The 55,811-nt window shown below is 72.4% G+C and carries 54 protein-coding genes (2 of these 54 cut by a window edge); 38 read left to right on the top strand and 16 right to left on the bottom strand.

The genetic code is table 11. The features are described from left to right. The 3 genes in view from phnE to FXF51_RS30845 are tightly spaced (each overlapping or abutting the next) and all read right to left on the bottom strand, a layout consistent with a single transcriptional unit that may run on beyond the window. A protein-coding gene (gene phnE, locus FXF51_RS30855) for a phosphonate ABC transporter, permease protein PhnE (protein WP_148438205.1) crosses the window boundary here: on the bottom strand, positions 1–305 show its 5' end (the start). 535 nt of this gene lie to the left of the window's left edge; the window shows 305 of its 840 coding nt (coding positions 1–305); the start codon lies at positions 303–305; its stop codon lies beyond the left edge, outside the window. Further along, positions 268–1,017 carry a phosphonate ABC transporter ATP-binding protein gene (gene phnC / locus FXF51_RS30850; RefSeq protein ID WP_148438204.1) on the bottom strand — a complete coding sequence of 250 codons (750 nt, stop codon included), beginning with the start codon at positions 1,015–1,017 and terminating at the stop codon, positions 268–270. The genes phnE and phnC overlap by 38 nt, the downstream gene beginning before the upstream one ends. After that, complete coding sequence (locus FXF51_RS30845; RefSeq protein WP_148438203.1) at positions 1,014–1,880, bottom strand: phosphate/phosphite/phosphonate ABC transporter substrate-binding protein; 867 nt, start codon at positions 1,878–1,880, stop codon at positions 1,014–1,016. Before FXF51_RS30845 ends, phnC begins: the two co-directional genes overlap by 4 nt. Positions 1,881–2,025: 145 nt before the next feature. Between FXF51_RS30845 and FXF51_RS30840 the strand changes: the two genes are divergently transcribed. Beyond that, positions 2,026–2,769, top strand: a complete 744-nt coding sequence (locus FXF51_RS30840) for a GntR family transcriptional regulator (RefSeq protein WP_187414660.1) — start codon at positions 2,026–2,028, stop codon at positions 2,767–2,769. Here the strand turns inward: FXF51_RS30840 and FXF51_RS30835 are convergent. Continuing rightward, positions 2,766–3,674, bottom strand: a complete 909-nt coding sequence (locus FXF51_RS30835) for an MBL fold metallo-hydrolase (RefSeq protein ID WP_148438201.1) — start codon at positions 3,672–3,674, stop codon at positions 2,766–2,768. The two genes, FXF51_RS30840 and FXF51_RS30835, sit on opposite strands and share 4 nt — an antisense overlap. 170 nt (positions 3,675–3,844) lie before the next feature. On the opposite strand from FXF51_RS30835, the gene FXF51_RS30830 reads away from it, so the two are divergent. The 3 genes from FXF51_RS30830 to FXF51_RS30820 all read left to right on the top strand — a co-directional run bounded on the left by FXF51_RS30830 (position 3,845) and on the right by FXF51_RS30820 (position 11,048). Further along, the gene (locus tag FXF51_RS30830; RefSeq protein WP_187414659.1) at positions 3,845–7,663 is read left to right on the top strand and encodes a BTAD domain-containing putative transcriptional regulator; all 3,819 of its coding nucleotides are present in this window, start codon (positions 3,845–3,847) and stop codon (positions 7,661–7,663) included. A 10-nt stretch (positions 7,664–7,673) separates the two neighbouring features. Beyond that, on the top strand, positions 7,674–8,030 hold the full coding sequence (locus tag FXF51_RS30825) for a hypothetical protein (RefSeq protein WP_148438199.1): 357 nt from the start codon (positions 7,674–7,676) through the stop codon (positions 8,028–8,030). A gap of 144 nt (positions 8,031–8,174) precedes the next feature. Beyond that, positions 8,175–11,048, top strand: a complete 2,874-nt coding sequence (locus FXF51_RS30820; protein WP_148438198.1) for a DUF11 domain-containing protein — start codon at positions 8,175–8,177, stop codon at positions 11,046–11,048. Between the two features lie 27 nt (positions 11,049–11,075). On the opposite strand, the gene FXF51_RS30815 is transcribed toward FXF51_RS30820, so the two are convergent. After that, positions 11,076–11,693, bottom strand: a complete 618-nt coding sequence (locus FXF51_RS30815; RefSeq protein ID WP_148438197.1) for a GntR family transcriptional regulator — start codon at positions 11,691–11,693, stop codon at positions 11,076–11,078. Between the two features lie 54 nt (positions 11,694–11,747). Between FXF51_RS30815 and aceE the strand changes: the two genes are divergently transcribed. Continuing rightward, a complete protein-coding gene (aceE, locus tag FXF51_RS30810) occupies positions 11,748–14,207 on the top strand; it encodes a pyruvate dehydrogenase (acetyl-transferring), homodimeric type (protein ID WP_148438196.1) in 2,460 nt (819 codons plus the stop codon). Here the strand turns inward: aceE and FXF51_RS30805 are convergent, their stop codons facing one another. Continuing rightward, positions 14,208–14,645, bottom strand: a complete 438-nt coding sequence (locus tag FXF51_RS30805) for a VOC family protein (protein WP_148438195.1) — start codon at positions 14,643–14,645, stop codon at positions 14,208–14,210. It lies immediately after the preceding gene. 1 nt (position 14,646) lies between these two features. Beyond that, positions 14,647–15,210, bottom strand: coding sequence for a DinB family protein (locus tag FXF51_RS30800; protein WP_148438194.1), 564 nt, complete (start codon positions 15,208–15,210; stop codon positions 14,647–14,649). Between the two features lie 62 nt (positions 15,211–15,272). On the opposite strand from FXF51_RS30800, the gene FXF51_RS30795 reads away from it, so the two are divergent. Both FXF51_RS30795 and FXF51_RS30790 read left to right on the top strand, forming a co-directional pair. Then, positions 15,273–16,289: a helix-turn-helix transcriptional regulator gene (locus FXF51_RS30795; protein WP_148438193.1), complete on the top strand. Its 1,017-nt coding sequence runs from the start codon at positions 15,273–15,275 to the stop codon at positions 16,287–16,289. A 76-nt stretch (positions 16,290–16,365) separates the two neighbouring features. Beyond that, complete coding sequence (locus FXF51_RS30790) at positions 16,366–18,015, top strand: RecQ family ATP-dependent DNA helicase (protein ID WP_148438192.1); 1,650 nt, start codon at positions 16,366–16,368, stop codon at positions 18,013–18,015. Positions 18,016–18,022: 7 nt separating this feature from the next. Here FXF51_RS30790 and FXF51_RS30785 read toward each other — a convergent pair whose 3' ends face one another. The 3 genes from FXF51_RS30785 to FXF51_RS30775 form a co-directional block, all read right to left on the bottom strand. Next, positions 18,023–18,469 carry an iron chaperone gene (locus FXF51_RS30785; protein WP_148438191.1) on the bottom strand — a complete coding sequence of 149 codons (447 nt, stop codon included), beginning with the start codon at positions 18,467–18,469 and terminating at the stop codon, positions 18,023–18,025. An 88-nt stretch (positions 18,470–18,557) separates the two neighbouring features. Next, entirely contained in the window at positions 18,558–19,298 is a 741-nt protein-coding gene (locus FXF51_RS30780; protein ID WP_148438190.1) for a hypothetical protein, read from the bottom strand. Continuing rightward, positions 19,285–19,797, bottom strand: a complete 513-nt coding sequence (locus FXF51_RS30775) for a SigE family RNA polymerase sigma factor (protein ID WP_148438189.1) — start codon at positions 19,795–19,797, stop codon at positions 19,285–19,287. The genes FXF51_RS30780 and FXF51_RS30775 overlap by 14 nt, the downstream gene beginning before the upstream one ends. 130 nt (positions 19,798–19,927) lie before the next feature. Here FXF51_RS30775 and FXF51_RS30770 point away from each other — a divergent pair, with 130 nt between their 5' ends. The 3 genes from FXF51_RS30770 to FXF51_RS30760 all read left to right on the top strand — a co-directional run bounded on the left by FXF51_RS30770 (position 19,928) and on the right by FXF51_RS30760 (position 24,214). Then, entirely contained in the window at positions 19,928–20,803 is an 876-nt protein-coding gene (locus FXF51_RS30770; RefSeq protein ID WP_148438188.1) for a hypothetical protein, read from the top strand. A gap of 70 nt (positions 20,804–20,873) precedes the next feature. Beyond that, positions 20,874–21,950, top strand: a complete 1,077-nt coding sequence (locus FXF51_RS30765) for a serine hydrolase domain-containing protein (protein ID WP_187414658.1) — start codon at positions 20,874–20,876, stop codon at positions 21,948–21,950. A gap of 101 nt (positions 21,951–22,051) precedes the next feature. Then, positions 22,052–24,214, top strand: a complete 2,163-nt coding sequence (locus FXF51_RS30760) for a serine/threonine-protein kinase (protein WP_148438187.1) — start codon at positions 22,052–22,054, stop codon at positions 24,212–24,214. A 78-nt stretch (positions 24,215–24,292) separates the two neighbouring features. Here FXF51_RS30760 and FXF51_RS30755 read toward each other — a convergent pair whose 3' ends face one another. After that, a complete protein-coding gene (locus FXF51_RS30755; protein ID WP_148438186.1) occupies positions 24,293–26,662 on the bottom strand; it encodes a hypothetical protein in 2,370 nt (789 codons plus the stop codon). Between the two features lie 376 nt (positions 26,663–27,038). On the opposite strand from FXF51_RS30755, the gene FXF51_RS30750 reads away from it, so the two are divergent. The 8 genes from FXF51_RS30750 (at position 27,039) to FXF51_RS30715 (ending at position 37,528) form a co-directional block, all read left to right on the top strand. Beyond that, the gene (locus tag FXF51_RS30750) at positions 27,039–27,938 is read left to right on the top strand and encodes a family 16 glycosylhydrolase (RefSeq protein ID WP_187414657.1); all 900 of its coding nucleotides are present in this window, start codon (positions 27,039–27,041) and stop codon (positions 27,936–27,938) included. Between the two features lie 157 nt (positions 27,939–28,095). Then, positions 28,096–28,560, top strand: coding sequence for a hypothetical protein (locus tag FXF51_RS30745; protein ID WP_148438184.1), 465 nt, complete (start codon positions 28,096–28,098; stop codon positions 28,558–28,560). A gap of 4 nt (positions 28,561–28,564) precedes the next feature. Then, a complete protein-coding gene (locus FXF51_RS30740; RefSeq protein WP_148438183.1) occupies positions 28,565–29,740 on the top strand; it encodes a glycosyltransferase in 1,176 nt (391 codons plus the stop codon). Next, positions 29,737–30,933 carry a glycosyltransferase family 4 protein gene (locus FXF51_RS30735; protein WP_148438182.1) on the top strand — a complete coding sequence of 399 codons (1,197 nt, stop codon included), beginning with the start codon at positions 29,737–29,739 and terminating at the stop codon, positions 30,931–30,933. The genes FXF51_RS30740 and FXF51_RS30735 overlap by 4 nt, the downstream gene beginning before the upstream one ends. Then, positions 30,923–31,966, top strand: a complete 1,044-nt coding sequence (locus FXF51_RS62840; protein ID WP_148438181.1) for a glycosyltransferase — start codon at positions 30,923–30,925, stop codon at positions 31,964–31,966. Before FXF51_RS30735 ends, FXF51_RS62840 begins: the two co-directional genes overlap by 11 nt. Further along, a complete protein-coding gene (locus FXF51_RS30725; RefSeq protein ID WP_187414656.1) occupies positions 31,963–34,239 on the top strand; it encodes a hypothetical protein in 2,277 nt (758 codons plus the stop codon). The genes FXF51_RS62840 and FXF51_RS30725 overlap by 4 nt, the downstream gene beginning before the upstream one ends. Beyond that, a complete protein-coding gene (locus FXF51_RS30720) occupies positions 34,236–35,132 on the top strand; it encodes a glycosyltransferase family 2 protein (RefSeq protein WP_148438179.1) in 897 nt (298 codons plus the stop codon). The genes FXF51_RS30725 and FXF51_RS30720 overlap by 4 nt, the downstream gene beginning before the upstream one ends. Beyond that, positions 35,129–37,528 (top strand): glycosyltransferase, encoded by a 2,400-nt coding sequence (locus FXF51_RS30715; RefSeq protein WP_148438178.1) that lies wholly within the window; start codon positions 35,129–35,131, stop codon positions 37,526–37,528. Before FXF51_RS30720 ends, FXF51_RS30715 begins: the two co-directional genes overlap by 4 nt. Here the strand turns inward: FXF51_RS30715 and FXF51_RS30710 are convergent. After that, complete coding sequence (locus FXF51_RS30710) at positions 37,410–38,339, bottom strand: family 16 glycosylhydrolase (protein WP_148438177.1); 930 nt, start codon at positions 38,337–38,339, stop codon at positions 37,410–37,412. The two genes, FXF51_RS30715 and FXF51_RS30710, sit on opposite strands and share 119 nt — an antisense overlap. 81 nt (positions 38,340–38,420) lie before the next feature. Here FXF51_RS30710 and FXF51_RS30705 point away from each other — a divergent pair, with 81 nt between their 5' ends. Then, positions 38,421–38,954, top strand: coding sequence for an NUDIX domain-containing protein (locus FXF51_RS30705; protein WP_187414655.1), 534 nt, complete (start codon positions 38,421–38,423; stop codon positions 38,952–38,954). Positions 38,955–38,967: 13 nt separating this feature from the next. On the opposite strand, the gene FXF51_RS30700 is transcribed toward FXF51_RS30705, so the two are convergent. Continuing rightward, positions 38,968–39,996, bottom strand: coding sequence for an LLM class flavin-dependent oxidoreductase (locus FXF51_RS30700; protein WP_222871538.1), 1,029 nt, complete (start codon positions 39,994–39,996; stop codon positions 38,968–38,970). 2 nt (positions 39,997–39,998) lie between these two features. Then, positions 39,999–41,066 (bottom strand): methyltransferase, encoded by a 1,068-nt coding sequence (locus FXF51_RS30695; RefSeq protein ID WP_148438176.1) that lies wholly within the window; start codon positions 41,064–41,066, stop codon positions 39,999–40,001. A 473-nt stretch (positions 41,067–41,539) separates the two neighbouring features. On the opposite strand from FXF51_RS30695, the gene FXF51_RS30690 reads away from it, so the two are divergent. Beyond that, entirely contained in the window at positions 41,540–42,010 is a 471-nt protein-coding gene (locus FXF51_RS30690; protein ID WP_148438175.1) for a hypothetical protein, read from the top strand. 66 nt (positions 42,011–42,076) lie between these two features. Here the strand turns inward: FXF51_RS30690 and FXF51_RS30685 are convergent, their stop codons facing one another. Next, the gene (locus FXF51_RS30685) at positions 42,077–42,874 is read right to left on the bottom strand and encodes an SDR family NAD(P)-dependent oxidoreductase (protein ID WP_187414654.1); all 798 of its coding nucleotides are present in this window, start codon (positions 42,872–42,874) and stop codon (positions 42,077–42,079) included. A gap of 191 nt (positions 42,875–43,065) precedes the next feature. Here FXF51_RS30685 and FXF51_RS30680 point away from each other — a divergent pair, with 191 nt between their 5' ends. From FXF51_RS30680 to rfbA, 18 genes are read left to right on the top strand one after another with little or no spacing between them, the layout of a single operon-like run. After that, positions 43,066–44,316: a nucleotide disphospho-sugar-binding domain-containing protein gene (locus FXF51_RS30680; RefSeq protein WP_148438173.1), complete on the top strand. Its 1,251-nt coding sequence runs from the start codon at positions 43,066–43,068 to the stop codon at positions 44,314–44,316. A gap of 35 nt (positions 44,317–44,351) precedes the next feature. Beyond that, positions 44,352–44,690, top strand: coding sequence for a TcmI family type II polyketide cyclase (locus tag FXF51_RS30675; protein WP_148438172.1), 339 nt, complete (start codon positions 44,352–44,354; stop codon positions 44,688–44,690). Beyond that, positions 44,683–45,102, top strand: coding sequence for a cupin domain-containing protein (locus FXF51_RS30670; protein ID WP_187414670.1), 420 nt, complete (start codon positions 44,683–44,685; stop codon positions 45,100–45,102). Before FXF51_RS30675 ends, FXF51_RS30670 begins: the two co-directional genes overlap by 8 nt. After that, positions 45,099–46,364, top strand: a complete 1,266-nt coding sequence (locus tag FXF51_RS30665; RefSeq protein ID WP_148438170.1) for a beta-ketoacyl-[acyl-carrier-protein] synthase family protein — start codon at positions 45,099–45,101, stop codon at positions 46,362–46,364. The genes FXF51_RS30670 and FXF51_RS30665 overlap by 4 nt, the downstream gene beginning before the upstream one ends. Positions 46,365–46,368: 4 nt before the next feature. Then, the gene (locus FXF51_RS30660; protein ID WP_148438169.1) at positions 46,369–47,586 is read left to right on the top strand and encodes a ketosynthase chain-length factor; all 1,218 of its coding nucleotides are present in this window, start codon (positions 46,369–46,371) and stop codon (positions 47,584–47,586) included. A gap of 29 nt (positions 47,587–47,615) precedes the next feature. Next, on the top strand, positions 47,616–47,873 hold the full coding sequence (locus FXF51_RS30655) for an acyl carrier protein (RefSeq protein ID WP_148438168.1): 258 nt from the start codon (positions 47,616–47,618) through the stop codon (positions 47,871–47,873). 10 nt (positions 47,874–47,883) lie between these two features. Beyond that, positions 47,884–48,351 (top strand): SRPBCC family protein, encoded by a 468-nt coding sequence (locus tag FXF51_RS30650; RefSeq protein WP_148438167.1) that lies wholly within the window; start codon positions 47,884–47,886, stop codon positions 48,349–48,351. A gap of 7 nt (positions 48,352–48,358) precedes the next feature. Continuing rightward, a complete protein-coding gene (locus FXF51_RS30645; protein ID WP_148438302.1) occupies positions 48,359–48,817 on the top strand; it encodes a DUF1772 domain-containing protein in 459 nt (152 codons plus the stop codon). 16 nt (positions 48,818–48,833) lie between these two features. Then, on the top strand, positions 48,834–49,565 hold the full coding sequence (locus FXF51_RS30640; protein ID WP_148438166.1) for an SDR family NAD(P)-dependent oxidoreductase: 732 nt from the start codon (positions 48,834–48,836) through the stop codon (positions 49,563–49,565). A 1-nt stretch (position 49,566) separates the two neighbouring features. Continuing rightward, positions 49,567–49,893 (top strand): antibiotic biosynthesis monooxygenase family protein, encoded by a 327-nt coding sequence (locus FXF51_RS30635; protein WP_148438165.1) that lies wholly within the window; start codon positions 49,567–49,569, stop codon positions 49,891–49,893. 8 nt (positions 49,894–49,901) lie between these two features. Continuing rightward, the gene (locus tag FXF51_RS30630) at positions 49,902–50,222 is read left to right on the top strand and encodes an antibiotic biosynthesis monooxygenase family protein (RefSeq protein ID WP_262379942.1); all 321 of its coding nucleotides are present in this window, start codon (positions 49,902–49,904) and stop codon (positions 50,220–50,222) included. After that, positions 50,219–50,671 carry a DUF1772 domain-containing protein gene (locus FXF51_RS30625; RefSeq protein ID WP_148438163.1) on the top strand — a complete coding sequence of 151 codons (453 nt, stop codon included), beginning with the start codon at positions 50,219–50,221 and terminating at the stop codon, positions 50,669–50,671. Before FXF51_RS30630 ends, FXF51_RS30625 begins: the two co-directional genes overlap by 4 nt. Positions 50,672–50,698: 27 nt before the next feature. Continuing rightward, a complete protein-coding gene (locus FXF51_RS30620; RefSeq protein ID WP_148438162.1) occupies positions 50,699–51,430 on the top strand; it encodes an SDR family NAD(P)-dependent oxidoreductase in 732 nt (243 codons plus the stop codon). Continuing rightward, positions 51,430–51,819 (top strand): SchA/CurD-like domain-containing protein, encoded by a 390-nt coding sequence (locus FXF51_RS30615; RefSeq protein ID WP_148438161.1) that lies wholly within the window; start codon positions 51,430–51,432, stop codon positions 51,817–51,819. The genes FXF51_RS30620 and FXF51_RS30615 overlap by 1 nt, the downstream gene beginning before the upstream one ends. Further along, entirely contained in the window at positions 51,816–52,721 is a 906-nt protein-coding gene (locus FXF51_RS30610) for an NAD(P)-dependent oxidoreductase (protein ID WP_148438160.1), read from the top strand. The genes FXF51_RS30615 and FXF51_RS30610 overlap by 4 nt, the downstream gene beginning before the upstream one ends. Next, a complete protein-coding gene (locus tag FXF51_RS30605; protein WP_148438159.1) occupies positions 52,718–53,731 on the top strand; it encodes a methyltransferase in 1,014 nt (337 codons plus the stop codon). Before FXF51_RS30610 ends, FXF51_RS30605 begins: the two co-directional genes overlap by 4 nt. 3 nt (positions 53,732–53,734) lie before the next feature. Further along, entirely contained in the window at positions 53,735–54,586 is an 852-nt protein-coding gene (locus tag FXF51_RS30600) for an LLM class flavin-dependent oxidoreductase (protein ID WP_148438158.1), read from the top strand. Further along, complete coding sequence (gene rfbA, locus FXF51_RS30595; RefSeq protein ID WP_148438157.1) at positions 54,583–55,464, top strand: glucose-1-phosphate thymidylyltransferase RfbA; 882 nt, start codon at positions 54,583–54,585, stop codon at positions 55,462–55,464. The genes FXF51_RS30600 and rfbA overlap by 4 nt, the downstream gene beginning before the upstream one ends. Positions 55,465–55,564: 100 nt before the next feature. Here the strand turns inward: rfbA and FXF51_RS30590 are convergent, their stop codons facing one another. Beyond that, on the bottom strand, positions 55,565–55,811 hold the end of the coding sequence (locus FXF51_RS30590) for an AfsR/SARP family transcriptional regulator (RefSeq protein ID WP_148438156.1). It continues 1,712 nt past the right edge of the window; only the last 247 of its 1,959 coding nucleotides appear in the window; the start codon falls outside the window, past its right edge; it ends in the stop codon at positions 55,565–55,567.

Below are 55,811 nucleotides of genomic sequence, written 5' to 3'. Positions count from 1 at the left end.
AGCAGCGTGCCGAGGATCGCCATCTGCAACGTCTCGACGAGCAGCGCGACGATCTTCCCGAGCTTGGCGAAGTCGGGCGGCCACAGGCGGGCCAGGAAGTCGGCGATGTCCGGGATGCCGCTGACCAGCCCGCCCAGGCTGAACTGGGCGCCCTGCGCCGACCACACCACGGCGGCGATCGCCACCACCAGCGCGGTGAACGTGCCGGCCGACGGGCGGCGCAGCGGCGAGGCCAGGCCGCGCAGCCCCTCGGGCAGTTCCCTCGTCTCAGGCCGCGGCGGGGCCGTACTCGTCGGCGTAGCCATAGGTCCTGAACACCTCCTCCTCGGTGAATTCGGCGGCGGACCCGTCGTAGACGACCCGCCCGTCGGCGACCGCGACGATCCGGTCGGCGAAGCGGCGGGCCAGCGCCACCACGTGGATGCTGCAGAGCACCGGGATGCCCTCCTGCTCGGCCAGCGCCTTCAGCTCGCCCAGCACGCCGGCGGCCAGCTTGGGGTCGAGGCTGGCCACCGGCTCGTCGGCCAGCACCAGCACCGGGTGCTGCATCAGCGCGCGAGCGATGGCGACGCGCTGCTGCTGCCCGCCGCTGAGCGTGCGGGCCCGCGCCCTGGCCTTGCCCTCCAGCCCGAACCTGGCCAGCAGGTGCAGCGCCTCCGTCCTGACGTCCCTGGGGAAGACGTGCAGGAGGCTCGCCAGCGAGGAGGTCCTGGCCAGGGCGCCGGTCAGCACATTCGTCAGCACCGAGCCGCGGCCGACCAGGTTGTGGTTCTGGAAGACGAAGCCGATCCGGCCGCGCAGCGCGCCCGCCGTGCACGGGTCCGCGCCCGCCACCCTGACCTCGCCCGAGGTCGGCCGCTGCAGGCCGTTCAGGCAGCGGAGCAGCGTCGACTTGCCCGAGCCGCTCGGCCCGACCAGGCAGACGAACTCGCCGGGCGCCACCTCCAGGTCGATCCCGTCCACGGCCCGCACCTCGCCGAAGCTGACCCGCAGCCCGCGCACGGAGACCGCCGTCATCTGATGTTCTCCAGCTTGATGCCCAGGTCGGTGACGACCTTCTTGGCGGCGGTCACCGCGGCCTCGTCGGGCTTGGCCGGCGCCGCCCCCAGCGTCCGCAGCATGGTGGGGTCGGTGGGCCAGGCGGCCGGCAGCTTGTCCTGGATGGCCTGCTTGACGGCCGGGTCGAGCTCCTTGCGGACCACGATCGTGGCGCCCATGACGACGGGCCCCGTCTCGGCCAGCACCCGCACCTCGGAGCCGTCGATCACGCCCTTCTCGACCATGGTCCGATAGCCGACGTAGTTCATGGCGCCCGCGTCGATCTTGCCGGAGTTCACGGCGGCGCCGACGGCGTCGTGGCTGCCCGCGTAGGTCACCTGGTAGTCGCGCTCGACCTCCAGCCCCGCCTCCTTCAGCTTCTGCCGGGGCATCAGGTTGCCCGTGGCGGAGGCCGGGTCGACCAGGGTGATCGTCTTGCCCTTGAGCTGCGCCAGCTCGGTGATCCCGCTGTCCTTCGGCGTCACGATCACCGAGGCCGGGTCCGTGCCGCCCTTGCTCGCCAGCAGCAGCTCGATGGGCGCCGTCTCCATGCCGATGACGGTCGCGAACGGGCTGAACAACGCCGCGTCCACGTGGCCGCCGCGCATCGCCTCCACGACGCCCATGTAGTCGGCGGTGCGCTGCACCTCGACCTGCAGTCCCGTCGCGTCGGCGAACAGTTTCTTGAGCGTCTCCGACAGTTGCAACTGCTCCGGACTGTCCTCGCCGGGCGGCAGCCCGATCGTCAGCTTCGCCGGCTCCGATCCTCCTGTGCCCGATCCGCAGGCGGCGAGCAGCACGCCCAGCGCGATGACGGCCGCCACCTTGCGCAGCAACCCCATGATCACTCCCAAGTCATCTACACCAATAGACGACCCGCAGTCTTCATTCGCGCTCTGAACTGGTCAGATGGAAAACATGAACGCACTACTAATAGACGGCGACAACGGGACGGAGACGCTTCATGCAGCCCGTAGGCTGGTCGCCATGGTGAGCCGGCACGCGACCAGCCCCCTCTACCGTCAGGTCGCCGAAGAACTCCAGGACCGCATCGGCAAAGGCGCCTACCGCCCCGGCGACCGGCTGCCGAGCGAGAACGACCTGAGCGCCGAGTTCGCCGTCAACCGGCTCACCGTGCGGCGGGCCATCCAGGAGCTGGTGCGGGCCGGAGAGCTGCACGTCAGGCAGGGCGCGGGCACGTTCATCGCGCCGCCGACGATGCGCTACGAGGTCACCATGGACAACCCGCGGCAACTGTCCACCGCCGAGGGCCTCCAGCGGGCCATCGACAAGATCGGCCGCGAGGTGGGCGAGGACCTCATCTCCGCCGCGCCGCACGAGGACGCCGACGCGCGCGAGGCGCTCGGCCTCGGTCGCGCCGGGCTGCTGCGGGTGGAGACCCTGCTCGTGGTGGACCGCGAGCGCTGGGCGGTGAGCAGCTCGTACCTGGAGGCCAGGCGCTTCCCCCGGCTGGCGGCGCGCTGGGGCTCCCACGGCGGCCTGTACGACGTGCTGCGCGAGGAGTACGGGGTCGGCCTGGTGTACTCCTGGCGCTCCTTCACCGCCGTGGCCGCCGACCCCGGCGACGCCGCCACCCTCGACGTGCCCCCCGGCAGCCCGCTGATGGTGCGCGAGGGGCTGAGCGTGGACGCCGACGGGCGGCCCACCGTGTTCGTACGGCGGCGCTGCCGGGGCGACCGGGTGAAGTTCGTCCTGCGCTACCAGGACTAGACCGTGGTCCGCAGCGGGCCCCCGTTGTAGGCGATCGCGTCCGCTGCGGCTGCCACTATGTCCACCTCGCCCTCCGTCGCGGCCCTGTGCAGGTTCAGCACCAGCCGCTCCGGATCCCCCCAGTCGGCGAACTCACCCAGGTCGGCCTGCCGCGCCGCCGCCAGCGGGCTGAGCCCCCTCGCCGCCTCCTTCTGCACGAACCGGAAGTACCGCTCCTGCTCGGCCAGCACGTACGGCAGCGCGCGAGCGTCCACCAGCGGCCCGTGACCCGGTACGACCAGCTCGGGCGCGAACGCCGCCAGCCAGTCCAGCGCCCGCAGCGACCCCTCCAGGGAGCCGCTGACCGCCAGCGGCGTGACGCCGTTGAAGAGCAGATCCCCCGCGAACAGCACCCGCTCCTCCGGCAGCCACGCCACGACGTCCCCCGCCGAGTGCGCTACGAAGCCGGGATGGCGCAGCTCCACGCGGCGATCACCCGTGTGCACCGCCACCTCCGACCTGAACACCACCGAAGGCGGCCGGCGCGACACGTTCCCCCAGTCGGGCACCGGCTCCCAGAACGGCGGAGCCCCGTCGATGATGATGTCCGCGAGGATGCCCTCGCGGGTGTTCTCGTGCCCGACGACCACCGTGTCCGCGGGCAGCAGGCTGTTGCCGTGCGTGTGGTCGCCGTGCTCGTGCGTGTTCACGGCCACGCGGATGGGCGCGCCGTGCGTACGGGTGGCGAGCTGCATCAGGAAGCGGCGGGTACGCCGCTCGCTGGCACAGGTGTCGATCACCACCGTGCCGCCGGAGCCGGTGACCGCGCCCGCGTTGTTGACCCACCAGGTCCAGTCCGGCTGGATCCAGGCGTAGACCCCCGGGGCGATCTCCTGCAGCACCGCGTCGTCGATCCCACTCATCATGCGTCCGGTCCTTTCTGGAGGGTGCGCCCCGATCATGCGGAGGCGAGGTTCAGTTCCGGTCGAGCCCCGGTAGATCGGTTCTGTGCGGAAATGCCTGGAAGTCGCGGAGCGGTGGAGGCACTATGCCTACGGGGGCCGTGGCTCGTTCGCTCGCGCGAGGGGAGACACGCATGGAGCTCCGCATACTCGGCCCGCTCGAGGCGCTGGCGGACGGCACGACGCTCGACCTCGGCGCCGCCAAGCAACAGGTCATCCTCGGCGTGCTGCTGCTGCACCCCAACCAGGTGGTGTCGGCCGGGCGGCTCGTGGACGAGGTGTGGGGCGAGTCGCCGCCGTCCAGCGCGCCGAAGATCGTCCAGGGGTACGTGTCCGGGCTGCGGCGCATCCTGGGCGGGGACGCCATCGTCACCCGAGGGGGCGGCTACCTGGCCGTGGTGCCCCCGGACACCCTCGACGCCGACCGCTTCGAACAGCTCGCCCGTGAAGGGCGGGCCGCCGATCCCGGGCGGGCGGCCGGGCTCTTCCGGCAGGCGCTGGCGCTGTGGCGGGGGGAGGCGCTGGCGGGGCTGGCGTTCCGGTCGTCCGCGGCAGGGGAGGTCGAGCGGCTGACCGAGCAGCGGATCGGGGCGGTGGAGGAGCTCATGGAGGCCGAGCTGGCGCTGGGGGGCGGGGCCGCGCTCGTGCCGGGGTTGCGGGAGCTCGTGGTCGCCCAGCCGTATCGGGAACGGCCTCGGGCGCAGCTCATGCTCGCCCTCTACCGGTCGGGGCGGCAGGCCGAGGCGCTGGCCGTCTACCGGGACACCCGGCGGTTGCTGGCGGAGGAGCTGGGGGTGGAGCCGGGGCCGGAGTTGCGGAGGATGGAGCGGCTGGTGCTGGCCCAGGCCGAGGAACTCGCCCCTGGCCACCCGACCGGCGCGCCGTTGGGCACGGGGCGGTCGGCGGCCGTGCGGGAGGGCGCCGCTGGACGTGCGGGCGCCTCGGATGCTGCCGCCGGGGAAACCAGCGCGCCCGACGCCACCAGGCGGCTCGTCACGGTCCTGGCCGCCACCCCCGCCAGCACCGCAGCCCTGGACCCTGAGCTGCTCCACCACGTGCTCGACACGCACACCCGCACCTGCGCCGACGTGGTCACCAGGCACGGCGGCAGCGTGCAGAGCCCGCCGGGCCGGCCGATGGCGGGCGTGTTCGGGCTGCGCGAGGTGCGCGAGGACGACGCGCCGCGCGCCGTCCGGGCCGCCGTCGAGCTGCGTGACGCGTTGCGCGCCTGGCAGGCGGAGGTGCGGCGCGACCACGGCGTCACCCTGCCGGTACGGCTCGGCGTCGAGTCCGGCGAGGCGTACGTGCCGGACGGCTCCCCGGCCACCGGGCACGTGTTCGACGCCGCGAGCCTGCTCCAGCAGGCGGCCCCCGACGGCGGCATCCTGCTGGGCGAGCGCGCCCGCAGCCTGGTCCGGACGATGGCCACGACGGAGCCGCACGACACGGTGGCCGGGGCGCCCGCGTGGCTGCTGTGCGGGCTGCGGGGGGATCCGCCGACGTTGCGGGAGTCGCCGGTGCCGTTCGTGGGGCGGCATCACGAGTTGCACCAGCTCAGGCAGGCGTTGCACGGGGTGGTGGCGGGGCGGGTCTGCCGGCTGGTGACGGTGCTCGGGCCGCCCGGTATCGGCAAGTCGCGGCTGACGGCTCGCCTGCTGGAGGAGGACACGGTTCCCGTGTCGGTGGCGATCGTGCGGTGCGCCTCGGACGGGACCGGGGCTGAGCTGCCGCAACTCGTCCGGCAGGTGCTGGCGAGCGGCCGGGACGAGCGACCTCCTTCGGGCGGTGAGGGGGAGCGGGTTCGGCGGATTCTGAGCTCGGCCGGGCAGCCCTCGCAGGCCGACGAGACGTTCTGGGCCGTGCGCAGGCTGCTGGAGCGCGCCGCCGCCAGGAGCCCGCTGATCGTCGTGATCGACGACGCCCAGAACGCGTCCCCCGAGCTGCTGGACCTGCTCGACTACCTGGTCGCCTGCTCCACGGGCGTGCCCATCCTGCTGCTGTGCCTGTCCCGCGAACGGCGGGCCGGGTGGCCGGATTGCGTGGTGCTGGGGCCGCTGGCGGAGCCGGAGGCGTACAAGCTGGCGGAGAACGCGGCGGCGGGCGCGCTGGACCAGCGCGCGCTCGGCGCGGTCGTGCGGGTGGCGGAGGGCAACCCGTTCTTCCTGGAGCAGCTCGTCGCGGCCAGGGAGGAGACGGGCACGGCCGCGCTGCCGATGACCGTGCAGGCGGTGCTCGCCGCCCGCATCGACCACCTCGACCCGGCGGAGCGGACCGTGCTCCAGTACGCCTCCGTGGAGGGAGCCACCTTCCACTGGGGCGCGGTCACGGCGCTGGTGCGGGGCAGGGCGGCAGGGGACAGGGCCGCGGAGGACAGGGCTGTGGGGGACAGGGCGGCAGGGGACAGAGCCGCGGGGGACAGGGCGGCGGGGGACAGGGGCGCGGGGGACGGTGGGGCGGCGCTCATGTCGCTCGTGCGCAAGAACCTGGTCAGGGCCGACACCCCCGAGTTCGCCGACGAGGACGCCTTCCGCTTCTCGCACGCCCTCATCGGCGAGGTCGCCTACGACAGCCTGCCCAAACGAACCCGCGCCGACCTGCACGAACGGGTCGCGGGCTGGCTGGTGGGCAAGCCCGGGGCGCAGCCGGCCGCCATCGGGCACCACCTGGAGTCGTGCGTGCGCCTGCGCGGCGAGCTGGGCCTGTCCGGCGAGCGGGAGCGCGTGCTGGCCCGGGAGGCCGCCACGCACCTGGCCGCCGCCGCGCCCGCCGCGCTGCTGCGCGGGGACGTGACGGCGGGCGCCCGGCTGTGGCGGCGCGCGGTCGCGCTCGTGCCGCGCGACGATCCAGGACGTGCCGCGCTGCTGCCCAGGCTGGGTGCGGCGTTGTACGAGGCGGGCCGGTTCGAGGACGCGCACGAGGTGCTGGCCGAGGCGATCTCGCTGGGCGAGCCCCGGGTGGCGGCGCTGGCCGAGGTGGAACGGGAGCGCGTCCGCCTCCAGGCGGGCACCGGCTGGTCGCTGGCCGACGCGCGGCGGGTGTCCGACCGGGCGTTGCGCGTGTTGCGCGGCGACGACCGCGGCCTGTGCAGGGCGTGGTGCCTGCGCGCGTCCATCGACTGGACGGAGGGGCGGGCCGCGGCGGCGGACGAGTCGTGGCGGCACGCGGAACGGCACGCCGCGCGCGCTGGCGACGACCGCGAGCTGTACGAGATCCTCGGCTGGCGGGCGTCGGCGGCGGCGTTCGGCCCCATGCCGGTGGCCACGGCGCTCGACCTGTGCGAGGCCAGCCGGGCCAGGGTCGCGGCCAGCCCGGCGGCGATGGCCGTCATCCTGCATCCGGTCGGCCTGCTGCTGGCCATGCGGGGCGAGTTCGGCCGGGCCCGCGAGAGCCTGCGCGAGGCCGACGAGATCCTCGGCGAGCTGGGCCGGCTGCAGTCGGCCGTCTCGCACCACGAGGCCATGATCGAGCTGCTGGCGGGCCGGCCGGCGGAGGCCGAGTCGCTGCTGCGGGCCGGCTACGAGCGCCTGTCGGAGATGGGCGAGCGGACGCTGCTCGCGACCACGGCGGCGATGCTGGCCCGCGCGCTGCACCAGCGCGGCAAGGACGCGGAGGCCGAGCAGGCCTGCCAGGTCAGCGCCCGCAACGCCGGCGACGAGGACCTGCCGACGCAGGTCATGTGGCGCGGGGTCCAGGCGAACATCCTGGCCGCCAGGGGCGCCGCCGGGGCCGTGGACATGGCCCGCGAGGCCGTACGGCTGGCCCAGCGCACCGACCTGTCCCCGATCATCGCGGACGCCCTGTTCGATCTCGCAGTGGTCCTGTACGCCTCGGGCGCGCACGAGCAGGCTTGTATCGAGGCCCGCAGAAGCAGGGCACTGCACGAGCGCAAGGGGAACGCCGTGTCGGCGGGACACGTGCGTGCCTGGCTCGCGGCACGATCACCAAGCGAATGAGAGCCATCACATGTCTCTGTCCCAAATAATCAAGGTCCTGGTCTCGGAGGACGAGGTGACGGTCGTCGGCAAGCACACGCCGTCGCCGGAGCACGAGGGCAGCCCGGTGCACTACTACTACGTGGTCAGCAAGGACGGCGCGGCGCTGACCCGCGGCGACGTCGACACGGTCTTCCCGCGCAGCACGCCCCCCGACCCGGCCCCCGAGACCTCCTGGGTCGCGCCGGCCAAGCCCCGCCCGCAGGAGCTCAAGGAGGGCATGACCGTGCTCGCCACCGCCCTCGGCGTCATCGAGACCGAGAGCCCGCCCGGCTTCCACACCCTCCTGTGGAGCCAGGAGCTGCCGGTCACCGCCATGGAGGACTGACGGAGCGAGATTTCGCGACGGGGGCGGGGGTGCGGGTGCCGAACCTGGCGGCAGTTCCGCCCGCGAGGTGAGTAATGCCCTACTCATGTGCCCGTGAGGGGAGGCAGGCGAGTCTGGTCGCTCGATCCGACGAGGGGAGCGGATGTGCGAACGCGGCTGGCTCGGCTGCTGACCGTCGTGTTACTGGCGGTGGCGGGCATGGCGTACGGAGGCGCGGTCCCGGCGCAGGCGGATGCGGTGGAGGTCACCGTCACCCTGTACCGGGTGCAGGAGCTGTCGTGCGACGAGGGTGACTTCGAGGCGTGCGGCAACGACTACTACCCGAAATTCAAGATCGGCTCCAACGAGCTGTACGACGGCAAGGACGACTTCTGCTGTGCCCACGGCGGGGACTTCACGACCAACTGGGTGCACAAGGCGACGGTCGACACCAGCCAGAACCCCGTCGACATCCACCTGGAGTTATGGGACCAGGACGACTGGAGCGGCGACGACGTCATCCACTGGGCGACGACGGGCGACTACCTGGATCTCAAGTTCGACCTGTTCACCTGCGTGTTCACCGGCGGCGGGCTGAGCGTCCAGCAGGGCGCGAACCTGCCGACGCTGGCGGGGCAGAGCGAGACGACCGGCGCCGACACGGCCAGGGGCTACTTCACGATCAGCACGCCCGACTGCGTCGAGAAGGTCAACGAGACCGACAGCGACGGCGACGGCATCATGAACGGCTGGGAGACGCCCAACGGGGGCCTCGACGTCAACAACGACAAGAAGATCGATCTGGCGCTGGGGCAGGCGCCGTTCAACGCGCTGCCGTACAGGAAGGACCTGTTCGTCGAGGCGGACTTCATGGAGGGCTTCAAGCCGGTGGACGGCGCCCTCCAGGAGGTGGTCGACGCGTTCGCCGCCGCCCCCGTGGACCCGTCGCCCGGCGGCTTCCGTGGTGTGAATTTGCACGCCGCGGTGGACGAGCAGGTCCCGCACATCGGGGCCGTCAACTTCAGGAGCGAGCCCGACGGCGACCGGAACGACTTCTACGACATCAAGCGCGGCAACCCGCGCGGCCCCTGCACGGGCTTCTTCGGCACGCGCGCCGACCGCGCGGACGCCAACTGCGAGCACATACTGAACGCCAGGCGCCAGGTCTTCCGGTACGCGCTGTTCGCCGACACGTTCACGGAGAACACCAGCTCGTCGGGCAGCGCCGAGTGGGCGGAGGCCGGCCCCCAGGGCGGCAACGACTTCATCGTCACGATGGGCGCGCTGAGCGACACGACGTTCGAGCGCGCGGGCGGCAGGAAGAAGGCCGAGGCCGCGACGTTCATGCACGAGCTGGGGCACACGCTCAGCCTGGGCCACGGCGGCGACGACGCCACCAACTGCAAGCCCAACTACCTCAGCGTGATGAACTACAACTTCCAGCTCCCGATCAGGGACTCCGCGCGCCCGCTCGACTTCTCCAGCGCGCACGAGGGCACCGCCCTCACCACGCCGCTGGACGAGGCGCACCTCGACGAGAACAGGGGTGTCCACGGCAACCCGCGCCCTGAGCGCAACATCGTCTTCGGCCGCAACGGCAAGCTGGAGCTGGCGCCCGCCACCGACGGCCGCATCGACTGGAACGGCGCGAACGGCGACAAGGAGCCCGACGTCGCCGCCGACATCAACGACATCGACTCCATCAAGGCCTGCCAGGACCCCAGCCCCGGCGAGGTGCTCGACGGCTTCGACGACTGGGCCAACATCCAGTACAACCCCCGGCTGTTCAGCGGCTCCTTCGCCGACGGCACCGGCCGGGAGGTCGTGGAGGAGATGACGGCGCAGACGATCCTGGACATGTCCCAGAAGGCAGACCTGAAGGTCGCCAAGTCGGCCGACAAGGAGGAGGCCGCGGGCGGCGACACCGTCGGCTACACGGTGCCCGTGACCAACCTCGGCCCCGGCCCGGCCAAGGAGATCGCGCTCACCGACACGCTGCCCGACGGGACCAGGGTGCGGCGCCCGCTGCCCGACCTGGCAAGCGGCGCGACGGACACGCAGACGTTCGCGTACGAGGTGCCGTGCGACACGGCGGACGGCACGGTGCTCACCAACACCGTCGCGGTCGAGGGCAAGGACGCCGACGGCGTGGCGGACCCGTACAAGAGCGACAACACCGCCACGGCCGCCACCACGGTGCGCGCGCCCGTGCTGACGGCCGGGCTGACGGCCACGGCTTCGGTGAACGCGGGCGAGGCGATCACGTACACGATCAAGTACGCCAACACCGGCGGCGGCCCCGCCTCCGCCGTCACGATCACCGCCGTCCTGCCCGCGGGCGTCCACTACAACCAGGCGCTCGACAAGGGCGCGGGCCCCAGGCCCGGCGCGGTGACGCTGAACGCCGACGGCACCAGGACGCTGACCTGGAACGCCGGCGACCTGCCCGCCAAGTCGGGGGAGCGGAGCATCGTCCTGACGGCGCGGCCGACGTTGCTGGCCACGGCGGGCACGACGTACGCGGCGAGCGTGTCGGCCGGGTTCAAGAACGCCGGGCAGGCGTGCGCGTTCGACCCGGTCACCGCGACGGCGAGCACCTCGGTCACGGAGGTCAGGCCGACCAGGAACCCGGTGCTGCCGGCGGTGTGGGCGCTGCGGCCCGACCTGCGGACCGCCGAGATCCTGGCGCGGGTGCAGGCGACCGACACCCGGTTCGACGGGGCCGACGGCTCCGCCGCCGACGGGGCGCTGTCGCAGCGGGAGGCGTCGGCCACGCTGACCCTGCCGGTGGTGCAGCCGCGCACGTTGCGGGCGGAGTTGCTGGCGGCGGCGCTCAACCTGGGCACGCGGCGGATCAACGCGGGCACCGCCGTCGACACGCTCACCACTCGCGCCCTGGGGTTGAGCACGGTGGGTGACGCGGTCCGGTACGCGCAGGCGACCCTGGCCGAGCCGCCGACCGCGGCGAACCTGCTGCGCTACACGAAGACCACGCTGGTTCTCACCGAGATCAACTCAGGGCTGGCGGAGCGCTACTGAGGAGGCTGCCTGAGCGCCACCCGGCCTTCAGAGGTGAGGGCCGGGTTCGGCGTAGGCGAGGACGTGGTCGCGGAGCATGACGCCCGCCCCGGGGTCGTCACGCTCGAACGCCGCCAGGAGCGGCTCGTGATCGGCGGCGTTGTCCAGGGCGTCCGTCCGCAGCAGGCGGATCGACAGGTGCGTCCACACCTCGACGCCGAGCGACTCCCACACCGACAGCAGCACCTCGTTGCCCGCCGCCCTGACGATCTCGCGGTGGAAGGCGACGCCGTGGCGCACCTGGTCGGACACGGAGCCGCCGGCCGCCTCGTGCAGGCGCTCCAGGTGAGCGCGCAGGGCCGCGACGGGCGGGCGGCGCAGCCGTACGGCGGTCTCCTCCAGCCCGGCCCGCACCACGTAGACCTCGCGCAGATCGGCGTGGGTGAGCCGGCGCACGCGCGCACCCTTGTTGGGGGAGAACTCGATCAGGCGCAGCGCCGCCAGCTCGCGCAGCGCCTCGCGCACCGGGGCCTGGCTGACGCCCGCCTCGGCCGCGACCTGCCGCTCGACGATGCGATCGCCCGGCCCCCACCGGCCGTTGATGAGGCCGTCGAGGAGGGCCTGGCGGATCTGTTCGCGGAGCGGCGTACGCACGACGGGTTGCACATGTCACAGACTACAGAACATCGGATGATCGATCATAGGGTGTTTAATGGAGTCATGGAGAAAGACCTGGACCCGCAGGAGACCGCCGAGTGGCTGGAGTCGCTCGAAGCGGTGCGGCGGTCGGCCGGCTCCGAACGGGCCGACTACCTGTTGAGAAGGCTCGCCACGAGCAGCCGTCCGATCAACACGGTCCCCACGGCCGAGGAGCCGCCCTACCCGGGTGACCTGGCCCTGGAGGAGCGCATCTCGGCATACGACCGCTGGAACGCGGCCGTCATGATCACCCGGGGCAGCAAGTACGGCCTGGGCGGTCACCTGGCCACCTACGCCTCGGCCGCCTGGCTGTACGAGGTCGGCTTCAACCACTTCTTCAACGGCGAGCACGACCAGATCTACTTCCAGGGTCACGCCTCGCCGGGCATCTACGCGCGCGCCTTCCTGGAGGGCAGGCTGAGCGAGGCGCAGCTCGACCTGTTCAGGCGCGAGCCGGAGGGCGGCCTGCCGTCGTACCCGCATCCGCGCAGCATGCCGGACTTCTGGCAGTTCCCCACGGTGTCCATGGGGCTGGGCCCGCTCAACGCCGTCTACCAGGCGAGGTTCAACCGCTACCTGCACGACCGCGGCATCAAGGACACCTCGCGCAGCCACGTGTGGGCCTTCCTCGGCGACGGCGAGATGGACGAGCCCGAGTCCACGGCCGCCCTCACCCTGGCCGCCCGCGAGGGGCTCGACAACCTCACCTTCGTGATCAACTGCAACCTCCAGCGGCTCGACGGGCCGGTGCGCGGCAACACCAGCATCGTGCAGGAGCTGGAGAGCGTCTTCAGGGGCGCGGGCTGGCACGTCGTCAAGGCGCTGTGGGGCCACGAGTGGGACGGGCTGCTCGGCTCCGACGAGCTGGTGGCGCGGCTGGCGCAGGTGCCCGACGGGCAGTTCCAGACGTTCGCCGCCTCCACGGGCGGCTACATCAGGGAGCGCCTGTTCCAGGGGCTGGACGTGCCGTACTCGGACGAGGAGCTGCGGCGCGTCGTGGGCGGGTCGCGCGCGGGCCACGAGCCGCGCAAGGTGTACGCCGCCTACCGCAGGGCGCTGGCCAACAAGGGCGCGCCCACGGTCGTCCTCGTGCAGACCGTCAAGGGCTGGATGCTCGGGTCGGGCATCGAGGCGCGCAACGCCAACCACCAGATGAAGAAGCTCACCCAGGACGAGTTCCGCGTGCTGCGCGACCGGCTGGGCCTGCCGGTGCCGGACGAGGCGCTGGAGGGCGAGCTGCCGCCGTACGCGCACCCGGGCCCCGACTCCCCCGAGGCCCGTTACGCGGCAGAACGGCGCGCCGCCCTGGGCGGTGCGGTGCCCCGGCGCACGGTCGCCGCCGAGCCGCTGCCCGAGCCGGGCGAGCGCGCGTTCCGCGCGCTGGAGAAGGGCTCGACGCAGCCGGTGGCCACCACCATGGCGCTGGTCCGGCTGGTCAAGGACCTGATGAAGGACCCGGAGACCGGGCGCAGATGGGTGCCGATCGTGCCCGACGAGGCCAGGACGTTCGGCATGGAGTCGCTGTTCCCCACGGCCAAGATCTACTCACCGCTGGGGCAGCGCTACGAGTCGGTGGACAGGGAGCTGCTGCTGGCCTACAAGGAGGCCACCGACGGGCAGCTCCTCATCGAGGGCATCACCGAGGCGGGCTCGATGGCCTCCTTCGCCGCCGCCGCGTCCAGCTACGCCACGCACGGCGAGCCGATGATCCCGTTCTACATCTTCTACGCGATGTTCGGCTTCCAGCGGACCGGCGACCAGATGTGGGCGCTGGCCGACCAGCTCGGCCGCGGCTTCCTCGTCGGGGCCACCGCCGGCCGCACCACGATGACCGGCGAGGGCCTCCAGCACGCCGACGGCCACTCCCAGTTGCTGGCCTCCGCCAACCCGGCCTGCGTCGCCTACGACCCCGCCTTCGCGTACGAGGTGGGCACGATCGTCCGCGACGGCCTGCGGCGCATGTACGGCACGACCCCCGAGGACGTGTTCTACTACCTGACCGTCTACAACGAGCCGCTCCCGCAGCCCGCCATGCCGGAAGGCGTGGAGGAGGGCATCCTGCGCGGCATCTACCGCTACAAGGAGGGCGGCGGCCAGGCCAACCTGCTGGCCAGCGGCACCGCCATCCACTGGGCGCTGGAGGCGCAGCGGATGCTCCAGGAGGACTACGGGCTGGGCGTGGACGTGTGGTCCGTCACCTCATGGAGCGAGCTGCGCCGCGACGCCATGACCTCCTCCGGCGTGCCGTACATCCGGCAGGCGCTGGCCGGGGCCCAGGGCCCGGTGATCGCGGTCAGCGACTGGATGCGCGCCGTCCCCGACCAGATCCGCCCGTGGATCGACCAGCCGTGGACGTCGCTCGGCACCGACGGGTTCGGGCTGTCGGGCACCCGCGAGTCCGTACGCAGGCACTTCGGCGTGGACCCCCGCTCGATCGCCGACGCCGTCTTCAAGGCCGTCGAGGAGCAGGCCAGGCACTGATCAGTCGAGGCAGAACTCGTTGCCCTCCGGGTCGGCCATCACGATGTGGCCGAAGTGCATCGGCGGGGCCGGGTCCTGCCGGTGCAGGCGGGTGGCGCCGTGGGAGACGAGCCGGTCGGCCTCCGACTCCAGGGCCGCCATCCGCGCCTCGCCCGACAGGCCGGGGGCGGCCCGCAGGTCGAGGTGCACGCGGTTCTTGGCCTGCTTGCCCTCGGGCACCCGCTGGAAGAACAGCCGCGGCCCCGAGCCGCCGGGGTCGACCACCGCCGAGGCGTCGTTGCGGCGCTCCGGCGGCACGCCCCAGGCGTCCAGGGCCTGCTCCCACGACTCGAACCCCGGGGGCGGGCCGTCCAGCCGGTAGCGCAGGGCCTCGGCCCAGAACGCGGCCAGCTTCGCCGGGTCGCCGCAGTCGAAGGTGATCTGTACGTCGCGGGCCATGTCAGCTCGCCTCCCGTCGGGTGTGCAGGTAGAGGTCGCGCAGCAGGCAGACCTCGGCCAGGTGGTGGATCAGCTCGCGGTTGATGTGCAGCACCAGCGCCGCCATCGGGTGCTCGTCGTACGGCTCCTCGGCCTTGCCGCACGGGCGGGTGAGGCCGTCCTCGCCGAGCGACTCGACCCCGGCCAGCCAGGCGGCGTACTCCGTGTCGAGCTGGGCGAGCGCCTCGGCCGCCGTCGCGGCGTACGCGAAGGACTCGTAGTCGACGGGCTCGCGGCCGAAGTGGGAGGCGTTGCGCATGGCGAGCACGCCGACGATGACGTGCCCGAGCCGCCAGGAGATGGTCGTGATCGGCGCGGGGTCGGGCGGCGGAAACGCGAAGTCGATGGTCATCGCGCCGGATCCGGCCTGCACGGGCGCGGTCCCGGTGCCTCGCGGTCGTACGTTCCAGGAGCCCGGCGCGGGCTCCCAGAAGTACTCCTCGTCGGTGAGGCCGTCGAGACGCCGGCGCAACTGGTTGGTCCAGTGCCAGTCGATCTGGTCGCGGAGCAGTGCGTTCGTGGTCATGCTCGAAGCATGCCCCCGATAGCGGACAGGTTCGGTCCGCGTTCTGTGGAACCATGAGCCGCATGACCGCAGAAGGAACGACCGAGCGGGTGCTGCGGCTGCTCTCGCTGCTGCAGCGCCGGCTGTCGTGGACCGCCACCGAGCTGGCCGACGAGCTGGGCGTCACCGACCGCTCGGTGCGCCGCGACGTGGAGCGGCTGCGGGCGCTCGGCTACCCCGTGCACGCGACGGCGGGCGTCGGCGGCGGCTACCAGCTCGGCGCGGGCACCCGGCTGCCGCCGCTGCTCCTCGACGACGAGGAGGCGATCGCGACGGCGGTGTCCCTGCGGCTGGCGTCGGGGGGCACGGTCGCGGGGGCGGGCGAGGCGGCGCTGCGCGCGCTCGCCAAGCTCGACCAGGTGATGCCGCCCCGGCTGCGGGCCGAGGTGCGGGCGGTGCACGGCGCCACCGAGACGCTGATCGGCCCCGGCGTGGAGATCGACGCCGAGCTGCTGGTGACGCTCGCGCGGGCCTGCCGCGACGCCGTTCGGGTGCGGTTCCTCTACACGTCGGCGCGCGCCGGTGCGGGGCGCGCCGGTGACGGTGGCGCGGGGGACGGCGGTGCGGGGCGTGGTGGCGCGGAGCGTGAGCGTACGGTCGAGCCGGTGCGGATGGTGGCCACCAGCCGCCGCTGGTACCTCATGGCGTACGACGTGGACCGCGACGACTGGCGTACCTTCCGGCTCGACCGGATGCGCGACGTGACCGCCACGACCTGGCGTTTCCAGCCGAGGGAGCATCCCGACCCGGTCGCGTTCGTGCAGCGGGGCGTGGCCGAGGCGCCGTACCGGCATCTGGCCCGCGTGCGGCTGCGAGCCCGGCCCGAGCAGGTGCGGGAGCTGGTGCCGCCGCAGGTGGGGCGGGTGGAGGAGGATCGCGACGGGTGGTGCGTGCTGGTCTCCGGCGGTGACAACCTGGATGCGATCGCCGTGCACGTGGCCTGGCTGGGGTTCGAGGCGGAGGTGCTGGAGCCGCCGGAGCTGCGGGAGAGCGCCGCCCGGCTGGCCCGCCGCCTCGCCGCGATGGCCCAGATCGAGTGACAGGGCCTGGATGACGAGCGCATGCCGTCCGCGAACGTGGGTACTGGCGGCCCACCGGGAGTGAAGGATGGGTGGCATGGGTTTATGGACGGGGTTGCGGGGACGATTCGGCCGGCGCGGACGGCGGCTGCGGGCCACGGCCAGGCAGCGCTTCGGCTGGCAGGAACTGCGTCCTGGCCAGCAGGAGGCGATGGAGCACCTGCTGCGCGGCAGGGACGTGCTGCTCGTCATGCCGACCGGCGGCGGCAAGTCGGCGGTCTACCAGGTGCCCGCCCTGCTGCTCGACGGCCCCGCGATCGTCGTCTCGCCGCTCATCGCGCTCCAGCGTGACCAGGTGACGAGCCTGCTCAAGGCGGACGCGGGCGGCGCGGTGGCGGTCAACTCGACGTCCTCGGTGGAGGCCGGGCTGGAGAAGGTGACGGCGGGGGACGCGGCGTTCGTGTTCCTGTCGCCGGAGCAGCTCGCCAAGCCCGACGTCGTCGAGCGGCTCGCGAAGGCGAGGCCGTCCCTCATCGCGATCGACGAGGCTCACTGCGTCTCGTCGTGGGGCCACGACTTCCGGCCCGACTACCTGCGGCTCGGGAAGGTCATCGAACGCCTGGGGCACCCGCCGGTGGTGGCGCTGACCGCGACCGCCGCGCCGAACGTCCGCGAGGAGATCGTCCGCTCGCTCGGGCTGAACAGGCCCGTGGAGATCGTCAGGGGCTTCGACCGGCCGAACATCTCCCTGGAGGTGCGGCGCTTCGCCCGCGCGGAGGACAAGAGCCAGGCCCTGGTCGAGTACGCCGCCACCCGCGACGGGCTCGGCCTCGTCTACGTCGCCACCCGCAGGGAGACCGAGGAGTACGCGGCGGCGCTGGCCGGCAGGGGACGCCGGGCCGAGCCGTACCACGGGGGCATGCGCGCGACCGAGCGCACCCGCGTGCACGAGCTGTTCACCGCGGGAGAGGTGGACACCGTGGTGGCGACGTCGGCGTTCGGCATGGGCATCGACCGGCCGGACGTGCGATACGTGCTGCACGCCGCGCCGCCCGAGTCGCCCGACGCGTACTACCAGGAGATCGGCAGGGCGGGCCGGGATGGCGAGCCGGCCTCGGCCGTGCTGTTCTACCGGCAGGAGGACCTGGGCCTGCGCCGCTTCTTCACCGGCGGCAGGGCCGACGGGGAGGCGCTGCTGCGCGTGGCGACGCTGGTGCGCGAGCACGCGGGCACGGTGCCCGCCGGCGAGCTGGCCGCGCTGCTCAAGATCAAGCCTTCACACCTGGCGAGACTGGTCAACCTGCTGGAGCAGGCGGGCGCGCTTGCCGTGACCGAGGCCGGCGACCTGCGTTACGCCGACGCCGGGCTGACGGCGGAGCGGGCCGCCGCGCGGGCGGCCGAGCTGGACGAGACGCGGCGCCGCGTCGACGACTCGCGCATCGACATGATGCGCGGCTACGCGGAGACCAGCGGCTGCCGTCGCCGGTTCCTGCTCGCCTACTTCGGCGAGCCGTACGCCCCCGCCACCTGCGGCGCGTGCGACACCTGCGCGAGCGGCCGGGCCCCTGAGCCGGTGCCCGAGCCCGGCCGCGGGGAGTTCCCCGTGCAGGCGAAGGTGACGCACAAGTTGTGGGGGCCGGGGACGGTGATGAGCCGGGAGCACGACAGGATCACCGTGCTGTTCGACTCGGTGGGTTACAAGACGCTGTCGCTGGCCGTGGTGGAGGACGTCCTGCGCCACGGGTAGCCGGGCCTCAGCTCGCCGCCTGCTTCACCAGCGAGGCGATCCGCGCCTCGGCGTCGGGGGTCAGGTCCGTCAGCGCGTACGCGGTCGCCCACATGGCGCCCTCGTCCAGGTTCGCGGCGTCGTTGAAGCCGAGCGTCGCGTACCTGGTCTTGAACTTGGCGGCGGGCTGGAAGAAGCAGACCAGCTTGCCGTTCCTGGAGTAGGCGGGCTGGCCGTACCAGAGCCGCGGCGTCAGCTCGGGCGCGTTCTCCTTGACGATCGCGTGGATGCGCTCGGCCATGATCCGGTCCGGCTCGGCGAACTCGGCGATCTTGGCGAGCACGTCCTGCTCCCCGTCGGCCTTGGTGGCCTTCGAGCCGCGGCGCGCGGCCTTCTTCAGCTCCTGAGCGTGCTCCTTCATCGCGGCCCGCTCGTCATCGGAGAAACCGTCGAAGGTGGCCTTGTTGTCTGCCATTGGGGTGTTCCTCCCGTGTGTTTCCTCTTGGGTAGATCTCATGTTAGGGAGGCGACCCCGGCGCGGGCTTCTTGAAACCTGATCGGTTCTACAAGGTCGAGCTGAGGCCCTCCCCTATCTTCTTCAGCTCGGTCGTGACGGCGTCGGCGCCGGAGAACTCCTTGGCGTACACGGGGCTGAACATGATCTCGGCCCACTGCCTGTCGTTCAGCTTGAGGAAGAGGGTCGGGGTGCCCGCCATGCCGTCCTCGCCGACGTTCGCCACGACCTGGTAGCCGCTGCGCCCGCCGACGGTGACGTCCTGGCCCTCCTCCTCTTCGCGGTGGCTGCGGATCCGGTCTTCGATGTCCGGCATGGCCTGGTCCTCGTACATGAAGATCTGGACGCGGTAGCTGCCCTTCTCGTCGCCCTTGTAGAAGTACGAGGTCGTGTAGCTGTCGCCGTTGTCCACCGACCATTCGCCCCACACCAGCCGCTTGGGCAGGTAACCCACCCTGACGTGGCCGAACGCCCTGCCGTCGCCGAGGTCCCCGAGGTTCTCCGGCTCCGTCCGCGCGGGCGGGATGTCGTCGATGGCGGGCGGCTCCGGCACCGCGGAGGTGGTGGCCCGCTCGGTGGCCGGGCCCGCCGAGCCGCCACTGAGGTAGGCCACGGGCGCGCCGATGATGATCACGGAGGCGGCCACGCAGGCGGTCATCGCCGCCGCCTTGGCCCTGCGCCTTCTGCCCCTGTCGGCGCGGACCACCCGCTCCAGCAGGTCCGGCGCGGCGCGCAGCCGTGCGGTCTCGTCCGTCATGAGCCGCCGGATCTCGTCCTCAAGCGTGGGCATTCCTGATCGCTCCTTCCACTGTGTCCCGGCCGAGCGCCGTGCGGAGCTTGGCCACCGCCTTCGACGCCTGGCTCTTGACCGTGCCGACCGAGCAGCCGAGCACCTCGGCCGTCTGCGTCTCGCTGAGGTCCTCCCAGTACCTCAGCACGACCACCGCGCGCTGCCTGGGCGGCAGCCCGCGCAGCGCCTCCATGAGCACGTGCTGCAGGTCGGGGTCGCCCGCGGGGGCCGGCGTCTCCGGCGGGCTGTGCGTGGGGACGATCTTGAGGATGGCCCGGCGGCGGGCCCGGCTGATGGCCGCGTTCACGATGACGCGGCGCACATAGGGCTCCGGGTTGTCGTGGCTGACCCGGTCCCACTTCCTGTAGGTGCGTTCGAGCGCCGTCTGCAGCAGGTCCTCGGCCTCCACCTGGTCGCCACAGGCGAGGTAGGCCACCCGCAGCAGGCTCGTGGCACGCGCGGCCACGAAGGCGCCGAAGTCGTGCTCCGAGCCGCTCATGGCTGTCTGTCCGATTTCACGCCTCCTAATACGCCCTGCCGCGCTCAACCGTTGCCCGCCCGGGCGAATCGATGTTCAGGGCAACCCCCCGGGCGGCCCAGGCGTATGGATGGTCGTGAGTCGACAACCTATGAGCAAGCTGATCTCTCTCGGCACCGGGCTGGCCCTGGGAGCCACCATCCTGAGCGCGCCGCCCGCCGCCGCGGCGGCTCCCCCCGAGGGCGCCTACTGGCACACCAGGTCGCTGACCGCCCAGCCCCACCAGTGGCGGTTCGGCACCAAGGCGGACTCCTACGCGCTGATGCAGCACGACGTGTCGGAGAGGTGGACCACACCCGAAGGCAAGGCCTGGTTCGGCTACCGCGAGCTGGGGGCGGTGCCCGCGACCGCCGCCGACAAGCAGGCGTGGCAGCGCGACGGCTCGCCCGCCAAGTGGAGCAAGTCGATCGACGGCAAGGTCGTGAAGCTGTCCACCCAACCGGCGAAGGGCCACGTGGGCCCCGTGCGCCAGCGACGCGACCAGTTCTATTTCGCGGGGCAGTGGCTGACCTACGACGAGGTGCAGCGCCTGCCGGCCGACCCCGACCGGCTCAAGGACTGGGTCACGAGGGCGGGCCAGGTCTTCCAGATCTCCGACGGGGCCATGGCGGGCTGGCTCACCGCGAACTTCGCGGAGCTCCTGCACGCCGTCCCCGCGCCGAAGGAGGTCCGCGCGGCGGCGTACCAGGGGCTGCTGAGCAGGCCGGGCGCCCGCGCGGGCGGCACCGCGAAGGACGCCCTGGGCAGGACCGGCGCCGTCCTGGTGATCGAGAGCTCGAACGGGACGGGGAAGAAGGCGAGCACGTCCAGGCAGTCGCTGATCGTCGACACGGGCAGGATGGTGCTGCTGTCGCGGAGCCAGGCGCTCACGGTCGGCGGCGAGCCGTTCCCGGCGAAGTCGCCCGTCGAGACCCTGGTCGAGGTCGGCTGGACCAACTCTCCGCCCGTCGTTCCCGCCCTGCCCTGAGGTTTTCCACAGCAGGAGTGGGCGGAGCACCGCATTCTGCGGCGCGGCCGATCTCCCTAGCGTTGATCACATGATGCAGACGATGATGAACGTGCTGGTGGCGGCGGCTGTGGCGACCGGCGGCGGCGCCGTGGACGTGCGGGCCGACATGGAGAAGATCGTGGCGGGCGACGGGGCCACGGCCGCCCTGGCCCGCGTCTCCGACGGCCACCGCACCTGGTCGGGCGCCGTAGGGGTGCGCGACGTCGAGCGCGGCGGACGGCCGTCGCCGAACGGGTACTTCCGGATCGGCAGCGTCACCAAGACCTTCGTCGCCACCGTGGTGCTCCAGCTCGTGGACGAGGGCGAGCTGGCGCTCGACGACCCCATCGAGCGGCACCTGCCCGGCCTGGTGCCCGGCGGCTCCGGCATCACGGTCCGGGAGCTGCTCAACCACCAGAGCCACCTCTACGACTACATGAGCGAGCCCGGCTACTCCACCAACCGCTGGCGGGGCGACGCGCGGTTCCGCTCGTACCGGCCGGAGGAGCTGCTCAAGGTGGCCTTCGCCAAGCAGCTCCCCGACGACGGGAAGTGGCACTACTCCAACACCAACTACGTGGTGCTCGGGCTGCTGGTGGAGAAGCTGACCGGTAAGCCGTACGGCGAGGAGGTGCGGCGCCGCGTCCTGCGGCCGCTCAAGCTGCGGCACACCGTGGTGCCGGGCGACCGGGCCGGGCTGCCGTCGCCGCACGCCAAGGGGTACGAGCCGCTGCCCGAGCTGGTGGACGCCACCAGGATGAACCCGTCGCTGGACTGGGCGGCGGGCGAGATGATCTCCACCGCGGCCGACCTGGAGACGTTCATGACGGCGCTGCTCGGCGGCAAGCTGATCAGCGAGAAGTCGCTGCGGGAGATGCGCACGACGGTCGCGACGGGCGCCGGCTTCGACTACGGGCTCGGCCTCCAGGCCTACCGGCTGCCGTGCGGCACGGCGTGGGGGCACAGCGGGGAGCTGATCGGGTACCAGACGTACGCGTTCAGGACGGACACCGGCAAGTCGCTGACCCTGTCGCTCAACCCCTCGACCCGCAACCCGACCACGCCGGAGGTCATGGGGATCGCCGTCAAGGCGCTCTGCGGCACGTCTCCCGGCGAGAAGGGGTAGCTCGCGGAGAGCGGCAGGAGAGTAGGCTTTTAGCGCTGTATGTCGTGCATACCGTCCGTAAGCCATCATTCTGCTGAGCATCCTTCTCAGGGAAGGTACGTGTGCCCAGTTTCAGCCCTCTGCGGCCGGCCGACCCGAGCCAAGTAGGTCCATACCGGCTGACGGGCTACCTGGGCGCGGGCGGCCAGGGCACCGTGTACGTCGGAGAGTCCCCCGAGGGCCAGACCGTCGCGATCAAGGTGCTGCACGCCCGGCTGTCGGAGGAACCGCAGGCCCGCGAGCGGTTCCTCCAGGAGATCGCCGCGACCCGGCAGGTGCGGCAGTTCTGCACCGCCCGGGTCCTGGACGCCGACACCAGCGGCGACCAGCCGTACGTGGTCAGCCAGTACGTCGAGGGCATCTCGCTGAGCAGGCTCATCGCGGCGCAGGGCGTGCGCGACCCCGACGCGCTGGAGCGGCTGGCGGTCGCCACCGTCACCGCGCTGGTCGCCATCCACCAGGCCGGCATCGTGCACCGCGACTTCAAGCCCAGCAACGTCGTCTGCGGCCCCGACGGGCCCAGGGTGATCGACTTCGGGCTGGCGCGCGCCCTCGACTCCACGGTCGCCGAGAGCAGCGAGATCCTCGGCACGCCCGCCTACATGGCGCCGGAGCAGTTCAGCGCAGGCGTGGTGACGGCGGCGTCCGACATGTTCAGCTGGGCCGCAACGATGGCGTACGCGGCGAGCGGGCGCCCGCCGTTCGGCAACGACAGCATCCCCGCGCTCTTCCAGCGCATACTCAACGAGGAGCCGGATCTCAGCGGGCTGACCGAGCCGGTGCGTTCGCTGGTGGTGGCGTGCCTGGACAAGAACCCCGCGGCCCGGCCGTCGGCGACCGACGTGCTGTTCACGCTGCTCGGCCACGGCGTGCCCGCCGCGGCTCGGGAGACGTCCGGCCAGGAGGCGCTGTTCCCGACACCGTGGCAGGAGGGCGGCGGGGGCGCGTCCAGGACGGGTGCGCCGTCCACTGCGGGCTCCGCGTTCTCGGCAGGCTTCCCGGCCCCGGCGGGCTTTCCGTCCCCGGCGGGGTCGCCGTCCCGGCCCGTCCTGCCGCCGCAGCCGGGCCCGCCGTCGTTGTCCGGCCCCGCCTCGCTCTCCGGCCCGCCGTTCGTCCCGGGCGGGGCGCCACGCCCCGGCACGGGGCCGGTCTCGGCGACGGAGTCGCTGGCAGGCGCGCCCGCCCGCACCGGTCTCAGGCCGCGGCGCACGCTGGTCGTCGCGTCGCTCGGGCTGGTGGTCGCCGGGGTCGTCGCCACGGGCGCCTACTTCGCGCTGTCCACGCCTGCGACGCCCAAGCTCGTGACGCGGCAGGCCGTCGTCACCGGGCCGACGACGCCCGTGGTCCAGCCCGAGGTGACCAGGACCCTCGCCCCGACCCCCGCCTACGCCGTCGCCTACAGCCCCGACGGCAAGACGTTCGTCACCGGCGGCGCCGAGGGCAAGGTGCAGATCTGGGACGCCGCCACCCGCCGCGCCACCACCACGCTCGAAGGCCACACCAAGGGCGTGCACGCGGTGGCGTTCAGCCCTGACGGCAAGACGCTCGCCACGGGCAGCGACGACGGGACCATCCGGCTGTGGAGCCTGCCGTCGGGAGAGGGCAAGGGCACGCTCACCGGCCACACCGGAGGCGTCGGGTCGGTGGCGTTCAGCCCCGACGGCAAGACCCTGGCCAGCGCCAGCCGCGACAAGACCGTGCGCCTGTGGAACGCCGAGACCGGCGACGGCACCGCGCTGCTCAACGGCCACACCGACTGGGTGGACTCGGTGGCGTTCAGCCCCGACGGCGAGACGCTCGCCACGGGCAGCCACGACCGCACCGTGCGGCTGTGGCACCCGGCGACCGGCGAGGCCGCCGCCGTGCTCACCGGGCACCGCTACTGGGTCTTCTCCGTGGCCTTCAGCCCCGACGGCAAGACCCTGGCCAGCGCGAGCGCCGACCGTACCGTCCGGCTGTGGGACGTCGCCGCCCGCAAGGCGCGCACCGTGCTCGCCGGGCACCGCGGGTGGGCCACCGCGCTCGCCTTCAGCCCGGACGGCCGGATGCTCGCCAGCGGCGGCTACGACCGCAAGGTGCGGCTGTGGGAGGTGGCGAGCGGGCGCGGCACCGGCGAGCTGGACGGGCCGGGCGACTGGATCTACTCGGTGGCGTTCAGCCGCGACGGCGCGACCGTCACCGGGGTCGCCGGTGACGCCACGCTGCGGGTGTGGGGCACGCGCTAGGGCGCGCCCGTCGCGTTCGAGGAGAGCGAGGCACGCGCTAGGGAGTGCCCGTCTCGTTCGGGGAGAGCGAGGCACGCGTTAGGGAGTGCTCGTCTCGTTCGGGGAGAGCGGGCGCCGCCACACGGTCGGCTCGTCGCCGTGGCCGGTGGCCGTCGAGCCCACCCCGACGAGTTCCTCGCCCACCGTCGTGAACGCGGTCAGCCGCTGGTCGCCCGGCCCCGACATGCCGGTGCCGCGCGGCTGCTCGGACTTCCACGAGCGGCCGTCGGCCGAGGTCCAGACGACCACGTCGCCGGGCCTGCCCACGGTGCCCGCCACCACGAAGCCCTCCGGGGTCACCGCCACGGCGGTGACGCTGGACTGCTCGCCCGCCATCACCGGCAGCGAGATCGGCTGCCAGCTCCGGCCGCCGTCCAGCGAGGCGTAACCGAACGCGGCCGTGCCCGTGCCGTTGCCGGTGACGGCCGTGCCGGCGGTGACCAGGACGTCGTCGTTGGACGCGATGTGGGACAGCCAGCCCTCGTTCACCCCGGACGGGATCGGCAGCCGCACCAGCGACCACTTGCGGCCGTCCGGCGAGATCCAGACGGTGGGGCGGCGCACGAACACGCCCCCGTACGCGTTGGGGTCGGTCACCCCGCCGGCCGCGACGAAGCCGAACAGGCCGCCGGTCACGGACTCCATCCACCGCCTGGTCGCCGGCGTGCCGACGAGGTTGTCCTCGCCCGCCGGATCGCCGCGCTCCCACGTCTTGAGATCCGGCGACCACCAGGTGCCCGCGCCGTAGCCGTCCTCGCCGACGATCACGTAGCCGTCGGGGCCCGCGGTGACGCCCCGGGCGATCAGCGGGTTCCTGCCCTCGGGCTGGAACGCCGGCGCGCCGTCGGCCCGCCGCCAGCTCTCGCCGTCGGCCGAGGTGACGACCAGGGGGTGTCCCGGCGTCCGGCCGCTCGACCCGACCGCCAGCCAGCCGGCGAAGCCGGGCGCGACACCCGTCAGCCGCTGGCGGCCCTGGCCGGTCAGCGCCTTCTCCTTGTCCTGGACGTGCTGCCAGGCGGATCCGTCGGCGGACGTCCAGACGGCTGCCTCCCCGTTGGCGCCGCCGACCGCCACCACCCGGCCGTCGGCCGCGCCGAGCGCGTCCACCACCTTGCCGCTGCCGCCGGTGTCCGGCAGCTTCGCGGGGACGTCCTTGCCCGCCTTGTCGCGCACCGCGAGCAGGGCGCCCGTGGTGCCGTGAGCCGCGTCGGCGCCCACCGCGACCGTGTTGTCCCCGGCCGCGACGGCGTCGCGCACCTCGGCCCCGTCCGCTGTCGCGCCGGCGGGCTGCCAGGAGCGGCCGTCCGTGCTGCGGACCAGCCGGACCCCGCTGTCGGTCTCGATCGCGGCCGTCGCCGCCCCCGACGTGGCGGTCAGCCGCAGCACGCGGCGGAAGCCCGGGACGTCGATCTTCGCCGCGGTCGTCCAGCGCACGCCGTCGGGCGAGGTGTAGGTGGTGGCGTGCGAGCCGTCCTGGCGCACCGCCAGCATGGTCGTCGCGGTCGCGGCGAAGGTCAGCTCCGGCTCGCCCGACTCGCCGGGGACGGCGAACGCCTGCCAGGTCTCGCCGGCGTCGGTCGAGCGCCAGGTGATGTCGTACGGCTCCGTCGTGCTCTCGCCGCGCACCACGATGGCGTCCTTCACACTGGCCACGTCGGTCAGGGCGAGGGTGCCGCCGGTCGGCGGGTGCAGCCGCCAGCCCGCCCGGCGCTCCCAGCTCCGGCCGTCGGCGGACAACCACACCACCGGGGAGGCGTCGGTGAAGTCGCCCTTGTCGGAGGTCTGCCCGACGGCGGTGAAGCCCTTGCCGGTCCACGCCACGTCGGCGACCCGGTCGCGGGGGCCGAAGGCGAGGCTGGCGGTGGCGTCCGGCTGGCGGGTCCAGGCCGCGCCGTCCGGGCTCGTCCACACGACGGAGCCGCCGACGCGGTCGCCCAGCGCCACCCAGCCACCGGGGCCGGCCGCCAGGTAGCGGGGCACCTCGCCGGCGACGGGCGGCTCGCCCTTCGCGGTGCGCACCTGGGCGCGGGCGAAGGTCCGGCCCGCGTCCTTGGACAGGAAGAACTCGGTGCGGTAGCCGGAGTCGGCGTCCTCGCCGCCCGCGACGACCACCGTGGTGCCCGTGGCGGCGACGCCGTTCAGCTCCAGTTGCTGGCCGTCGCCGCCGGCGGCCGTGCCGGTCGTGAACAGGGTGCCGGCCAGTTGGGCGGACTGCTGCTCGTCGCCCTGGCGCGAGGCCACCAGCACGCCGCCCGCCACGATCACGGCCAGCGCCACGGAGGTGCCGCCGATGAGGAGGGAGCGGAAGCGCTTGTGGCGGCCGTGCGGCATCGGGTCGGTGGCGGGGTAGCCGACGTCGGGGTCGGTCAGGTGGGTGGTCGAAGGGATCGACGGCACTGAGAGCGGCATCGACGGGTGTGCGGGGCCCGACAGCGGCTGGGATGGGTGTGCGGGCCCCGACAACGGAGCGGGCCCCGACAGGGGCTGAGACGGGTGTGCGGGCCCCGACAGCGGCTGCGAGAAGCGCTCGGCCGGCGGTAACGAGGGCTGAGACAAGGGTCCTGACGGTGGTGATGCCGGTCCTGAGGGTGGTGATGCCGGTCCCGACAGCTCCTCGTTCGCCTGCTCGGGCGAACCGTCCGGATCGCCCGCCTCGCTCCTCCAACCACCTCCGGTCACCGCAGCCTCTCCCTTTGGTATATTCCCGGCCAGGATGGAGCCCCTCGCCGGAAGTCATTATTTATGGGATGCGCGACGAAACGAAGTCCGTGCGCGAGTCGGCCCGATGACAAAGGCTGACGGCCCGGCCCGTTCCCGCACCTGGATTCTCGCATCGGCGATCTGTGCCGCCGTGGTCGCGGCCAGTGCGGCGGGGGTGCGCACGGTCGGCGAGACGCCCACGGGCGCGGCCAGGAACGCGGCGGCGACGCCACCGCCCGCGCAGTCGGTCGAGCCGCCGCCGCTGGCGCTGCCCAAGGCGTCCTGGAAGCTGACCTGGTCGGACGAGTTCGACGGGCGCGGCAGGCCCGCCAAGTGGACGGCACTGTCCGGCACGAGCTGGTCGAACAGGAAGGCGCTGCACTACTACACCCCGGCGAACGCGCAGCAGGACGGCTCGGGCCGCCTGGTCATCTCCGCCAGGCGGACGGGCGCGGCCGACCGTACGACCTGCTGGTACGGCACGTGCGACTACAGCTCGGCCCGGCTGGAGACCAGCCACTCCTTCGACCAGGCGTACGGCCGGTTCGCCGCGCGCATCAAGCTGCCACTCGGCAAGGGGCTGTGGCCGGCGTTCTGGCTCAAGCGCACCGACGCGGGCCGTTCGGGCTCGGCGACGTACGGCGAGATCGACATCATGGAGAACCGGGGCCACGAGACGCACCTCGTGCGGGCCTACACCCACTCCAAGGGCCGCAAGGGCGGCGGCCAGATCGCCCTGCCGGAGCGGCTGGACGCCGGTTTCCACGTCTACGGCGTGGACTGGACGCCGCAGAGCATCACCTGGTGGGTGGACGGCAAGCCGTACGCGCAGTATCCGCGCTATCCGGGCTGGCCGTTCGACAAGCCCTTCCACGTGATCCTCAACTTGCAGGTGGGCGGCACCTGGGTGGGGAACCCGAACAGCAAGACGCATCTCCCCGCGCGGATGGTCGTCGACTGGGTGCGCGTCTACCGCCAGCGCTGACCGCGCCCCAGATGTCCCGCGAAAGAGCGAGATGTCGTATCGGAGCGCTCCAAAGGTAACGGTTGGACCCGTGCGGCGGTCACTTATGGAGCGGGAGCCGCTTCAGGGACATTAGTATCAACCGTCCCATCAGTATCGAGGTGAAGTCACGCCGTAAATGACGCGATTAGTCCCCCGTTTCACCTCTGCAGCGACTGCCGCCCTGCTCGGCGCGGTGGTCGTGGCCGCGCTCGGCCTACAGAGCGAGCAGGGGCGCAGGCTTCTCCTCTCCGCCGGACTGGCGGGCGCGCCCGCCGGGTACACCGAGCTGGCCTTCGCCGATCCCCAGGACTTGCCGGATCGGCTTCCCGCCACCTCGTACCTGGTCCCGCCCTCCTTCACGATTCGCAACGTCACCGGGCGCGAGCACGAGTACGGCTGGTCGGTCCGCCTGACCGAGTCCGGCAACACTCGCACCGTCGCCAGCGGCCGGGTGCGGCTGGCCGACGGGCAGCCGGTGACGATCACGCCGCCGACGAAGGCGCTGTGCGAGCCCGGCCCGATCAGGCTCGGGGTCCTGCTGGAGGGCGGCGAGTCCATCGCGTTCCGCGCCTCCTGCTCCGCGAACATCGACGAGGGGTAGGCGCGTGCCGAGACGGCCTGTGGTGGCGCTGGTCACCGATGCCATCCACCCGTACAGCTTCGGTGGCAGGGAGATCCGCTACCACGAGCTGTACGCGCACCTGACGGCGCACGCCGACGTGCACGTGTTCACCATGCGCTGGTGGCACGGCCCCAGGGTGCGCACCGAGGCCGGCGTCACGTTCCACGCCATCGCGCCGCTGCTGCCGATGTACCGGCACGGGGTCCGCTCGACGTGGCAGGCGCTGGTGTTCGCGGTGGCCTGCCTGCGGCTGCTGCGGCACCGGTTCGACGTGCTGAACGTCGACCAGATCCCGTTCCTGCACCTGTTACCGCTGCGCCTGGTCGCCACGCTGCGCCGGGTGCCGCTCATCGCGACCTGGCACGAGGTGTGGGGGCCCGAGTACTGGCGCTACAGCATGCCCACGGGCTGGCGGCCCGCGTGGTGGATCGAGCGGCTGGCCATGCGGGCGCCCGACCGCATCATCGCCGTCTCGCCGGAGACGGCCAGGCGGCTGCGGGCCGAGCTCGGCGAACGCACCCCGATCACCATCGCGCCCAACGGCGTGGACCTCGACGGCGTCGGCCAGGCCGCGCCGCACGAGCAGCACACCGACCTGGTCGTGGTCAGCAGGCTGATGCGGCACAAGGGCCTGGACCTGCTGCTCGCCGCCGTCGCCCGGCTGCGCGAACACGGCCGCGCGGTCACCTGCCGGATCATCGGGGACGGGCCTGAACGCGACGCGCTGCGCGCGGAGGCCGAGCGGCTCGGCATCGCGCACGCCGTGGAGTTCCGGCACGACGTCAGCGAGCAGAAGGACGTGTACTCGCTGGTCAAGGCCGGTCGGGTGTTCGCCTTCCCGTCCACCAGGGAGGGGTTCGGCATCGCGGTGCTGGAGGCGATCGCCTGCGGCGTGCCGGTGGTGACCACCTCGGCCAGGGACAATCTGGCCCAGCACCTGGTGCGGCGCAGCCGGCGCGGCATCGTCTGCGACCACACGCTGGACGCCTTCGCCGCGGCCCTGGCCGTCGCGCTCGACCGTCCGGCTGACGACACACCCACCGACCTAGCGCTCGGCCGTCCCACCGCCGTCGCGCTCGGCGCGCCCGCCGAGCCCTGGGTCGGCGAGTACGCCCTGGACACGATCGCCGCCCACGTGGTCAAGGCGATGCTCCCGTGAGGATTCTCTACGTCAGCCCCTACCCGCCCGCCCGTGACGGCATCGGCGCCTACACCCACGTGCTCGCCCACGCCGTACGCGAGCGCGGCCACGACATCGCGGTGGTCGCCGCCCGCCCCCACCCCGACGCCCCCGACGAGGTCATCGGCGCACTGGGCAGCACGGTGAAGCCGCTGCGCGAGGCGGTGGACCGGTTCCGTCCGGACGTGGTGCACGCCCAGTTCGCGGTCCCCGCGTTCGGCGCCCGAGCCCCGGCCGTGGCGCGCTGGCTGGCCGCGCCCGGCGTCCCGGCGGTGGCCACGCTGCACGAGGTCACCCGCGACACGGCGCTGCTGCGCGGGCCGGGCAGGGCGCTGTACCGGCACCTGGCGCGCGGCTGCGACCGGCTCGTCGTGCACACGCGGGCGGCCGGGGACACCCTGCGAGCCCTCGGCCTGGACGGCAGGGCCACGGTGGTCCCGCACTTCTCCGCACCCCCGCCGCCCGCGACCGGCACCCCCGCCGAGCTGCGGAAGCGCTTCGGCCTGGGCGACGACCGCGTGTTGCTGGCCTTCGGTCACGTCCACGTCAGCAAGGGGCTCGACGACCTGGTGCGGGCCATGACCATGCTGCCGCCGGCCACGCTGGGCGAGGTGCGGGTGGTGGTCGCGGGCGCTGTGCGGCGGCGGCACGGGCCGTTCCGGGTGTTCGAGGCGCGCGACCACCTGCACGAGGCGGCGGTCCGCCGCCTGGCGCGCCGGTACGGGCTGCGGGACCGGCTGCTGTTCACGGGATACGTGCCGGACGGCGACGTCGCGGCCTGGTTCGGCGCGGCGGAGGCCGTCGTGCTGCCCTACCGCGACGCCGAGCAGAGCGGGGTGGCCAACCTGGCCCGCGCCTTCGGCGTACCGGTGATCGCGACCGCCGTGGGTGGGCTGGCGGAGCTGTTCGAGGGCTCACCGTGGGCGGTCCCGCCCGGCGCCCCTGACCGGCTGGCGTCGGCGATCACCGACCTGCTCGGAACGAACCCGCGAGCCGAAGCGCCGACGCCTGCGCGGGACACGAGCCTGGCGGCGCTCCCTCCCGTCCAGGACACCGGCCTGGACACCGGCCTGAACACCGGCCTGGACACCGGCCTGGACGCGGTCACGACGCGCACCATCGCCGTGTACGAGTCCGCCCACACCGCTGGGAACCGTCCCGATGCCCCCTAGCCTGTCGGTGGTCGTCTGCTCCTACGACGGCGCCGCCCGCCTCGGACGGACCCTCGACGCGCTGGCCGCCCAGACCGTCCGAGCGGACCTGGAGATCATCGTCGTGGACGACGCCTCCAGGGACGCCACAGGGCACGTCGCACGAGGACACGGCGCCACGGTCATCCGCCACGACACGAACCGCGGCGCGGCGGCGGCCCGCGACACGGGCCTGCGCGCCGCGAAGGGCCGAGTCGTCGCCTTCCTGGACGACGACTGCGAGCCTGGCCCCCGCTGGGCGGAGCTGCTGCTCGGCGGCTACGCGGAGGACGGCGTGGCCGGGGTGGGCGGCCCGATCGTGCCGGAGACGGGCGACGGCTTCCTGCCGCGCTTCCTCGAACGCAACAACCGGCACGAGCCCCTGGAGCTGGATCTCACGGTCAGCGCGGCGCTGCCGTACCGGTTCTGGCTGTACCTGCGGCGGCAGTGGCGGGCGGCCCCGCCGTCGCGCGGCAGGCGGGACGTGCACGCCTTCAGCGGCGGCAACATGTCGTACGAGCGGGAGGCGCTGCTGGCCGCCGGCGGCTTCGACCCCAGGTTCCGGTACGCGGCCGAGGAGGAGGACCTGTCGCGCAGGCTCCCCCGGGGCCGGTTGGTGTTCGTGCCGCAGGCGCCGGTCGCCCACCGGTACGCGCCCACGGTGCGCGGCCTGTTGCGCCGCAGCCTCGCCTACGGCCGGGGCGCGGCGATGCAGTACCGCAAGTGGCCGGGTGTGCGGCCGACGCTGTTCCCGTGGCCGGCGCTGGTGGCGGGCCTGGCCGTGGTGGCCGTCCGGTGGCCGGCGGTCGCGCCCGCCCCGGCGCTGCTGCCGCTGCTGCTCTACCCGGTGGGGCTGCGGCACGCGCTGCGGGGCAGGGCCGAGGCGCTCGCCGACCCGTACCTTCGCCTGGCGCAGGAGACGTGCGAAAATATCGGCTTCCTGCACGGTCTGTGGGCCTTTCGCCGCATGTTCGCCGAGGACAGGACCGGCCGGGGCGGGGGGCAGAGCACGTGACCATGCGCGAGCAGGACAGGCGCATGCTGCTGTACGGCGCGGCCCTCGTCCTGATCGTCGGGCTGACCCAGGTGCGTCACCTGTGGGCGGCACAGCTCCTGCTCGTGCCGTTGCTGCTGATCGTGCCCGGCTGCCTGCTGCTGCGGGCACTGCGGGTGCCCGGCCGCCTGGTGGCGGGCTTCCCGTTGTACGTGCCGGCCGCGTCGCTGATCGTGCTGATGGCGTCGGGCCTGGCGGTCACGCTGCTGGTGCCGCTGGCGGACGGCGCCGTCCTGGACGCGGTGTTCGGCCCCGAGGCGGACCCTGGTGCGCCGTTGCGGGCCGGGCCGCTGCTCGCCGGGCTCATGCTGACCTGCCTGGGGCTGTTCCTGGCCGGGGCGAAGGCGCCGCCCGAGACGGGCGTGCCGTGGCGGTCGCTGCCGTCCGCCGGCTGGTTGTCGCTGCCGATGCTGGTGCCGCTGGTCGCGGCGGCGGGCGCGCTGCGGCTCAACCACGGGTACGGCCCCGAGGTGGCGGTCGCGGCCGTCGTCGGCTGCGTGCTCGTGCTGGCCTTCGGCGTCGTCAGGGCCGGACGGCTCGGCGACGGGCGGACGGCCGTCCTGCTGTACGCCGTCTCGCTGGCCATGATGTGGTCGTACGCGCTGCGCGGCGAGCTGGTCTACGGCTTCGACATCGCCTCGGAGTACGCCGTCGCCCAGCAGACGGTCTCCTCGGGGATCTGGGTGACCGGGCCGCACCCGGACGCGTACGGGGCGATGCTGAGCATCACCGTCCTGCCGGCCGAGCTGCACGCGCTGACCGGGCTGCCGATCCTGCTGGTGTTCAAGGTCGTCTACCCGGCGATCTTCGCCCTGTTCCCCGTCGGGATCTACCACCTGGCCAGGCGCTTCCTGCCGGGCCAGTGGGCGTTCGCCGCCGCCGCGTTCGTGACGGCGCAGGGCGCGCTGTCGCAGCAGTTCCCCGCGCTGGCCCGGCAGGAGATCGCCATGCTGCTGTTCGCGGCGCTGTGCGGGGCGCTGCTGGACGCCCGGCTGCGGCACGTGCCCAAGGCGGCGCTGATGGGCCTGTTCGGGGCGGGCATCGTGGTCTCGCACTACACGACCGCGTACTTCACGGCCGTGATGCTCGGCGGCGCGCTGGCCCTGCAAGCGGTGCTGTGGGCGCTGCGGCGACCCAGGATCGCGCCGCGCGCGGTCGCGGCGGCGCTGGTGCCGGGGCTGGTGGCCGGGGTGCTCTGGTACGTTCCGATCACCCGCTCGACGGCCAACATCGGCGAGTTCCGCACCGCGCTGAGCGCCGAGGGCCTGCGGCTGCTGCCCGGCGCCGAGACGGCAGGGACGCTGCTGTCCGCCTACCTGCGCGGCACCGACGTGACCCGCATCCCGACGTACCTGTACGCCAAGCGGGTGGTGCCCAAGTACCGCCCGCCCAAGGCCACGGTGCGCCCGGCCGCCGACGCGGACGCGCCCCGCTGGGAGCTGGGGGACGCGGGCGTGCCCGTCCCGCCGAAGGCCGCCCCCGCGGTGAGCGCGTCGCTCGACCTCGGCGTGCTGCTGATCCAGCAACTGGCGAACCTGCTCGGCCTGATCGGCGCCATCGTCATGGCCGTGCGCCGGCACTCGTCGTGGCTGGTCAGGCGGATCGGCGTGCTGGCCGTGCCGATGCTGGGCGTCCTGGTGCTGCTGCGCCTGTCGGGTACCCTCGCCGCCGCCTACAACCAGAGCCGCGCCCAGTTGCAGGCGCTGACGCTGCTGTCCATCGCGATGTTCTGGCTGCTGCACCGCGTCTCGTCGGCCAAGTTCCCCGCCGGGCTGCGCAGAACCCTGTACGGGCTGGCGGGCGCGGCGGTCGTGGTCACGTTCACGACCGGCAGCGGCCTGGACAACGTGGTCCTCGGCGGCGAGCGGGCCACCAACCTGTCCACGCGCGGCGAGGACTGCGAGCGGTACTGCATGTACGAGGCCGAGCTAGCGGGCGCGCGCTGGCTCAAGGAGGCGGCCCGCGGCTCGCCCGCCCGCCTCTACGCCGACCGGTACGCGCAGCTCCGCCTGTTCGCCGAGCTCGGACCTGGGCGGCGCATCCAGACCGACATCACGCCGCAGACCCTGGACCGGCAGGCCTGGGTCTACGCGAGCTGGGCCAACACCGCCGTCGGCCGCGCCAGGTCGCTGTTCGACAACCAGCTCGCGCTGTACGCGTTCCCGACCGAGTTCATCGAGGCGCACTACGATCTCGTCTACACGAGCGGAGTCACGAAGGTGTTCCATCGATGATCTCTATCGTCATCATCAGCAAGGACGAGCCCGCGCTGGACGGCACGCTCGGCGGCGTCGCCCGTGCGGCCGGAGCCGCCGGTACGCCGTACGAGATCATCGTCGTGGACGCCTCGGCAGGCCGGCTCGACGCCGTCGCCGCCGCCCACCCGCACGTGCGGTGGGCGGACTTCACCCCGCCGCCCGGCGCGCGCGTGACCATCCCGCACCAGCGCAACGCGGGCGTGCGCGCGGCCAAGGGCGAGATCGTGGTGTTCACGGACGCGGGCTGCCTGCCCCAGGACGGCTGGCTGCGCCGCCTCCTCGCGCCGATCACGGACGAGGGCGAGAGCGTCGTGTCAGGTCTGGTCACCGGCCCGGAGGGGCACGGCAGCCTGTACGACGCCGACGCCAGGCGCCGGGCCGCCGCCGCCCGCTACCTGCCTGAGTGCGGCACCGGCAACCTGGCTGTGCGGCGGGAGGTCTTCGATGAGGTGGACGGCTTCGACGAGACGTTCGGCTACGGCTCCGACGTCGACTTCAGCTGGCGGGTGCAGGACGCAGGGCACCGCATCCGCAGCGCCGTGGACGCGGTCGTCACCCACGACTGGGGCGACCACCGCAGGCAGCTCCGCCGCTCCTTCGTCTACGGCAAGGCCCGCGCCCGCCTCTACCTCAAGCACCGCTCCCGCCGCGCGCACCTGCTGCGCAGGGAGCCGATGGTCGTGGTGTACCCGCTGTTCCTGCTCGGCCTGCCGCTGACCCTGTGGTTCCCGTTCTACCCGGCGCTGCTGCTCGTCCCGGCCTGGCGCAACCGGCACAACGGCCCGGTGCGGGTCCTGGCCGACCACCTCGTGTACGGCGCGGGCGTGCTCGCCGAACTCGTGGATCCCCGGAGTCGCGCCCGCCGATGAAGGTCCTGGTCTTCCCCCGCGACAGCAACCCGTACCAGGAGTTGCTGCACTCCGGGTTACGTGGCGTCAGCGTCCGCTACCTGGGCGAGCTGACCCGCTCGCACACGCTCAACCTCCTGCTGCTGCCCGCGGAACTGGCCGTGCGGCGGCTGGCCGGAGCCGGGATCGTGCACCTGCACTGGGTGTGGAGGTTCGCGCTGCCCGGCGGCGACCGGACGCGGAGGCTCGCCCAGTGGTGGTTCGCCGTCGTCCTCGGCGTCATCCGGCTGCTGGGCCTGCGGCTGGTGTGGACGGCGCACAACGTGCTGCCGCACCGGCCCGTCTTCGCCGACGACACCGCCGCCCGGCGCACCCTGGTACGGCACTGCGACCTCGTGATCGCCCACCATTCGACGGCGCTGGACCGGCTGGCGGCCATGGGTGCGAAGCCGTCCAGGGCGGTCGTCATCCCGCACGGCCCCTTCCCGGCGCCGCCGATCCCGCCGCCGGGGCGGTCGGGCGGGGTGCGCACGTTCCTGTTCTTCGGGCGGATCGAGCCGTACAAGGGGGTCGAGGACCTGCTCGCGGCGTTCGCCGCGCTGCCCGCCGAGCTGGACGTGCGCCTCGTCGTCGCCGGGGCCTGCCCGGACGCGGCGCTCGCGGCCGGGCTGGAGGCGTCGGCTCGTGGCGACGACCGGGTCGAGCTGCGGATCGGGCGGGTGCCCGACGAGGACGTCGCCGGGCTGTTCGCCGGGAGCGACGTGGTCGTGCTGCCGTTCCGCGAGATCACCACCAGCGGCAGCGCGCTGCTCGCGCTCGCCCACGGCAGGCCGCTCGTCGTGCCCGGCCTGCCCGCGCTGGCAGGGCTGCCCGCCGCCGCCCTGGCCACCTACCGGGACGGCGCCGGCGGGCTCGCGGCGGTGCTGCGGGAGGCGGCGGGGTGGGACGCGGCGCGGCTGGCGCGGATGTCGGCGGCGGCGCTGGAGCACGCCGGCGAGGCCGGGTGGACGGAGATCGCCCGCGCCACCCGCAACGGCTACGCCACCGCACTGCGCCACGGAGGCGACCGGGTCCGGTCGTTCTTCCGTGACGTCCTCGTGCGCGGCACCTTCCTTCTCCTGCTCAACACGGTGCTGCTCGCGGCCGGCGGCTTCGCGTTCTTCACCCTGGCGGCCCGCAACTACCCCGTCGCCGCCGTCGGCTGGCTGACCGCCGTGACCGCGAGCGTCAACCTGCTGTCCACCGTCGCCTCCCTCGGCCTGCCCACCACGCTGCTGCGCCACCTCGTCAAGGCCGGCGACCCGCGCCGCCTGGCCGCGATCGCGGTGGCCGCCGTGGGCGCGCTCGGCGGCGTGCTCGCCCTGGTGTCCCTGCTGGTTCTGGCGCCGCTGCTGCCCGGCGGCCCCGAGCTGATCCGGCAGCCGGGCACGATGGCGCTGATCACCGCCATGGTGATGGTCACCGCCGTGGGCGGCACGCTGGACGCGGGCCTGGTGGCGGTGCGGGGCACGGCGGCGCTGCTGGCCAAGAACGTGGCGGGCACCGTGCTGAAGGTCGGCGCGCTGCTGCCGCTGGTCCCGCTCGGCTTCACCGGCCTGATCCTGGCCTACGGCGGCGGCACGCTGCTCGCCTGCCTGCTCGGCGGGGCGGCGCTGTGGCCGCGGCTGCGCCGCGTCGCCGTCCGCGCGCGGCCGGGCGAGCTGCTGCGGCGGTATCTGCCGTTCTCCGCCGCAGGCTATCTGGCGACGGCGCTCGGCATACTGCCCAGCACCGTGGTGCCCCTGGAGGTGCTGGCCGTCCAGGGGCCGCAGGCGGCGGCGTACTTCGCGATCGCCTTCCAGGTGGCGGCGTTCCTCAGCTTCATCCCCTCGACGAGCGCGCAGGTGCTGTTCGCGGAGGCGCAGCGGATCTCGCTGCGCCGGTACCTGCGCAAGGCCGTGGCGGGCATCTACGGCCTGCTCGTGCCGGCCGTCGCGGTGATCTTGGTGGGGGCGCCGTACATCCTGCGGGTGTTCGGGGAGGGCTACTCGGCGCAGGCGGCGCAGGCGCTGCGGGTGCTGGCGCTGGCGTCGCTGGTCGGCGCGGGGAACTACCTGGTGGACACGATCCTGATCAGCCGCGACCGCACCGGCGCGTACGTGTTCATGAACGGCGCCAACGCGGCGCTGGTGCTGGGGCTGGTGGCGGCGCTGCTGCCGTACGGGCTGACCGCCGCGGCCGTCGGCTGGACGCTCGCGCAGGGCCTGTCGCTGCTGCTCGGAATGGGCGTGCTGGCCGCCAGCTTCGCCACAGGGCGGGTCAGCGTGGCGGATCGGTGGCGGCGGCGTACACGCGGACGTGATCCACGATCAGGTACTGCGGGAAGCGCGTCGTCGCGTCCGGCGACCCCGGCCAGTCGCCGCCGACGGCCAGGTTGAGCAGCAGGTAGTAGGGGACGTCGAAGTCCCATCCGCCCGGCGGGGCGTCCGCCCTGTGCTCGGTGGCGTAGACCTGCCCGTCGACCAGGAAGGAGATGCGGTCGGGGTACCAGTCGGCGGCGAAGACGTGGAAGTCGTCGGCGAAGCTGCCGCCGCCGGGCAGCCGGTAGGTGTTCTGCCGGTCGTAGCCCTGCTCCCCGTGCAGGCTGCCGTGCACGGTGTCCGGCTCGTGCCCGAGATGCTCCATGATGTCGATCTCGCCGCGTCCGCTGCCCTGCGGGGAGCGCCGCGCCCAGAAGGCCGGCCACATGCCCTGGCCCATGGGTAACTTGACGCGGGCCTCGATCCGCCCGTACCGGTGGGCGAACTTCCCGGCCGTGAACAGGCGGGCGGAGGTGGCCGCGCACACGCGGGGGCTGCAGTCGTAGGCGCCCGCGTCGTCGGACCTGGCGGTGATCACCAGCCGGCCCTGCCCGTCCACCGCCGCGTTGCGCGGCGTGTAATACTCCAGCTCGTTGTTGTAGCCGAGGTGGTCGTCCACCAGGTTCCACTTGGCCGGGTCGGGCGGCCCGGCGGGGCCGTCGAACTCGTCCGACCAGACCAGCCGCCAGCCCTGCGGCTCCCGCTCCCCGGCGGTCTCGCGGTCCCTGACCACGTACAGCGTGGCGGCGACCGCGAGCGTGAAGGTCAGGACCAGCGCTCCGGCGACCCACCAGCCGGTTCGATCGCGGCGGGACGCCGCTCTGGCGGTGTGGGGTGAACGGCTCGCACCGTGGTGGGGATCACGGTGCCATGCGCGGTCATCGGACACGGACCCTTACCCTCCCGACGGCATGATGTGCCATCGTACGGCCCCGCGCTCCCGCCGATCACCTGAAGTAGGGTCACGGACATGAGCCGTCCCTCGATCCGGCAGATCTCCTCGCGGGTCGTCTACTCCAACGACTGGCTGACCCTGCGCGAGGACACGGTCGAGCGGCTGGACGGGTCGCACGGCCTCTACGGTTACCTGGAGCGGCCCGACGCCGTGCTGGTGATCCCGTGGGAGGACGACGGCTTCCACCTGGTGGAGGAGTACCGCTACCCGATGCGGCGGCGTTCGTGGAGCTTCCCGCAGGGGTTCGCGCCCGCGGCCACGCCGGAGGAGGCGGCCGCCATGGAGCTGGAGCAGGAGACCGGGCTCCGGGCGAGCGAGCTGAGGCTGCTGGGCACGCTCGACCTGGCGCACGCCATCAGCACCGAGCACTCCCGCGTGTACCTGGCGACGGGGCTGCGGCACGGTGAGAGCGCCCGGGAGCACACCGAGCAGGACATGCGCCAGACCTGGGTGTCCCGGGCCGAGTTCGAGCAGATGATCCGCAAGGGTTCGGTCCGGGACGCCGGGTCGCTGGCGGCCTACTCGTTGTTCCTGACGTCGCGTTCCTGATTACTCGGACCGGTCAGGGTTCGACGCTCTCGGCGGCCGACGCGACCGCCTGGAGGGTTTCGAGCTGCCCGTCGGCGGTCGCGGCGAACGGCGACACGACCAGCGTCGTCGCCCCGTTCTTGAGGTAGTCGCGCATCCGGTCGGCGATGCGGGTGACCGGGCCGAGCAGGGAGACCTGGTCGACGAACCCGGTGGGCACGGCGGCCTGCGCGCCCTTGAGATCACCCGCGGCGTACCGCTCGTTGACCGCGGCCGCCTCCTGGCCGAACCCCATCCGCCCGGCCAGCCCGGCGTAGAAGTTGCGGCTGAACTCGCCCATGCCGAGGAAGTGCGCGAAGTACCCGCGCACCGCGTCCACGGCACGGTCGGGGTCGTCGTGCACCGACACCGGCAGGCCGGGAAGCACCTCGAAGCCGTCGAGGTCACGCCCGGCGCGGGCGCGGCCGGCCCGCACGTGGCCGACGGCCCTGGCCACCGACTCCGGCGTGCAGAAGACGCCCAGCCAGCCATCGGCGATCTCGCCCGCCAGCTGGAGGTTCCGGGGGCCGACGGCGGCCAGGTAGATCGGCATCCGCGGCCGGACCGGCTCGGTGAGCAGTCTGAACGGTGGGGCGGAGCTGTCCCCGGGCGGGAGCTGGAAGTGCTCTCCGTCGTAGGCCACCTGCTCACGGCTCAGGGCGCGGCGCACGATCTCCACGTATTCCCTGGTACGCGTGAGCGGCCGGTGGAACGGGGTGCCGTACCAGCCCTCCGAGATGTCCGGGTTGGAGACGCCGAGCCCGAGGCGGAACCGCCCGCCCGACAGCGAGTCCAGGGTCGCGGCCGTCAGAGCGGTCAGCGCGGGGGTGCGCGCCGGAATCTGGAACACGCCCGAGGCGAGGTCGATGCGCCGCGTGCGCAGCGCCACCGTGCCGAGCACAGTGGCGGCGTCGGAGCGGTAGCCTTCGGGCGCCAGCGCGAGGTCGAAGCCGAGGCGTTCGGCCTCCTGCGCCACCGGCACCGCACTGCGGTAGTTGAGGTTGACTCCGAGTCTGATCGCCATGGTCAGACGGGCCTGCCCTCGACGATGCCGTGAGGCGGCGCCGTCGGGTGGATGGTCACCAGCTCGAACCCGGACGCCTCCAGCAGCCGCTGCCACTCCGTCGCGGTCCGCTCGGCGCCCTTGTCGTTGACCAGCATCGCGATGTCCATGAGCTTGCTGTAGTGCCACTCGTTCAGCTCGGGGAGCACGCCGTCGATGATCAGCAGTCGGGCTCCCGGCCTGCCGTTCATGGCCTGGTGCACGCGGCGGAGGATGCCCTCGCACTCGGCGTCGCTCCAGTCGTGCATGATCGCCTTGAGCACGTACGCGTCAGCGCCGCTCGGCACGCTCTCGAAGAAGCTGCCTTCCTCGCAGTGCGTCCGCTCGCTCACGCCCTCGCGCTCCAGCAGCTCGCGGGCGCCCTTGATGGCGGTGGGGATGTCGTACAGGATGCCGCGCACCGACGGATGACGCCGCAGGATGGCCGAGAGCAACTGTCCCTGCCCGCCGCCGATGTCGGCCACGACGGGGAAGCGGCCGAAGTCGAAGGAGTCGGCGATGCGCGGCGCGCGGGCGTCGTTGAGCGCCGTCATGGACCGGTGGAACACCTCGGCGAACTCGGGGGCGTCCTGCTCCAGGTACTGGAACCAGGTCTTGCCGCCCCGCAGCTTCGGCCCCACGGCCTCACCGGTGCGGACCGTGTCCATCACGTGCCCCCAGCAGTTCCACACGGTCGTCTCGCCGTAGAAGTAGGCCAGGTTGCGCAGGCTCCCTGGCACGTCGCTGCGCAGGTATTCGGCCCTGGGCGTGAGCTCGAAGCGGCCATCGGGCCGCTCGGCGAACACTCCCACCGCGGCGGCGGCGCGCAGGAACCGGTAGAGCGTACGGCCGTGCGCCCCGGTCGCCGCGGCCAGGTCGTCGGCCGTGCGCGGCCCCTCCGCCAGCAGGTCGGCGATGCCCAGGCGGGCTGCCACGTGCAGCACGCCGGAGACCCACTTGCCGGCCAGCATCAACAGGACCTGCTCCTGGTCGGGACGTTCGTCGCTGAACGGCGGGTTGGCGAGTGCCATGGGCGAGGGCTCGTTCGTCATGTTCCCTCCATCGGGGTGGCCGAAGGTGTCTCCGTCGGCGCCTCGGGGAGACGGCGCCGCCGCGATGTTGTCAGGCGCCGCTGGAGATCTGCTCTCCACCGGGTCGAACGGTCCTCGCCACCCGGCAGTACGCCGTGCGGGCCGCGTGCCGACGGCCAGTGAGGCTCGATCGAGCCTGGAGAGACCGTTGTCACACTGGCCCCATCAATTGCCCGAACTGCGGGGAGGTGGCAGATGCCGGATCGAGCCGGCTGGTGGCAGGCGTGCGCCGCCGTCACCAGATGGCTGGCGGAAGGGCTGGTGCTGACCGGGTTCGGCGTCCACGATCCTGGGCCGGCCCGCCGGGTGTCGGCGGAAAGCCAGCGAGACTCCAGTGATTGCAGAGCAGGCGGCTCTAGCCTCCCTGCGCACTCCCGCGAGTCGACGTCCGGAACTGGCCGGGGGTCACGGGGTGAATTCAAGTAGGAGGGTCAGTGAAAGAGACCATCGACCGCCGAAGGCTCCTGACCAGGAGCGCGTTACTGGCCCCTGCCGCGGGCGTGGCGGCGCTGATCGGCGCCGACGCGGCGAACGCCGACGATGCCGGGACGTTCAGCCATCCCATCATCGGCAACTGGCACGTGGACATCGCCTTCCCCGGCCCCAACCCGCCGGAGAAGGGCCTCTTCGCGTTCACCAACACGGGGCTGATGCTCTGCACCAACACCCGGGTCCGGGACCTCGGCCTCGGTAAGTGGCGGGCGCTCAGCTCGTCACGCTTCGAGTTCAAGTTCAGGCACCACATGTTCATGCCCGACGGAAGCTGGGTCGGCACGCTCGACATCCTGCACACCGGCACCGTCACGGCGACCAGCTTCACGTCGTCGGGCACCGGCACCGTGTACGACACCAGCGGCAACCAGACCGAGACCATCGCGTCCCAGACGACGGCGGTGCGGTTCTGAATCCAGTGCGAGGCCGATCCAGGTGGACTCGTCCCCCTGGATCGGCCCCCTTCCTCTCCGCGGAGGTCACTTGCCGCCGGCGACGTGCACCACACTTCCCGTGACGTTGCCGTTCACGGCTGAGGCGAAGTACAGCACGAGCCCCGCGACGTCGCCGGGCGAGGAGATGTGCCCGGCTGACTTGCCCTTGTTGAGGATCCTCTTGACCTCCTCGGGCGATTTGCCGTCCAGTTGCCGCTGAAACTCCTCGGGGACCCGCGCCAGGAACCCTCTGGTCACGGTCGGGCCGGGAGCCACGACGTTGACGAGGATCCCCTCGGGCGCCAGCTCGGTGGCCAGAGTCCGGCTCAGCCCGTGCAGGGCCATCTTGCTCGCGACGAACGCCTCGTCCCCGGTGGCGCCGCGCTGCACGATGTTGGCGGAGACGAACACGATCCGGCCCCAGCCCTGCTTCTTCATCCAGGGCAGCGCCGCCTGAACGGTGTGGAACGAGCCCTCGACGTCGGCCCGCAGGGACGGCTGCCACTCCTCCACCGGCACGTCCTCGAAGGCGACAGGCTCCACCTTGGTGCCCGGGATCGCCGAGGCGTTCACGACCAGCACGTCCACGCCGCCCCACTCGGCGGCCACCGTGTCGAAGGCGGCCCGGATGCACGCCCGGTCGGTCAGGTCGTACCGGACGGTGATCGCCCGGCCGCCCAGCCGGCGCACGTCGTCGGCCACCTGCCGGGCGCCGTCCTCGTTGCGGTGGTAGGTGATCGCCACGCTGGCGCCCTCGGCCGCGAACGCGCGGGCGAGATGAGCGCCGATCGACCCGCTGCCACCTGTGATCAAGACGACTTTACCCGCGAGACCGAGATCCATTGACCACTCCCTGACGGTTGGCGGGACGAACAAGTTAGGCGTGCAGTCACGGTAAGGAGCCTCGCTCGCAGAATGCTCGAATCGCGCTCGATCACCTCGCCGCGGCCCGGCTGCGCCATCGTCCGGCCTTCGAGGGGGAGCTGTCAGGGTGCACATGACCTGATCTCGACACGACAGGAAGGCGCCGGTCCATGCGTGTGCTGTTCACGAGCTGGGCATGGCCCTCGCACGTCTACCCCATGGTCCCGCTGGCGTGGGCCTGTGCGGCGGCGGGGCACGAGGTGCGGATCGCCACCCCACCCGGCCTGGAGAGCGTGGTCCTGCGCGCCGGGCTGACACCGGTGCGCATCGGGCGTGAGACGGACGTGACGGATGTCATCCGCGGTTTCGTCAAGGGACCGGGACGCCCGGACGGCGTGTCCAAGGCCCAGGCAAGCGCGAACGGCCTGGCCAAGGGGCAGGGGAACGGCTACGGGGCGCCCCTGTCGGCTCCGGGGCTGGCGGAGCGGATGCCCCGGGCCCTCGGCATGTTCGTCGACCTGGCGGTCTGCATGGCGGACGACCTGACGGCGTTCGCCCGCGACTGGGGGGCGGACCTGATCGTGTACGACCCGACCGCGTGGGCCGGCCCGCTGGCCGCCGCGGCGGTGGGCGTGCCCGCGGTCCGCCAGCTGTACGGCGCGGATCTGCTGTCGCCCGCCAGGGACGCGATCGTACGGGCGCTGCAGCCCCTCGGCGAGCGGCTCGGCGTGGGTCCGGTCGATCCGCTGGGCACGCTGACCATCGACCCCTGCCCGGCCACTCTGCAGGACGGCCTGCCGGGAACGCGCCGGCGGATGCGCTACCTGCCCTACCACGGCGTCCACGACCATCACGCGGCCGTTCCGCCGGCCCGCGGTGACCGCCCCGTCGTCTGCGTGACCTGGGGAACGACGATGACCAGGCTGGGCCAGGAGTTCTTCCTCGCCGGCCAGGTGGCACGTTCCCTGACCGCTCTGGACGCGGAGATCGTCCTGGCGGTCACCCCACAGCAGCGGGACACGCTGGGGCCGCTGCCGGAGGACGTGCGCGTGACGGTCTCGGCCCCGCTCCGCCTGCTGCTTCCCGGCGTGGACGTGCTGGTGCATCACGGCGGCGCGGGCTCGATGCTCACGGGCCTGGTCAACGGGCTGCCCCAGCTCGCGATGCCGCAACTGCCCGACCACATCGGGCACGCTCGCCGGCTCGCGGCCACCGGCGCCGGGCTGAGCCTGGACCCCGCCGAGGGGTTCGCCGAGGCGCGCGTACGCGACGCCGTGGAGCGTCTGCTGGGCTCGCCCGAGTACGGCAGGGCGGCACGGCGGCTGAGCGCGGAGATGGCCGCCCATCCGACCCCGTCGGCCGTGGTCTCCGAACTGGAGCACCTCGCCGGAGCGCTTCGCGCCGGCGTGACGCTGAGCTGAAACCCGACGTGACGCTGGGCTGAAAGGAGACGCACATGCGCCGCACATTGATCGTCGCCAGGATGGACCCTGGCCACATCGACAAGGTGGCGAGCATTTTCGCCGAATCCGACGCCACGGAGCTGCCGGACCTGGTCGGGGTCACCCGCCGCACGCTCTTCCGCTTCCACGACCTGTACTTCCATCTGGCCGAGGCGGAGACCGACGTGCCGTCACGCGTGGACGACGTGCGGCAACACCCCCTTTTCCGCGATGTCAGCGACCGGCTGGCGCCCTACGTGCTGCCCTACGACCCGAGCTGGCGTGGCCCGCGTGACGCGATGGCCACCCCCTTCTACGAGTGGGAGAGAGGACAAGGTGACCGGCGTGTCTGAGACCGTGCTGCTGAAGAAGGTCAGCCTGGCCGAAACGGCGGTGAACAACCGCCGCGGCGGGGAGATCCGGGTGCTGCTCAGCCCGAGGACCACGGAGACCAGCTCAGGGTTCATGGGCATGCTGACCCTGCGGCCGGGCGAGTACGTCTCCGAGCACTATCACCCTTACTCGGAGGAGTTCTTCTTCGTCTCGCGTGGCGCCGTGGTGGTGCGGATCAACGGTGAGCAGGAGCTGGAGCTGGCCGCGGGCGAAGGCATCGTGATCCCCAAGAACGCCCGGCACCGGGTGATGAACCGCGGCGAGGACGAGGCGTTCGCGATCTTCCACATGTGCCCGCTGGCGCCGCGGCCGGAGCTGGGTCACGTCGACACCGAGCCGTATCCGGGCGATGCCGCCGAGGTGGCGTCGTGACGGGTGAACGCCGAGTCGTCATCACGGGCATCGGGACGGCCACTCCTGGCGGCATCGGAAGCAAGGCGTTCTGGGAGCTGCTCACCGCCGGCCGCACGGCGACCAGGACGATCTCCCTCTTCGACCCGACAGGGTTCCGCTCCCGGATCGCCGCCGAGTGCGACTTCGACCCGCGGGCGGAAGGGCTGTCGGCCCAGGAGACGCGGCGCATGGACCGGGCCGCGCAGCTCGCGGTGATCTCCGCCAGGGAGGCGTGGCAGGACAGCGAGATCGGCCAGGAGTCCGTGCCGCCCGAGCGGGTGGCGGTCAGCATCGGCAGCGCGGTCGGCAACACGATCAGCTTGGAACAGGAATACGTCGTGGCCAGCGACGGCGGGCGCGACTGGCACGTGGATCACTCCTACGCGGTTCCGCACCTGTACGACTACCTCGTGCCCAGCACGCTGGCCGTCGAGGTGGCCTGGGCGTGCGGCGCGGAGGGCCCGGTCTCGCTGACCTCGACCGGCTGCACGTCCGGGCTGGACGCGGTCGGGCACGGCTTCCACCTCATCCAGGAGAACGCCGCGGACGTGGCCGTGGTCGGCGCCACCGACGCCCCCATCTCCCCGATCACCGTGGCCTGCTTCGACGCGATCAGGGCGACCACGCCCAGGAACGACGACCCCGAGCACGCCGCGCGGCCCTTCGACGCCACTCGCAACGGCTTCGTCCTCGGCGAGGGCGCGGCCGTGATGGTGCTGGAGGAGCGCGACAGGGCGATCAGGCGGGGGGCGCACATCTACTGCGAGGTGGTCGGTTTCGCCTCTCGCGGCAACGCCTACCACATGACCGGTCTCAAGCCCGACGGCCGGGAGATGGCCGAGGCCATCAGGGCCGCCATGGACATGGCCCGCCTCGACCCCTCCGACATCGACTACGTCAACGCCCACGGCTCAGGGACCAAGCAGAACGACCGGCACGAGACCGCCGCGTTCAAGCGCAGCCTCGGGCCGCGGGCCTACGAGGTGCCGGTGAGTTCGATCAAGTCGATGGTCGGCCACTCGCTGGGAGCCATCGGTTCGATCGAGGTCGCCGCCTGCGCGCTGGCGATCGAGCACCAGGTGGTGCCGCCCACGGCGAACCTGCACAACCCCGACCCTGAGTGCGACCTGGACTACGTGCCGGTGACCGCCAGGGAACGGGAGCTGCGCGGGGTGCTCACCGTGGGAAGCGGATTCGGCGGGTTCCAGACCGCGATGGTGCTCACGCACCCGGGGAGGTGACCGCATGACCTACGTCGTCACCGGCATGGGGGTCACCGCCCCCAACGGGCTGGGAACGGACGCCTTCTGGTCCGCCACCCTGGCCGGGAAGAGCGGCATCGGGCGCATCACCCGGTTCGACCCCGAGCAGTACCCGGTGACCCTCGCCGGGGAGGTGGACGGCTTCGTCGCCGAGGAACACCTGCCCACGAAGATCACCGTACAGACCGATCTCATGACCCACCTGGCGCTGGTGGCGTCCGAGCTGGCGCTCGCGGACGCCGGGATCGACCCGGCGGAGCAGCCGGAGTACGAGATGGCCGTGATGACGGCCAACTCGTCGGGAGGCAACGAGTTCGGGCAGCGGGAGATCCAGGCGTTGTGGAGCAACGGGCCCCGGCACGTGGGCGCGTACCAGTCCATCGCGTGGTTCTACGCCGCCTCGACCGGCCAGATCTCCATCCGGCACGGCATGCGCGGGCCCTGCGGCGTCATCGCCACCGAGCAGGCGGGCGGGCTCGACACCGTCGCGCAGGCGCGGCGGGTGCTGCGTCAGGGAACCGGCATGGTGCTCACCGGCGGCACCGACGCCTCGCTGAGCCCGTACGGACTGGTGACCCAGCTCCCCACGGGCATGTTGAGCAGGTCCGCCGACCCCGGCCGTGCCTACCTTCCCTTCGACGTCGCCGCCTGCGGTTACGTCCCGGGAGAAGGCGGCGCGATGCTCGTCATGGAGACGGAGAGCAGCGCGCGGGCGCGGGGGGCCGAGCGGATCTACGGCGAGATCGCCGGCTACGCGGCCACGTTCGACCCGCCTCCCGGCTCGGACCGGCCGCCGGGGCTGCGCAGGGCCGTCGAGGGAGCGCTCGCCGACGCCGGCGTCGAGCCGGGACAGGTGGACGTCGTCTTCGCCGACGCGAAGGGCGTGCCCGAGCAGGACCTGCTGGAGGCCCGGACGCTGGCGGAGGTCTTCGGGCCGCGCGGCGTGCCGGTGACGGCGCCCAAGACCATGACCGGCCGCCTGTACGCCGGCGGCGCGGCGCTCGACCTGGCCACGGCGCTGCTGTCGGTGCACCACTCCGTCATCCCCCCGACCACGAACGTCACCCGGCTCGCGCCGGGTTGTGATCTCGACCTCGTTCTCGACGAGCCGCGGACCGGCGCGGTCAGGACGGCGCTGGTCGTGGCGCGCGGCCACGGCGGGTTCAACGCCGCCGTCGTGGTCCGTGCCATGCACGGCTGAGGCCACTCAATCGCACCAAGGAGGAACGCGTGGACAAGACAGAGCTGCGACTGGACGAGCTGAAGCGGATCATGCGCGAGTGCGGCGCGGAGGACGCGGCCGGCCTGGACGGCGACGTGCTCGACGTGCCGTTCAAGGAGCTCGGTCTGGACTCGCTCGCGGTCATGGAGATCGGGGCCCGGGTGGAGCGCGACTACGGCGTCGAGATGCCGGACGACGTCATGGACAAGCTCCAGACGCCCCGCGAGACGCTCGATTTCGTCAACCACCGGCTCCCGGCCGCTTAGGAGTGAGGTCATGGCAGGTCACACCGATAACGAGATCTTCATCGCGGCGCCCTTCGACCTCGTCTGGGACATGACCAACGACGTGGAGTCGTGGCCGAGCCTGTTCAGCGAGTACGCCGCCGCCGACATCCTGCACCGCGAAGGCGACCTGGTGCGCTTCCGGCTGACGATGCACCCCGACGAGAACGGCAAGGTCTGGAGCTGGGTCTCCGAGCGCGTTGCCGACCGGCGGTCCGGCACCGTCCGCGCCGAGCGCGTCGAGACGGGCCCGTTCGAGTACATGAAGATCCGGTGGGAGTACACGGACACCCGCGAGGGCGTGCGGATGCGCTGGATCCAGGACTTCCACATGAAGCCCGAGGCCCCCGTCGACGATCCGGGCATGACCGATCGCATCAACCGCAACACGCTCGTGCAGATGCGCCGCATCAAGGAACAGGTCGAGAGCGCCGCCCGCGCGGCCTCGGCCCCGGCGTGACGTGGCGATGCAGGTGCTGGTGCCGCTCGCGCTGGTCGGCAACGGCCTCGCGGCCGGCATCATGCTCTCCACCGTGATCGGGGTCGTGCCCTGGATGCTGGTGCAGCCGTACGACAAGTACGTTTCCGCGACCCGCTTCCTGTGGTCGCGCTACGACCCCTTCATGCCGATCGTCAACGCGTTGACCTGCGTGCTGGACGTCGTACTGATCTTCGTGGCGCCGACTGCCGCCTCCCGCGCGCTGTTCGCGGTCGCGGCCGGGCTGCTGCTCGTCGTGATGACGATCTCGGTCGTCAAGAACGTGCCGATCAACCGGTACGTGACCTCGCTCGATCCCGACGTCCGCCCCGACGACTGGGAGCGCCGGGACCCGCGGCTGCGCTGGCGGAGCTGGAACCTCATCCGCACGGCACTGGCCTTGCTGGCCTTCGCGGTCAACGCCGCGGCTGCGACCACCCTCATCTGAACGCGAAGGGACATCCATGGAACTGCGACTCGCCGGGAAGAAGGCGCTCGTCACGGGAGGCACCCGGGGCATCGGCCGGGCGATCGTTCTCACCCTCGCCCGTGCCGGCGCCGACGTCGTCACCTGTTACCGGCAGGAGGGCGAGGCGGCCGAGCAACTCGCCAGGGAGCTGAAGGAGCTCGGTGACAACCATCACGTGATCAAGGCGGACGTCGGCGTGCCAGGGGACGTCACCAGGCTCGCCGAGGAGTGCCGCACCCGCTTCGGCACGCTGGACATCGTCGTCAACAACGCGGGCTCGATCAGCCACATCCCGTTCGCCGAGCTGACGGCGGAGGAATGGCAGCGGGTGATCGACACCAACCTGACGGGCGCCGCGTTCGTCGTCGGCGGGACTCTGCCGCTGCTCGGCGAGGGCGCGTCGATCATCAACGTCGGCTCGCGCGTGGCCACGGTCGGAGTGCCGCTGCGCGCCCACTACACCGCCGCCAAGGCCGGGCTCATCGGGCTGACGCGCTCCCTGGCCAAGGAGCTCGGCTCCCGTGGGATCAGGGTGAACGTGGTCGCGCCCGGCCCGGTGGAGACGGAGATCGACATTCCGGCTCCGGTCCGGGAGCGCTACCGCAACCTGATCGCGCTCGGCCGGCTCGGCGTCTCCCAGGAGATCGCGAACGTCGTGCTCTTCCTGGCCAGTGACCTGGCGAGCTTCGTCAGCGGCGAGACCATCCACGTGGACGGAGGCATCTGACATGACGGCAGGCACCTTCCGGGTCATGTTGCGCATGCAGATCAAACCCGGCATGGACGAGGAGTTCGAGCGCACCTGGTATCAGGTCGGCGGCGCGGTCACCCAGCACCCCGCCAACCGCGGCCAGTGGCTGTCCAAGAGCGCCGAGGAGCCCGGGATCTACTACATCATCAGCGATTGGGTGGATGAGCCGCGCTTCAGGGAGTTCGAGAAGAGCGAGCGGCACCTGGAGCACCGCACCAAGCTCCACCCGTACCGGTCGGGCGGGTCCATGACCACCATGAACGTGGTCTACGACATGTCGCGCGAGACGGCCGACCGGCGATGAGCGAGCGGGTGCGCGTCCTCGTCTTCGTCACGGCCGCCGAGGCCGGGACCCAGGCCGTGGCCGACGCCTACCACCGGATCAGCCGGAGCCTGGCAGGCACTGCCGGGCTGCTGCGCAACGAGCTGCTGCGCTCGGTGCACGACCCGGCCGGTTTCGTGGTGCTGAGCGAGTGGCGCGACCTGGAGGCCTTCCGCGCCTGGGAGGAAGGGGAGTCGCATCGCTCGACGACCGCTCCGCTGCGTCCTCTCCAGGACCGCTCGCGGGGTGTGCCCTTCGGGGTCTATACGGTCCAGGCCGCGTACGCGGAGGAGGAGAAGAGCCCGGTATGAGGGAGCTGATGGGCACCATGGCGGTTCTGGGCAGCGGCCTGACCGCGGGCGTGCTGTTCTGCGTCGCGCTCAGCGTCGTGCCGGCGCTGCGTGCCCTGCCTCCCGACCGTTACGTGCAGGCCCACCAACTGCTCGGCCGCAACTACGACCCCACGATGCCGGTCATCGTGCTGAGCACCGCACTGGTGGACGTGCTGCTCGCCGTCGTGACGCCGGAGGCGGGGACGCGTTCGCTCTTCGTGATCGCCGGCGTCCTGATGGTCGGGGTCTCGGCGGTGTCGCACCTGTGCAACGTGCCCATCAACCGCCGGGTCAAGGGGCTCGACCCGGCCGCGATGCCGCAGGACTGGACGGACCCGCGTCCGGTGTGGCGCCGCTGGCACCTGCTGCGGACCGTGCTCTCCGTGGTCGCGCTGGTCGTCAACGCGGCGGCCGTCGCGCTGGCCTGAACACGACTCGAACCGAACGGAGGAACGATGGACCTGGCGATAACCGGCAAACGTGTCCTCGTCACAGGCGGGACGCGCGGTCTCGGCAAGGCGACGGTACTCGCGCTCGCCCGTGGCGGCGCCAAGGTGGTGACCTGTCACCGGCAGGCCGGCGAGGCGGCCGACGAGCTGTCCAGGGAGCTGAAGGAGTTCGGTGACGACCACCACGTGGTCCGCGCCGACGTGACCTCGGCCGACGACGTGCGGCGGCTGGCCGCCGTCTGCGGCGAGGCGTTCGGCGAGCTCGACGTCGTCGTGGACAACGTCGGCGTGGCCGCCGAGGCGCCGATGGACGAGCTTTCCGGCGAGGAGTGGCAACGCGTCATCGGCACGAACCTCACCTCGCACTTCCTGGTCACGCAGGCGGCGTTGCCCTTGCTGTCCGAGGGCGCCAGCGTGATCTACATCGGCGCCTCGGCCGCGCTGCGGGGCCGGCCCGCGACGGCGCACTACTCCGCTTCGAAGGCGGCGCTGATCGGCCTGACCAGGTCGCTGGCCAAGGAGCTCGGCTCCCGGGGCATCCGGGTCAACACGATCGCCCCCGGTGTGATCGACAAGGGCGAGGCGCTGCCGCCTCCGCTGCGGCAGCGCCTGGCCGGCATGACCGCGCTGGGCCGGCTGGGCACGGCCGACGACCTGGTGGGCGCCGTGTTGTTCTTCGCCGGTGACCTGTCCCGGTACATCACTGGAACGACCCTGAACGTCGACGGAGGAATCTGATGCCGTACGCAGCCATCACCTACCGGGTCAAGCCCGGCCACGAGGACGAGATCGCCGAGATCTTCGCCGGGTTCCAGCGCGTGGCCACACCCGTGCTGGTGGACGACGAGGGCAAGGAGGCGGGCCGCCTGGTGGGCACCGCGGTGTTCATCAAGGACGAAGTGATGATCCGCGTCATCCACTACGAGGGCGACCTGATCCACGTGGCCAAGAACATGGCCAGGCACAAGGGGGTGCACGCGCTGGAGGCGAAGCTGGCCCCCTACCTGGCGGAGACGCGCGACACCGGCACGCCCGAGGGGTTCGGGCAGTATTTCCGCAACGCCACCATGCGCTGCATCTCGCAGCTCTCCGCCGAGACGCTGTCCGCCGGGGCCCCGACATCATGAGCCTGCCACACGTCGCGCTCTTCGGGAGCGGAGCGATGGGCGCGGGCATGGGACACCGGCTGCTGGAGGTCGGGCACCCCGTGTCCGTCTTCAACCGCACGCGCGCCAAGTCCGCCTCGCTGGTCGAGGCGGGCGCGCGGGCGATCCCCACGCCCGAGGCCACCACGGACGCCTCGATCGTCCTGCTTTCGCTGAGCGACGAGTCGGCCGTCGAGCAGGTGCTCTTCGACGCCATGCTGCCGAGGCTCAAGAAGGGCACGGTGGTGGTGGACACGACCACCACCTCGCCGCTGTACGCGCGGATGGCGGCCAACCGCCTGTCCAGCGCGGGCCTGGCCCGCGTCGAGGCGTGCGTGCTGGGCAACCCGGTGATGGCCCGGGGCGGCAACCTGCGGATCTTCACCGCGGGCGACCCCAACGACGTGGAGGCCGTCGGCGACCTGCTCGGCGTCCTGGGCCAAGAGATCCGCTACCTGGGCGCAGCCGGCGCGGCCAGCACCATCAAGCTGGCCTTCAACCTGCTGCTCGGCGTGCAGACCGTGGCCTTCGCTGAGGCGGTCTCCTACGGCGTCAGCGCCGGGCTCGACCGCGACCTGCTCATCGACGTGATGGCGAACAGCGGGTTCAGCTCGCCGGTCCTGGCCTTCCGCGCCGCGTTCATGCGCGAGCGCTGCTACGAGCCCGCGGCCTTCAAGAGCCGCCTGATGGAGAAGGACCTCCGCCTGGCGGCGAACGACGCCATGTCCCGCGGGATCTTCCTGCCGCTGACCGAGAGCGCGGGCGACGTCATGGCCGAAGCGGTCGCCGCGGGTCTGGGCGACCAGGACGCGGCGGTGATCAGCGAGCTGCCGAAGCGGCGGCTCGGCAAGACTCAGCCACCCAAGAACGGAGCCGCCAGATGACCACGCAGGTACCTCAGATCACCAGCCCGGCGGAGCTGATCCGGTTGGGCAAGACCGCCTTCTGCACGGCCAAGGTGGTGCTCAGCGCACTCGAACTGCGGGTGTTCGCCGTGCTCGCCGAGCGCTCGCTGACCGGGGCCGAGCTCACCGAACGGCTCGCCCTGCACCCGCGTGCCGCCAGGGACTTCTTCGAGACGATGGTCTCCCTCGGGCTCCTGCTGCGCAAGGACGGGCGCTACTGCAACTCGGCGGCGGCAGAGCAGTATCTCGACCCGGGGAAGCCGTCGTACGTGGGTGGTTTCCTCGAGCGTTCCGACCGGGTGCTGTACCCGGCGTGGGGCGACCTGACCGTGGCACTGCGCACGGGCCGCCCGCGCGTGGAGAGCGCCTTCCGCGAGATGCTCGCGGACCCGGACCGGCTGACCAGCTACCTCGGCATGATGGACGCGCTCAGCACCATGCTGGCCCCCCGGATCGCCCGGGCCTTCGACTGGAGCGGCGTCAAGACCTATGCCGACGTCGGCGGCGCCAGGGGCAACCTGGCCGGACGGATCGCGGCCGAGCACCCGCACCTGAACGTGCACGTCTTCGACCTGCCCCCCATGGAGCAGCCGTTCCGCGAGCACGTGGCGCGGCTCGGGGTGGCCGACCGGGCCACGTTCCACCCGGGTGACTTCTTCGCCGACCCGCTTCCCGAGGCGGACGTGCTGACCATCGGCCACGTGCTGCACAACTGGGCTCCCGACGAGCGGCGCATGCTGGTCAAGAAGGCGTTCCAGTCGATCAGCCCGGGAGGGGCGCTCCTCGTCTACGACCGGATGCTGGCCGACGAGCCGACCGACCCGGAGAACCTCGTGATCAGCCTGGACATGCTGCTCACCACGGAGGGCGGCTCCGAGTACCTGGTAGGCGAGTGCCGCGAGTACGTCGAGGAGGCCGGGTTCGTCTTCGAGTCGGTCCGGCAGCTCGGCGAGTACGACACGCTCGTCGTGGCCAGGAAGGGGAGTTGACCCGTGGAGGTCGGAGTCGGCCTGCCGACGACGGTGCACGGGACCGACGGCGCGACCGTGCTCGAATGGGCACGGCGCGCCGACGCTCACGGGTTCTCCTCGCTGGGCGTGCTCGACCGTCTGGTGGCAGGCAACCACGAGCCTGTGGTCACGCTCGCCGCCGCCGCGGCGGTGACGCGGCGGATCAGGCTCGCCACGACGATCCTGATCGCCGCCTACCGCGGCGGGGGCGCGCTGCTGGCCAAGCAGCTCGCCACCGTGGATCGGCTGTCGGGTGGCCGGCTGGCGGTGGGGGTGGCCGCCGGCGGTCGCGCCGACGACTTCGAGGCGATGGGGCAGCCGTACCGGCAGCGTGGCCGGCGGCTGGACGCCCTGATCGGAGAGCTGCGCGAGACGTGGACGCCGTCCAGCCGCATCGGCCCACGGCCGGTCACGGCGGGCGGGCCGCCGATCTGGGTGGGTGGCCACACGGACGCGGCGCTGCGGCGGGCGGCTCGTCTGGGGCAGGGCTGGATCGCCGGCGGCTCCTCGTCGGTCCCCTACGCCCAGCTCGCCGAGCGGGCACGCGCCGCCTGGACGGCCGAGGGCCGGACGGCCCGGCCGCGCATGGTCGCGCTGGCGTACTTCTCCTTCGGCTCGGGCGCCGCCGACCGCGCGAGGGCCCACATGCGTCGCTACTACGAGCAGGCCGGCCCGTACGCCGACCGCGCCGCCGCCCAGACCATGACCACGGAGGACGAGCTGCGGCGCACGCTGGAGGAGTACGCGTCCGCGGGCTGCGACGAGCTCATCTTCTTCCCCTGCTCCAGCGACCCTGATCAGGTGGACCTGCTGGCGAAGGCCGCGCTGACATGAAGGGGATCATCCTGGCCGGGGGAAGGGGCACCCGCCTGCACCCCATCACCCTCGCGGTCTCCAAGCAACTGCTGCCCGTGAACGACAAGCCCCTGATCTACTATCCGTTGTCGGCCCTGATGCTGGCCGGCATCAGGGACATCCTGATCATCTCCACGCCGGTCGACCTTCCGCAGATCCAGCGGCTGCTCGGCGACGGGTCGCAGCTCGGGCTGCGGCTGAGCTACGCCAGGCAGCCGGAACCGCGCGGGCTGGCCGAGGCGTTCGTCATCGGCGCCGACCACGTGGGCGACGACTCCGCGGCGCTGGTGCTGGGCGACAACGTCTTCCACGGGCACAGGTTCGACGACATCCTCCAGGACAACGCCAGGGACATCGACGGATGCGTGCTGTTCGGCTACCCGGTGACCGACCCCCAGCGGTACGGGGTCGGGGAGACCGACCACACGGGACGGCTGGTGTCCATCGAGGAGAAGCCCGCCAGGCCGCGGTCGAACCGCGCGATCGTGGGCCTCTACCTCTACGACAACGACGTGCTCGACATCGCCAAGAACCTCGTCCCGTCGGCCCGGGGCGAGCTGGAGATCACCGACGTCAACCGCGCCTACCTGGAACGTGGCAAAGCTCGCCTGGTCGACCTGGGCCGGGGGTGCGCGTGGCTGGACGCGGGCACCCCGGCGTCGCTGCTGCAGGCCGCCCAGTACGTCAGCGCCCTCGAAGCCCGCCAGGGCGTCCGGATCGCCTGCATCGAGGAGGTCGCCCTGCGCATGGGCTTCATCGGGGCAGCGGAATGCCGGCGGCTGGGCGAGTCGCTGGCGCCGTCGGACTACGGGCGCTACGTGTGCGAGGTGGCCGACGAGTTCGCCGGGAGCACGTGAGCCCCCGTACACGAGGACACCCGGTACGCCGACTCGGCGTATCGGGTGTTCTCGGTTCCCCGCAAAAAATTTTCATCGGAGCGCGCGCGAAGGCGCGTGGTCAGTCTCTGCGGTGCGGGGGCAGCGGTGCGGAGCCCTCCGTGGAGGGCCAACCGGCCGCCACGCAGACCTCGGCCGTGGCGGACCCGGCCGCGCTCTTGGCGGTCAGCTCCTTCTCCAGGGTCTTCTCGGCGTAGAGATGGGCCAGTTCGTTGATGGTGTACACCATGCCGCCGCGTGCCCCGTTGTAGCCCAGGACGCGCACGAAGTGCGCCGAGGCCAGCCGGGTCAGGATCGACTCGGCGGTG

Source organism: Nonomuraea sp. PA05 (genome assembly GCF_008086045.1).
Lineage (GTDB): Bacteria > Actinomycetota > Actinomycetes > Streptosporangiales > Streptosporangiaceae > Nonomuraea > Nonomuraea monospora.
This window is presented reverse-complemented; position numbering and strand designations above follow the sequence as displayed.

Bases quoted from the DNA above. Each gene is read 5' to 3' on its own strand.
- FXF51_RS30660 (WP_148438169.1), top strand. From the start codon at position 46,369: ATGACCTACGTCGTCACCGGCATGGGGGTCACCGCCCCCAACGGGCTG.
- FXF51_RS30685 (WP_187414654.1), bottom strand. From the start codon at position 42,874: ATGGATCTCGGTCTCGCGGGTAAAGTCGTCTTGATCACAGGTGGCAGC.
- FXF51_RS30645 (WP_148438302.1), top strand. From the start codon at position 48,359: ATGCAGGTGCTGGTGCCGCTCGCGCTGGTCGGCAACGGCCTCGCGGCC.
- FXF51_RS30840 (WP_187414660.1), top strand. From the start codon at position 2,026: ATGGTGAGCCGGCACGCGACCAGCCCCCTCTACCGTCAGGTCGCCGAA.
- FXF51_RS30830 (WP_187414659.1), top strand. From the start codon at position 3,845: ATGGAGCTCCGCATACTCGGCCCGCTCGAGGCGCTGGCGGACGGCACG.
- aceE (WP_148438196.1), top strand. From the start codon at position 11,748: ATGGAGAAAGACCTGGACCCGCAGGAGACCGCCGAGTGGCTGGAGTCG.
- FXF51_RS30620 (WP_148438162.1), top strand. From the start codon at position 50,699: ATGGACCTGGCGATAACCGGCAAACGTGTCCTCGTCACAGGCGGGACG.
- FXF51_RS30680 (WP_148438173.1), top strand. From the start codon at position 43,066: ATGCGTGTGCTGTTCACGAGCTGGGCATGGCCCTCGCACGTCTACCCC.
- FXF51_RS30785 (WP_148438191.1), bottom strand. From the start codon at position 18,469: ATGGCAGACAACAAGGCCACCTTCGACGGTTTCTCCGATGACGAGCGG.
- FXF51_RS30825 (WP_148438199.1), top strand. From the start codon at position 7,674: ATGTCTCTGTCCCAAATAATCAAGGTCCTGGTCTCGGAGGACGAGGTG.
- FXF51_RS30720 (WP_148438179.1), top strand. From the start codon at position 34,236: ATGATCTCTATCGTCATCATCAGCAAGGACGAGCCCGCGCTGGACGGC.
- FXF51_RS30615 (WP_148438161.1), top strand. From the start codon at position 51,430: ATGCCGTACGCAGCCATCACCTACCGGGTCAAGCCCGGCCACGAGGAC.
- FXF51_RS30605 (WP_148438159.1), top strand. From the start codon at position 52,718: ATGACCACGCAGGTACCTCAGATCACCAGCCCGGCGGAGCTGATCCGG.
- FXF51_RS30625 (WP_148438163.1), top strand. From the start codon at position 50,219: ATGAGGGAGCTGATGGGCACCATGGCGGTTCTGGGCAGCGGCCTGACC.
- FXF51_RS30745 (WP_148438184.1), top strand. From the start codon at position 28,096: ATGACGCGATTAGTCCCCCGTTTCACCTCTGCAGCGACTGCCGCCCTG.
- FXF51_RS30700 (WP_222871538.1), bottom strand. From the start codon at position 39,996: ATGGCGATCAGACTCGGAGTCAACCTCAACTACCGCAGTGCGGTGCCG.
- FXF51_RS30640 (WP_148438166.1), top strand. From the start codon at position 48,834: ATGGAACTGCGACTCGCCGGGAAGAAGGCGCTCGTCACGGGAGGCACC.
- FXF51_RS30705 (WP_187414655.1), top strand. From the start codon at position 38,421: ATGAGCCGTCCCTCGATCCGGCAGATCTCCTCGCGGGTCGTCTACTCC.
- FXF51_RS30835 (WP_148438201.1), bottom strand. From the start codon at position 3,674: ATGATGAGTGGGATCGACGACGCGGTGCTGCAGGAGATCGCCCCGGGG.
- FXF51_RS30775 (WP_148438189.1), bottom strand. From the start codon at position 19,797: ATGAGCGGCTCGGAGCACGACTTCGGCGCCTTCGTGGCCGCGCGTGCC.
- FXF51_RS30635 (WP_148438165.1), top strand. From the start codon at position 49,567: ATGACGGCAGGCACCTTCCGGGTCATGTTGCGCATGCAGATCAAACCC.
- FXF51_RS30790 (WP_148438192.1), top strand. From the start codon at position 16,366: ATGGGTTTATGGACGGGGTTGCGGGGACGATTCGGCCGGCGCGGACGG.
- FXF51_RS30755 (WP_148438186.1), bottom strand. From the start codon at position 26,662: ATGCCGCTCTCAGTGCCGTCGATCCCTTCGACCACCCACCTGACCGAC.
- FXF51_RS30695 (WP_148438176.1), bottom strand. From the start codon at position 41,066: ATGACGAACGAGCCCTCGCCCATGGCACTCGCCAACCCGCCGTTCAGC.
- FXF51_RS30610 (WP_148438160.1), top strand. From the start codon at position 51,816: ATGAGCCTGCCACACGTCGCGCTCTTCGGGAGCGGAGCGATGGGCGCG.
- FXF51_RS30805 (WP_148438195.1), bottom strand. From the start codon at position 14,645: ATGGCCCGCGACGTACAGATCACCTTCGACTGCGGCGACCCGGCGAAG.
- FXF51_RS30845 (WP_148438203.1), bottom strand. From the start codon at position 1,880: ATGGGGTTGCTGCGCAAGGTGGCGGCCGTCATCGCGCTGGGCGTGCTG.
- FXF51_RS30770 (WP_148438188.1), top strand. From the start codon at position 19,928: ATGAGCAAGCTGATCTCTCTCGGCACCGGGCTGGCCCTGGGAGCCACC.
- FXF51_RS30800 (WP_148438194.1), bottom strand. From the start codon at position 15,210: ATGACCACGAACGCACTGCTCCGCGACCAGATCGACTGGCACTGGACC.
- phnC (WP_148438204.1), bottom strand. From the start codon at position 1,017: ATGACGGCGGTCTCCGTGCGCGGGCTGCGGGTCAGCTTCGGCGAGGTG.
- FXF51_RS30650 (WP_148438167.1), top strand. From the start codon at position 47,884: ATGGCAGGTCACACCGATAACGAGATCTTCATCGCGGCGCCCTTCGAC.
- FXF51_RS30715 (WP_148438178.1), top strand. From the start codon at position 35,129: ATGAAGGTCCTGGTCTTCCCCCGCGACAGCAACCCGTACCAGGAGTTG.
- FXF51_RS30765 (WP_187414658.1), top strand. From the start codon at position 20,874: ATGATGCAGACGATGATGAACGTGCTGGTGGCGGCGGCTGTGGCGACC.
- FXF51_RS30675 (WP_148438172.1), top strand. From the start codon at position 44,352: ATGCGCCGCACATTGATCGTCGCCAGGATGGACCCTGGCCACATCGAC.
- FXF51_RS62840 (WP_148438181.1), top strand. From the start codon at position 30,923: ATGCCCCCTAGCCTGTCGGTGGTCGTCTGCTCCTACGACGGCGCCGCC.
- FXF51_RS30795 (WP_148438193.1), top strand. From the start codon at position 15,273: ATGACCGCAGAAGGAACGACCGAGCGGGTGCTGCGGCTGCTCTCGCTG.
- FXF51_RS30750 (WP_187414657.1), top strand. From the start codon at position 27,039: ATGACAAAGGCTGACGGCCCGGCCCGTTCCCGCACCTGGATTCTCGCA.
- FXF51_RS30780 (WP_148438190.1), bottom strand. From the start codon at position 19,298: ATGCCCACGCTTGAGGACGAGATCCGGCGGCTCATGACGGACGAGACC.
- rfbA (WP_148438157.1), top strand. From the start codon at position 54,583: ATGAAGGGGATCATCCTGGCCGGGGGAAGGGGCACCCGCCTGCACCCC.